Source organism: Aeromonas crassostreae (genome assembly GCF_054052445.1).
The window spans coordinates 1-57,671 of record NZ_JBSTYM010000001.1 but is presented as its reverse complement, the minus strand read 5'-3'; the positions used below and the strand labels follow the sequence as shown (position 1 = coordinate 57,671).

Below are 57,671 nucleotides of genomic sequence, written 5' to 3'. Positions count from 1 at the left end.
ACCCCCATCTATCGGCTCGATGGCCATCGCCAGAACGAGGCCCGCATCAAGGAGAAGGTAGAAGCCCTCAGGGTCGAGCCGGGACGCCTGGTCATCCCCTTCAAATTGCTGTGATTAATTAGGCCGCTCCCCCCGAGCGGCTTTTTTCTTCTCATGGTGCATGCCTTGACGCATAATGCACACCATTCTCATTTAGATTCATGAGAAGCGTCACCGCAACAAGCCACCATAAGAAGAAGGGACACATGAAAAAAACCGCACTGGTACAGGGGATCACCCTGGCACTGCTGGGCTCTGCCGCCCACGCCGCCGTCAAGGTCGAAGACGCGAGCTTCCATACCGCCGCCAGCATGCTGGCCTACACGGAGTTCGAACTCTCGGGCGAGCCGCTGGCCGAGGCTCTGGGGCTGGATCTGGATGTGCTGGATCCCAACCGCGCCGATGAGCCGACCCCGTTCGACTTCGCCGCCGGCATCGAGTCCTATGAGTATTCCGAAGAGGCCATGTACGCCCTCAACTACCAGTCCGGCATGGGTCCCCACCTGGTGAATGGGCCCCAGAACCAGGCCCGTGGCGGCACCCTGGCCGACCTTGGCAAGCGAGTGCTGGCCATGGCCGAGGCCGTCGGCTTCCCGGCCGATGAAGTGCCCCAGGGCATGTATCCCCTCTCCCTCCCCTACGCCTCTGCCAAGCCGCAGTTCGCGCAAGCCGTCAATACCAGCCCGGTCAACGGCGACACCCTGACCATCAAGACCGCCAAAGGGGCCGAGAAAACCGTCAAGACCCAGGTGCCTGCCTACTTCCGCGACTACGCCACCCTGCGCTGGAGCGGCAGTGACAACCTGCTGGTGCCGGCGGCCGTCGGCGGCATATTGCTCAAGGAGGTGATGTGGTCCCAGGACTTCCTCGGTGGCATGCACGTGGCCGAGACAGATGAAGAGGTGGAAGCCGCATCCGCCACCATGGATCAGGACGGCAAGCACAAGCTGGGGGTCTCCGCCGCCGACGGCTTCAATGGCATGATGCTGACCGAGCAGTCCATCGACAAGCTGGCCATCTTGCAGGGCCAGCTCGGCTATGATGGCAAGCAGCTGGGCGCCAAGATAAGCCCCCAGTACGATCCGGCCAAGGGCGTGGTCTACTTGCCCCATCAGGTGAAGGTGACCGAGACCAGCAAGAACGACGTCGGCGCCATCGGCAAGCTGGAGGTGGTGGATGGTTCCGCCCAGCTGCGCGATGCCTGGATGATGCTGTGGCCCCTGTCCGAATTCTACGCCTACAGCGATCAGCGCACGGCTAACAGCAACCAGAACCCGGCCTTCCACGCCGTGTTTGACGGCGCCCCATTCGCCGCCGCCCCGGCCGCCAACCGGGCCAACGATCTCGGCAAGACGGTGGCGGGCAATGACGCCTTCTCCCTGGCCCTGAACCTCTCCAACCTCACCTTCAAGAACCTCAATGCCCTGCACTTCGACGCCAAGGCCGGTACCCTGGTGGACAGCTGGCAAGCAGGCAAGCTGAGCCAGCACGTCACCACCTTCGACGCCGCCTACGCCCTGGTTGCCCTGCAGATCTTCCAGCGTGCCCAGGATGCCCTGCCGGTGGGCTACGCCGCCGGTGACAATGGCGAGCTGAACCTGGATACCCCCCAGGGCAAGGAGGCGCTGGCGCTGATCCGCAAGCAGGCCGACTTCATCCTGACCCAGTTGATGGGCAAGAACGGCCTGGTCCATGACGGCCTGACCCTCGGCGGTCAGCCTGATGCGGGTCAATCCGTGGATGCCCAGTTCGCCGCCGTGCGGGGTCTGAGCGCCGCCTTCCTGGCAACCCAGGATGCCAGATACCGCAGCGCCGCCCGCGAGCTGTTCATCAATACCGACAAGGCCTACTTCAACGCCAAGGCCGGCACCTGGCTGGCGGGCAAGCAGGGTGAATACACCCCCTGGACCCAGGCCGCCATCTCGGGTGGTCTGCGGGCCGCCATGCTGAACCTGCGTAACGAAGGGGCCGAGAAGGCACCCGAGCTGGAGCTGGCCAAGCTGACCGGCCAATACGTGAGCTGGTTCCGTGGCACCGTCAACGGTGGCATGCAGATGGCCGAGTGGGTCGGTGACTCCGGCGAGAACATCATCGACGGCGCCGGCAGCGACACCGACGAAGATGGCGTACCGCAAGTGACCGCCGCCGGTGGCAAGCACGGCACCGCCATGGTGATGGCCGCCAAGGCGCTGATCAGCGAATAATCCCCCGGCTTATGCCGCCATGACAAAGGGAGCGCCATGCGCTCCCTTTGCTATTTTCTCTGCTCGATCACTGAGTCTGGCACTTACCCCTTCTCCTTGAGCGCCTGCAGCATGGACTTGGTCACCAGCACTATGCCGTTCTCGGAGCGATAGAAGCGACGGGTATCCTCATCGGCGTTCTCCCCTATCACCATGCCATCGGGCAGCTTGCAGCCCTTGTCCACCACCACCCGGCGCAGGCGACAGCCGCTGCCCACCTCCACCCCAGGGAAGATCACCGACTGATCCAGGGTGCAGAAGGAGTGCACCCGCACATTGGTGAACAGCACGGAGTTGAGCACGAAGGAGCCGCTGACGATGGTGCCGCCGGCAAACACCGAGTTGATGGTCATGCCATGCTGGCCGTTCCTGTCTTGCACGAACTTGGCGGGGGGCGTCATGATCTGGCTGGTCCAGATGGGCCAGTTCTCGTCATAGATGTCGAGATCCGGCACCACGGAGGCGAGATCCATGTTGGCCTCCCAGAACGAATCCAGGGTCCCCACATCACGCCAGTAAGGCTTTTGACCCTCCCGGGCGCCGACACAGGACATGCTGAACGGATGGGCGTAGGCCATGCCCTCCCCGACGATGCGCGGGATCACGTCCATGCCAAAGTCGTGCTTGGAGCTCTGGTTGAGGATGTCTTCCTCCAGCAGCTGATAGAGGTACTCCGCATCGAAGATGTAGATCCCCATGGAGGCCAGAGAGGTATCATCGCACCCCGGCATGGCGGGGGGATTGGCGGGTTTTTCCACGAAATCACGGATCTTGCGCTGTTCGTCGATATCCATGATCCCGAAGGCGGACGCCTCGCAGCGAGGCACCTCGATGCAGGCCACGGTCACCTTGGCCTCCAGACGCACATGGTCGAGCAGCATGGCGGCATAATCCATCTTGTAGATGTGATCCCCCGCCAGCACCACTATGTATTTGGGGCCGTAGTCACGAATGATGTCGACGTTCTGATAGATGGCATCCGCGGTGCCCCGATACCAGTGCACCTCGTCCACCCGCTGCTGGGCGGGCAACAGGTCGATGAACTCGTTCATCTGGTAGCGCAGGAAGGACCAACCGGATTGCAGATGGCGCAGCAGGCTGTGGGACTTGTACTGGGTGACCACTCCGACCCGCTTTATCCCCGAGTTGATGCAGTTGGACAAGACGAAATCGATGATCCGAAACCGGCCACCGAAGTGCACCGCCGGCTTGGCGCGATTATCGGTCAACTGCTTGAGACGGCTCCCTCGCCCCCCCGCCAATACCAAGGCCATACTCTGGTTCAACAGCTGCCGTGCCTTGGCAGTATTCATGGGCTCTAACGACATATATACCTCGACGTCTCTGTCTGCGTTTCCATTCCATACTCCCTTTTTTCCGAGTCCTTGAAAGTGTTTTCACTCACATTTACAGGATCCCTTTCCCATATGGCAAGCCTCATGACCAAACCTGGTTGACTGCATCCATACTGACTGCATGTTTTCACGCTAAGAAACCAGGTGCGGGGTACTAAAATGCACATAACGCCCACCAAGACGATGACACCCTTCCCCCTAATGACGGGGCTGGTGCTGCTGGCGCAATGGAGCCTGCTCCCCACCGACCTCTCCTGGGCTGCGACCATAAGCATACTCATGTGTACCCTGCTTGCCCTCATCTATGGCCGATATCACTGGCACAAGGACGATGAGGCCAGACGAGCGACGCTCATCGAGGCCCTCGAGCAGAGATCGGTGGCGTCGCTCCCCCCCTCGCCGGAGCAGCAGGCACTGGAGCGACTGCTCCATCGCCAGCGTCTGGAGCGCGAGCAGCTGCACCAGCAGCTGGACGATCTCAAGCGCAGTGCGCAACAAGATCCCCTGACCCAGCTCGCCAATCGCCAATGCTTTCGCCATGACATCACCCATCTGCTGCAAGAAGAGGGTGGCACTCGCACCGCCATCCTGGTGCTGATCCGGGCCACGGCCCTGGAGAGCATCAATCGTCAGCGCGGTTTTCTCTCCGGCGACACCTATCTCAAGGAGGTCAGCACCCTGATCCAGCGGGCGGCCCTGCGCTGGCCCGAACATCGCCTCTATCGCATCTCGGGGACCGACTTCGCCGTGCTGATCCACGCCATCCACAACACCCCCCTGCCCCTGCTCGGCCGGGATCTCAAACTCACCTTCGATCTCTATCAGCACAGCCAGACCATAGAGAGCGTCGCCTGCAGCGGGATCACCACCGTCTGCAGCCACCAGCGGATCGAGGCCATCCTCTCCCGGGCCGATCTGGCCCTGGCCAGGGCACAGACCGGGGAGGTCAACGGTTGGTCCATCCAGTTGGAAGATGACGATGGCAAGGGGCTGGGGGAACAGCAGTGGCGCCAGGTCATCGAGCGGATCCTGGAGCAGGAGCAGGTCACCCTCGCCTACCAGCCCATCGCGCGTCTGCACGGCAATCGGCTCGCCTACTACAGCGTTTACCCGGGCTTCCAGGGTGAAGATGATTCAGTGCTGGCCGCAGACAGCCTGTTCGCCATGGCTCAGCGCCTGGACTTGCTGATGCGGCTGACCCAGTTGGTGATCCGTCACCTGATGCGCGAGCACAGGACCCTGGGGGCAGAGCAGAGCCGCTGGGGCATCAAGTTACCTCCCCATCTGCTGCACAACAGCGGCTTTCTCATCTGGTTGGAGCGCCAACTCGCCGCCGAGCCCGACATCGCCGCCCATCTGGTCTTCGAACTCGACGAGGAGAGCCTGTCCCGGCAACTGGCCGGAGCCAGGCGCCTGTTCGAGCTGCTGCGCCGCTGCGGCAGCCGCTCGGCCATCTGCAACTTCGGCCAGGGGATCCGCTCCTTCTCCCTGTTTCAGGAGATCAAACCGGACTATCTCAAGCTGGATCCCGCGCTCTTGCTCGATCTCGAGCAAGATGGCACCAACCAGAAGTTCGTGCGGATGATAGTGGAGATGGCACACCGCCTGGGCAGCCAGGTGATCGCAGAGGGGGTCGAGCAGTCGAGTCAGAAGGCGCTGCTAGAGAGCCTGTACGTGGATGGGCTTCAGGGTCACCTCATCGCCCACCCGAGCGCCACCCCGACCACGCCGATTCACTGAGACCGCTTGAAGCGCAGCAGGGTGAGGATGACATCGTTGAGCTGGCGATAGCGCTCCAGCTCCTTCTGATCATACCGGGTCGCCAGCAGGGTCTGATTGTGGCGGTGCTTGAGGTAGCGGTTGATCTGCAGGCGGTTGAAGCCCGCCACCCGATAGATCTGGCCGAGCAGGGCGTTGAGTTCCTCGCTCTCCAGCCCGGCATCGGCGAGATAGTCCGCCTCGGCAGGGCTGCGCTGGTGGCACTCCACCCGGGCGATGCGGCCACTCTCCTGCAAATAAGTGAGCCACTGCTCGACATAGAGGGGCTTGCAGCCGGCCAGCAGGTTGAAGAAGCCCACGGCATCGCAGCGGCATTCGCTCAGCAGCAGCACGGCAAGAGGATCGTCGTTGCAGGAGAAACTGACGACGCCGCTCTGGCTCCAGTCCAGCGCCTGCACCCGGATCTCGGCCCGTGCCCCCGCCTCTCCCGTCACCTCGAATACGAACATGGCTCCCCCCTTGGCAAAAGGTTCATGATGGACCATAGCCGGCGGCGCTGCAAAGACAAACGCCCATGAAAAAACCTGCGCCGGGGCGCAGGTTTGTCAGGAAAAGCGGGGGTCGGGATCAGGCGTCCAGTTCGACCAGGGCCTTGGCCAGTTCGATGGGCTCGAGCTCCTGCCCCTCCAGCTCGCCGTTCCAGTTCGGGCCGACCAGCACGTCGTCTTCGTCCAGATCCCCTATCCAGATGTCGAGGAACTCTTCCAGATCGATGAGCTCGGGCTCATAGTCCGCCCACTCGTCCACGCAGTGCAGGCGGGCATCGCCCTCGCTGGACCAGAGTGGCATCACGTCCGCGTCTTCGAATTCGGCGGAGCGACACACCACCCAATCCTCGCCATAACGCAGGCCCCACAGCTGACCCGACTCACGGACCTCTTCGATAAACAGTTGGAAATTGGCGTCAAGGTTGTCAGTTAGCTTGCTCATGGTGCTCTCTCTTTCGGGCTGCCGGGGCCACTGCCGGCCAGGTTGGGGCAAATGGTGTCCCAAAAGCGCAGCGGACTCAAGTCAAATCCCCAATAAAGGGGAGATAGGCGCCCTTCCCCGGCCAGCGGGGAGAAAAGGCGAGCGCCTTCCCTCCCCGCTGCCCCGTCAGGTACGGTATTGGGCCACCAGGGTACTCAGCTCATCGCTCGAGTGCGCCAGGCTCTGGGCCGCCTGCTCGGTCTGCCGGTTCTGGTCCAGTGCCTCTCCCGCCTGTTGGGAGATGGAGACCAGCCTGTGATTGATCTCGTCGGCCGCCTTGCTCTGCTCATGGGCCGCATTGGCTATCTGAGCATTCATCTGGGTGATGGTATCCACCACCTGGTTGATGGCCTCGATGGCGCTGCCCGCATGCCCTGCCTTGTCGGCCGTGGTGCGCGACAGCTGTTGCAGCTGGTTGATCCCCCCCGTCACCACACTCGCCCCCTCCTGCAGGCGCTGTATCATCTGCCGGATCTCGTCGGTCGAGCTGTGGGTGCGGTTGGCCAGCGTCCTCACCTCGTCGGCGACCACGGCAAAGCCCCGTCCCTGCTCCCCGGCCCGGGCCGCCTCAATGGCGGCGTTGAGGGCCAGCAGGTTGGTCTGCTCGGCGATGCCGCGGATCACCTCCAGCACCGAGCCAATCTGCTGGGTCTCCTGGGTCAGGTGCGCCACGGCCCGCACCGTGCCCTGCATCTCATCGGCCAGCTGGGCGATGGTGTTGATGGTCTGATCCACCACCTGGCAGCCATCATCGACCAGGCGCTTGGCCTCGTCGGCGGCCAGGGCGGCCTGCGCCGCATGCTCCCCCACCTCCCGGCTGCTCACCGTCATCTGCTCCATGGCGCTGGCCACCCGCATGGTGTCCTGCTCCTGATGGGTCACTATCTCGCAGGTACGCTCCACCACCTGGCCAAGCTGGCCGGCGGCCTGACGGTTCTGGTTGGCTATCTGCTGGGTGCGTCCCACCAGTTGCGCCATCTGGTTGGCAAAGTCGTTGAAATTGGTCGAGAGCTGGGCCAGTTCGTCGCGGCCCTCGGCGGGCAGGCGAAATCTCAAGTCCCCCTCCCCTCGCGCTATGTTGCCAAGGGCGGCCACCGATTGGCCGAGGGGCGCCACTATGCTGCGCACTATCAAGGTGACCAGGGCGATGAGCAGCAGGGCCAGCACCAGGCCGATGCCAAGCTGGATCTTGAGCGCCCCCTGATATTGGGCCTCCACGTCATCCACATAGACCCCTGTGCCGATGATCCAGTCCCAGGGGGCGAAATGCTTGACGTAGGAGAGCTTGCGCACGGGGTCATCCACCCCGGGCTTGGGCCAGTAATAGGCCACCTCGCCGCCCCCCGGTTGCCCCTTGATCATCTCGACGAAGGCCACGAACAGCTTGAGCCCCTGCTTGTCTTCCACCCCGGAGAGATCCTTGCCGTCCAGCTCGGGCTTCATGGGGTGCATCACCATGGTGGGGTGGCTGTCGTTGATCCAGAAGTAGTCGTTGTCGCCGTAGCGCAGGGCCTTTATCGCGGCCAGGGCCCGGGCCTTGGCCTCTGGCACCTCGAGCTGACCGGCACGCACCTGGGCCTCGATGCTGGCCACCAGCGAATAGGCTGTTTCCACCTGGGCCTGGGTCTGGCGGCTCTTCTCCGCCATCAGGCCTTCCCGATAGAGGTGCAGGCTGCTCACCAGCAGCAGCGCCAGTATCAGCAATACGCTCAGGGTCACCAGCAACAGGCGCTGGCCTATGGTCCATCGTCTCAACATCCCGTCATCCTTGCCTTCCTGTCATGGTGACCAAGGTATGACGATGCCCGCGCCCCTGTCCATTGATGGTCCGAATGGGGCAGCAAAAACATGATCCAACCCAGAGAATGCAAAAAGGCGCCCGCGGGCGCCTCAAGTTTTGTTCGGCAGGATCAACGCTCCCAGTACACCTCTTCCAGGCTGTCCTCTTTCTCCGGCAGGCCGCGAGACAGGCGCGGGCTGCTCTGGGCCAGCACCTCGTAGCTGACCCGGTTGGCGTATTTGCACACCTGGGCCAGGGAGGAGTAGGTCAGGAAGTCCGACGTATGCTTGGCGGAGTTGGGCACATTCATTCTGTGGTAGGCGTTGGCCACCATGTCGTGCAGCAGGGCCGAGAGGGCGCCATCTCCGGCGCCATTGGTGTTCTTGATCTTCTCCGGGCCGCCCATGTAGGGGGAGATGTGGGAGTAGATCCGCATCGGCGTGCGGCAGCTGGTCCGCGCCATGGGGCGGCTGAACTCGTACATGTTGAACTCGGGGATCTGGCCGGGCAGCAGGGTATGGGTGGTCTCGCGCTTGCTCTCCTCGTCCGTGTAGCTTGCCATGTAGAGACCGACAGGACCGGCGGTGCAGAGCACCATGTCGGCCCAGTCCAGCGCCTTGTCGGCGGCCATCAGGGGATCGGCAAACCCGGTCAGCGCCTCCCCTTCGTCCTCGTTCATGGCCAGCACGGTCACGTTCTCGCGGATGAAGTCACGCCACCACTGGGGGTTCTCGTCGATGACGAAGCGGGTGCCCAGGGTCAGCACCACGGGGACATTGGCCTCGCGGGCATAGCGCACCGCCGCCATGGCGGCCTCCTTCATCGGGGTGCCATCGGCGCCGCGCACCAGGTAGGCGGTGATCACCAGGGCGGAGGCGCCCTTGATCACCTCTTCCGGGATGTGGGCCACGTCCAGGTGATCCATCTTGCCGGCATTGATGCCGAAGCTGCGCTCGCCACACTCGCTGATGAAGGTGAAGCAGCGCCCGACCGGGCCATTGACCGGTTGCAGGTAGTCGAGGTTGACGCGAGAGGAGGTGTTGCACAGGTAGCGGTAGGCATAGCTGCCGATGCGGATGTCCTGGCTCATGACCCCCAGCAGGATGGAGTGGGAGTCCGCCAGCACGGAGTAGTTGTGCATGGTGTTGCCGACGGTGCCGCCGGCGAACTCGCTCACCACCATGTTGTTGGCCTTGAGCTCGTCGTAGATAAGCTCGGCCACCTCGTCGGAGATGAGCATGGAGTGGCCCTTGCTCAGGCCGTACCGGTTCAGAAACGCCTCATCCACATGAGCCTCTATGTCCACCAGGGTCTGATCGATGCCCACCACATAGGCCTGACCCAGCTCGGTCAGTTGCGGATTCTGGGTGATGAGGGGATCGCGCCTGTCGACCGGAAAATAGTGTTTGGACTTGCGCTGACCGGGAAATTTCATGGCTCTAGCCTTGACTCAGGGATGAACGAGGGGCGGGATTTTAACACAATCCCGGGCGCCGAAAAGGCGCGCCTTTAAAATATGAAGTCAGTATAGACAAGGGCTGCAGCCCGAAAACGTTTGTCTTGGCGGGATAAAAAAACCACCCGTTTGCGCGGGTGGTTGTTAACAATTGGCCACGGCCAGCGGGGCCCCCATCAGGGCGCCGAGAGCCCGGTCACCAGGGCCAGCACGCTGAGCAAGGTCAGGGAGAGCCAGAACAGCAGGGTACCAAACAGCCTGGGCATGTTGGGGGCCTTGGGGATCTGGATGCCGATGGCGTGCAGCAGGCGTCCCAGCAAGAGCATGCCCCCAGCCAGGTGCAGCCAGAGCGGCGCCGTGCCCGCCAGCTCGCACAGGGCGAGCAGCAGCAGGGTCAGGGGCACATACTCGGCAAAGTTGCCATGGGCCCGGATGGCGGCCCGCAGCGGGGGCGCATCCCCCTCGCCTATCGCCACCTTGAACTGGGCCCGGCGCTTGACGACCCAGATGGAGAGCAGCAGAAACAGCAGGCCGAGCAAACCGGCGTAAGTCAGGGTAACGGGCAACAACATAAGACCTCCATTGGGTGTCATTCACAGGGGCGGGTCGAGAGCCGCCCTCGCCCTCAGGCCAGCTCGCGGCAGATGAGGGAGACCATCATGCGGATATGGGCCTGGTCGCAGTTGAGTGCCGGGACATATTCAAACTGCTCGCCACCGGCGGCCATGAACACCTCACGGTTTTCCACCTGGATCTCCTCCAGGGTCTCGAGGCAGTCGGCCGAGAAGGCGGGGCAGATGACGTCGAGTCGCTTGACGCCCTGCTGCGCCAGCTCGGCGATGGTGGCATCTGTGTAGGGTTTGAGCCACTCCTGCTTGCCAAAACGGGACTGGAAGCTGGCGCGCCACTGGGACGCGGAGAGGCCGAGCGCCTCCGCCAGCAGGCTGGCGGTGCGGCGGCACTGATGACCGTAAGGGTCCCCCTCGTCCTCGCAGCGCTGGGGAATACCGTGAAACGACATCAGCAGCAGCTCCCCCTGGCCGTGCTGCTCCCAGTGGCGACGCACGCTCATGGCCAGCGCCTGAATGTATTCGGGATGGGCGTGGTAGTCACGAATGAGCCGCATCACCGGCAGGTGACGCTCCGCACGCATCACCCGGGCCCAGCCGTCAAACACGGCGGCCGTGGTGCTGGCGGCATACTGGGGATAGAGCGGCAGCAGTATCACCCGATTGACCCCTTGCCCCTTGAGTGCCTGCCACCCCTCTTCGAGGGAGGGCGAGCCATAGGTCATGGCCAGCTCCACCGGCACATCGACCCCTTCGCGCTTGAGCTCCTGCTCCAGCGCCATGCGCTGCCCCTGGCTGATGGCCAGCAGCGGCGAGCCCTGCTCGGTCCAGATCTGGCGATACAGCTTGGCCACCCTGGGGGCACGAAACGGCAAGATGACGCCTTTGAGCAGCGGCAGCCACAACAGGCGCGGCAATTCGACGACCCGCGGATCGCGCAGAAACTCCCCGAGGAAGGCCCTGACGGCGGCGGGAGTGGGGGCGGCAGGGGTGCCAAGATTGACGAGCAGGATCCCGGTTTTGGTGGTCACGTTTACTTCCTGTCACATGAAAAGAGGGCCCACGATGGGCCCTGCTCATAGCGCTATGTTCCCGAGGTCGGGATCAGCCCAGAATGGCAGCCAGCTGCTGGCTCACCTGGTCGACCGGCTGGGTGCCGTCGATCTTGACGTAACGGGTGTTGCCGGCGTCGGCCTCTTTGCCGTAGAAGCCGATCAGGGGCGCGGTCTGCTGATGGTACACATCCAGACGCTTGCGCACCGTGGTCTCTTCGTCGTCGGCACGGATCACCAGATCTTCGCCTGTCACGTCATCCTTGCCTTCCACTTTCGGCGGGTTGAACACCACGTGGTAGGTACGGCCGGAGCCGGCGTGCACGCGGCGACCGCTCATGCGCTTGACGATCTCCTCGTCCGGCACGTCGAATTCCAGCACGAAGTCCACCACCACACCGGCGTCCTTCATGGCTTGCGCCTGGGGAATGGTGCGGGGGAAACCGTCCAGCAGGAAGCCGTTGGCGCAATCGGCCTGGGCGATACGCTCCTTGACCAGACCGATGATGATGTCGTCGGAGACGAGCTGACCTGCGTCCATCACGGCCTTGGCCTTGAGGCCCAGCTCGGTGCCCGCCTTGATCGCCGCCCGCAGCATGTCGCCGGTGGAGATCTGGGGAATACCGTGTTTTTCCATGATGAACTGAGCCTGGGTGCCTTTACCGGCGCCCGGAGCCCCCAACAGAACAATGCGCATACACGCTCCTATTGATTGGTTATTCAATTCTTGAGAAGGCAAAAAACTACACGGTTTCACGCTTTTTAACAAGCAAACCGCAAACGAGTGCCGCTTTTACCACCAGTTTCCCTGCGCCATTCCGGCAATGCAGAGTGACAGATGGAAACCGAAATTGCGTGAAAATGCAGCGCCCCCTGCCTTGGCGAAAAAAAGCCCACTGCATGCAGTGGGCCAGCAAATCATGCCTGGAGTAACAGACGGTTGATACGGGAGACGAAGCTCGCCGGATCATTGAGGCCGCCCTGCTCCGCCAGCTGGGCCTGTTCGTGCAAGAGGGTGACCCACTCGCCAAACAGCGCCTCGTCTTCGATGGTGCCCAGCTTCTTCACCAGGGCGTGATCGGGGTTGAGCTCCAGAATGTACTTCTGCTCCGGTACCGGCTGGCCGGCGGCGCGCATCAGCTTGATCATCTGGGTGCTCATGCCGTGGTCGTCGGTGACGATGCAAGAGGGTGAGTCGGTCAGGCGATGGGTGACGCGCACCTCTTTCACCGCATCGGCCAGGCTCTGCTTGACCCGCTCCACCAGACCGGCGTTGGCTTTCTCGGCCTCCTCCTGGGCCTGCTTGGAGGCCTCGTCTTCCAGATCGCCGAGATCCAGCTCGCCACGGGTGACGGAGACCAGCTGCTTGCCGTCGAACTCGGTGAGGTGGCTCATCAGCCACTCGTCCACCCGCTCCCACATCAGCAGCACTTCGACCCCCTTCTTGCGGAAGATCTCCAGATGCGGGCTGTTCTTGGCGGCGGCGTAGGAGTCGGCGGTGATGTAGTAAATCTTCTGCTGGCCTTCCTTCATGCGGCCAACGTAATCCTCGAGAGAGACGGTCTGGGCCTCGCCCTCGCCGGCGGTGCTGGCAAAGCGCAACAGCTTCGCGATCTCTTCGCGGTTGGCGTAATCCTCGGCCGGGCCTTCTTTCAAGACGTTGCCGAACTCGCTCCAGAACTTGGCGTACTTCTCGCTATCGTCCTTGGCCAGCTTGTTCAGCATGGTCAGCACGCGCTTGGAGCAGGCCTTGCGCAGGGAGGCGGTGACCTTGTTGTCCTGCAGGATCTCGCGGCTGACGTTCAGCGGCAGATCGTTGGAGTCCAGCACCCCTTTGACGAAGCGCAGGTAGGTCGGCATGAACTGCTCGGCGTCATCCATGATGAAGACGCGCTGCACGTAGAGCTTCAGGCCGTGCTTCTGCTCGCGGTTGTAGAGATCGAAGGGCGCGCGGGCCGGGATGTAGAGCAGGCTGGTGTACTCCTGGGCCCCTTCCACCCGGTTGTGACCCCACAAGAGCGGATCTTCGAAGTCATGGGCGACGTGCTTGTAGAACTCCTGATACTCCTCGTCCTTGATGTCTTTGGGGTTGCGGGTCCACAGCGCGGTGGCGCGGTTGACCTGCTCCCACTCGCCGGGGGTGCCGACGATGGTCTCGCCATCTTCTTCCCGATCCGGGGTGCCCTCCTTGAACATCTCCACCGGCACGCTGATGTGATCGGAATATTTGCTCACCACGGCGCGCAGGCGCCAGTCGTCCAGGAACTCTTCTTCATCGCTGCGCAGGTGCAGGATAACGTCGGTGCCGCGACCGGCTTTGGTCACGTCAGCCACGGTGAAGGAGCCTTCCCCTTCGGATTCCCACTGCACGCCCTGGCTCGGCTCGGTGCCGGCGGCGCGGGAGACCACGGTCACCTTGTCGGCGACGATGAAGGCGGAGTAGAAACCCACCCCGAACTGACCGATCAGCTGGGAGTCCTTGCCTTGATCACCGGAGAGGTGCTTGAAGAATTCGGCGGTGCCGGACTTGGCGATGGTGCCCAGATGCTCGATCACCTGATCCCGGGTCATGCCGATACCGTTGTCCGAAATGGTCAGGGTCTTGTTCTCTTTGTCCACCACCAGGCGCACGCGCAACTGGCCGTCGTTTTCGAACAAAGAGGCATCGGAAAGCGCCTTGAAGCGCAGCTTGTCCGCCGCATCGGAGGCGTTGGAGATCAGCTCGCGCAGGAACACTTCTTTGTTGGAGTAGAGGCTGTGAGCCATCAGGCTCAGCAGTTGTTTGACTTCAGTCTGAAAACCGTGGGTTTCGGCATGAACGCTTTGGGTCATCGACACTATCCTCAGGCGATTCGGGTTGAACATATTCCTGATACAAGATGGGGCCGGGCTTGCCCATTTCAAGGGGGAAAATGCCTGTGCCGATGCGAATGGCGATTTTTGCGCCAGGATGGCCCAGCTCGCCGCGCCGCGCCGCGCCGCGCCGCCCTCAATGAAAAACCCGCCGAAGCGGGTTTGGGAACCAGTGATCCTGGCGCTGACGCCATTCAGAGACTGACGCTCGCTCAATTGAAGGGCTGACGCTGACCCAATTCAGAAACTGACGCTGACTCAATTCAGGAGCTGGCGCTGACTCAATTGAGGGGCTGACGCCCCATCAGCGAGTGAGAGAGGGTGGTGCCGTCCACCAGCTCCAGCTCGCCCCCCACCGGCACCCCATGGGCGATGCGGCTCACCTTGACCCCGGCGCTGCGGGCCATGTCGGCGATGTACCAGGCGGTGGCATCCCCTTCTATGGTGGGGTTGGTGGCCAGGATCAGCTCCTGGATCTGCTCCTCTTTCAGGCGCCGCTCCAGGATCTCCAGCCCCAGCTCCTCGGGGCCGATACCGTCCAGGGGCGACAGATGCCCCATCAGCACGAAGTAGCGGCCGGAGAACTGGCCCGTGTGCTCGATGGCGGCCACGTCCGCCGGGCTCTCCACCACGCACAGCATGCCGCTCTCGGCCCGCTTCGGGCTCTGGCAGATCTCGCAGCGCTCCTGCTCGGTAAAGGTGCGGCACTGGCTGCAATGCCCTATCTCGGTCAGGGCGCGGGAGAGCAGCTGGGCCAACTTGAGGCCGCCGCTGCGCTCGCGTTCCAGCAGGGTAAACGCCATGCGCTGGGCCGACTTGGGGCCGACGCCCGGCAGCACCTGCAGGGCCTTCATCATGTCGTCCAGCAGGGGACTGAATTTCATCTCGCACTCCTCAAGGCATATCCTGGCGCAGGACTATACCCGAGGCGGGGGCGAGCGTCAGCCCATCTGTGCCACGGCCTGGGGCTGATGGGCCAGGTAACGCTGGCAGAAGGCACGAAAATCGACCGCCGCCATGGGCCTGGCGTAGAAATAGCCCTGGATCTCGTCCGCGCCAAGCTCGTACACCGCGGCCAGCTCGGCCGCCGTCTCCACCCCCTCGGCCACCACGGGAACCCCCAACTTGTGCGCCAGATCCGTGATGCTGCTGACAAACAGCTGCTGGCGGGGGTGGCTGTCTATCTGCTGGATGAAGGACTTGTCTATCTTGATCTTGTTGAAGTTGAGCTCCTTGAGATAGGAAAACGAACTCCATCCCGTGCCGAAGTCATCGAGGGCGATGCGCACGTTCAACTGCTGCAAAGCGCTCAGAATGTGCTGGCTCAGCTTGAGATCATCCAGGGCAATGGTCTCCGTCAACTCCAGGATCAGCTGATCCGCGCACAGGGGGCTGGCGAGCAGCATGCGCGCCACCCGGGAGGGCAGCGCCTCGTTGAACATGGAGCCCGAGAGGTTGATGGAGACCTCCAGCTGCATCAACCGCTCTGGCGCCATGGGCATCAGATCCCGGTTGACCCGATCGAAGATCCACTCCCCCAGCCGCTCGCCCAGACCATTGTCATCGGCCAGGCTCACTATGTCCGCGGGATTGATGAACCCATACTCGGGATGCTGCCAGCGCAGCAGCGCCTCCGCACCAAGGACATGGCGCTCGCGCTTGATGATGGGCTGGTAATGGAGGCTGAGCTGATCCGCCCCCGCCCCATTGAGCTGATCACGCAGCTCGGCGGCCAGTTGGCGACTGCGCTCGTAGCGGCTCAACATGGCCTGATTGAACAGCTGGCTGCGCCCCCCTTGCTGGCGGGCGTTGTCGAGGGCGATGTCGGCAAACAGCATGATCTCCTCGACCTGATGCTGACTGACCTGGCTCTGACTCAGCCCCATGCTCACCTTGACCCTGTGGGCCGGATCCGCCTCGAACACCAGCTGCTGCAGGTGCGCCAGCAGGCTGTCCGGCCACCCTGGCTCCAGCGGATCGAAGCAGTAGAGGGCAAACTCATCGCCGCCGATCCGCGCCAGGTAGGCGCGTCCGGCGATGAAGGCCTCCATGGCCCGGGCCACCCTCACCAGCAGGGCATCGCCGCTGGCATAGCCCAGGCTGTCATTGACCTCCTTGAAATGATTGAGCTCGATGAGGCAGAGGGTGAGCGGACGCCCCTGATTGCCGTGGCGGCGCGCCTCCCGCTCCAGTTGCCGAATGAAGGCGGCACGATTGGGCAGCAGGGTCAGGGGATCGTTCCAGGCGAGAAACTGATGGCGCCGGGTCTCCCGGGAGAGCATGTAGAGCATCACCAGCCCCACCAGCAGCAGGGCGCTGAGCAGCCAGAGATTGTCTTGTTTGGATTGCAGCAGCGAGGCCCGCTGACGAATGGCGCTCGGGCCGGTGAAGTTCTCGACCATGAGGCTGCGAATGGCCGGCATGGCCTCGCCGAGCCCCACCGCCAGCTGACCCAGGGCGGGAGAGTCCCGGTGCGGAGCCACCACGTCCGGCTCATGCTGCCTGATGAGGGAAAAGATGTGCCCCACCTTGCCCGCCGCCCCAAAGCGGGCACGGATGGCACTCGCTTCCTCTCCGTTGAGGAAGATATCGAGCCGGTTCCAGGCCAGATCGTAGCGCTTGTTCAATTCACGCCCGTCGAGGTGGCCGCTCCGATAGAGGGTCAAGCCCTCCTGGAATCCTTGCAGCTCGAGTTCAAGCTGGGCCAGGGACCAGGCCGAGAGCTGGGTGTAGCGCACCAACTGGGTGAAGGCGCGATCATAGCTCCAGGCCGACCAGAAGGCGACACCCACGAAGGTCACCAGAATACAGGTCAGGGAGACAAACTTGCCGCGCATCATCTCATTGCGCCTCGATGCGATTCACCTGCCACACCATCTGGCTGTGATACTGCTCCCGATCCAGCTCGGGATGATCCGACAGCGGATAGACGACCCAGACTGGCCCCTTGTTGCGCAGGGTCAGGACCTTGCCATCCTGCTCGGTCGCCAGCAGCACGGGATAGGCATCCAGATCGGCGCCGGGCAGCAGGGTCCAGTAGTCATTGATGGCGCTCACCTTGAACTGACCGGCCCGCAGCCCCAGGCTGTCGGCCAGGGTCTTGAACAGGACACCGCGATAGCTGTGCTTGCCTTGCGTCCAGGGGGTCGCGGTCACCAGCTCGCTCTGGGGCAGGGCCGCCAGATCGGCTGCCGTGTAATGGGCTACCCCGGCCCCACCACAGCACCCGGCGCCGCTGACGGTGAGGAGCACCTCGTCTGCCTGCTCCCGGGCCTGGGATTGACTCGCCATCAGCAGCAGGCCGCAGGCCGCCCATGTCATGATGCCATTGATCATATGGTTTCCCCTCGAGCCTGATTAGACGCTATCAACTTGATATTCCAACTCATAGTAGACCATAGTCGAATGACAACCAGGGGCTCGAACAAGACGCCTGGTCGGCCAATAAAGCGGCAGACACACCCGCCAGGCGCCAGCAGCGTTGCAGTGGGTTCCCCATCTGTGCCAGCATTGGCGGTCCAGGCCCTCGCGGCCCCGTTTTCCCCTGCGTCGACAGAGAGCCATGACACAAGCCACCTTCTACTTCCACGATTACGAGACCTTCGGCATCAGCCCGGCACGGGACAGACCGGCGCAGTTTGCCGGCATCCGTACCGACGCCGATTTCAATGTCATCGGCGAGCCCCTGATCATCTATTGCAAACCGCCGGCAGACTATCTGCCGGATCCGGAGGCTTGCCTCATCACGGGGATCACCCCGCAAAAGGCGATGAAGGACGGGCTGTGCGAGGCGGATTTCATCGCCCAGATCCATGGCGAGTTTGCCAAGCCGGATACCTGCGTGCTGGGCTACAACAGCATTCGCTTCGATGACGAGGTGACCCGCTACACCCTGTATCGCAACTTCTACGACCCCTACGCCTACGCCTGGCAGAACGGCAACTCCCGCTGGGATATCCTCGACATGCTGCGGGCCTGCTACGCCCTGCGCCCGGAGGGGATAACCTGGGCCTTCGACGACGAGGGCAAGCCGAGCTTTCGGCTGGAGAAGCTGACGGTGGCCAACGGCGTGGCCCACGCCAACGCCCACGATGCGCTCTCGGACGTGCTGGCCACCATAGAGATGGCCAAGCTGGTCAAGAAAGCCCAGCCCAAGCTGTTTGACTACCTGTTTGCCCTGCGCAACAAGAACAAGGTGAAGGCCCTCATCGACGTGGTGACCATGAAGCCCCTGGTCCACGTCTCCGGCATGTTCTCCCCCTGGCAGGGGTGTGCGAGCTGGGTGTCGCCGCTCGCCTGGCACCCCAGCAACCAGAACGCGGTGATCATGGTGGATCTGACCCGCGACCCCACCCCCCTCATCGAGCTCACCAGCGAGGAGATCAGGGAACGCCTCTACACCAAAAAAGAGGATCTCGGGGAGCTGGCCGGTATTCCGGTCAAGCTGGTGCACATCAACAAGTGCCCGGTGCTGGCGCCGGCCGCCACCCTGACGCCGGAGCGGGCCGATCAGCTTGGCATCGACAGGGAGCAGTGCCGCAAGAGCCTGGATCTGCTGCGAGCCCACCCCGAGGTGCGGGAGAAACTGGTGGAGGTGTTCAATCAGGAGTTTGCCGGCAGCAACGACGGCGATCCCGATACCCAGCTCTACGCCGGTTTCTTTGGCCACGGCGACAAGTCCACCCTGGATCTGGTGCGCGCCACCCCGGCGGATCTGCTGGGGGAGCGGGAGTTTGCCTTCAGCGACCCGCGCCTGCCGGAGATGCTGTTTCGCTACCGCGCCCGCAACTGGCCCCATACCTTGAGCGAAGCGGAGCAGAAGCGCTGGCGCCTGCACTGCAGCGACTACTTCAGCCGCCGCCTGCCGGACTATGTGCCCCGCCTCGAGGCGCTGGCGGAGCAGAATCAGGGGAACGATCGGAACTTTGCCATCCTGAAGTCCCTCTATCACTACCTTGAAAATCTGTAACTTGTGACAAGTTTCACAGTTAAACCCCTGTGAATGCGGCCTGCTGGCGCCATAATGCCGGTAGGTCGTGATCAGCCGGGGCCAGAGCCCTTGAGGGATAACAGATAGAAGATGCGCGCCAACCTGCTCTGCGCCAACCTGCTTGGCCTGACCCTATTGACCCCCGCGGCCCTCGCCTCTCCCCGCTTCGAGCTGCCGGACTACCTGTTGCAGTTGCCGCGCCAGAGTTATCTGCTGATGCAGGAGAGCTTCAACGCCCTCTACCGCAAGACGGATTTCACCCCGGCCATCACCAACAGCTATTTCAGTTATTCGGATCTCTACAAGTTTGCCGGCCTGCCCATCGTCATCACCCCCCAGGCCGGGTTCCAGCTGGAGGTATTCGGCCAGCTCTACAACCTAGCCTCCCAAAGCTATGTCCACATGAGCCAGGATCTCTCCCTCTACCGCATGCTGCGGGCGGACATGATAGGCAACCCCAACGATCAGATAGCGGTCGGCATGGGCCTTGGCATCCCCCTCAGCCCTCTGCTCACCTTCAAGGCCCTCGCCTCCACCAACCAGATCCCTGGATATGGCCAGGCCAATTACGCCATGGGGATCGAGTGGCGCTACTGAATCCATGCCACCATCAGGGCACTCAAGCTCCCGCAGGAGCCTGAGTCGTTCAGGTCATCCCCATGGGCTGTGATGGGCCAGTTGGCCCTGTCCTGTTACCCCGTCACTCTGATAAACTGCGAACCCGCTCACAGCTATTCAACGAGGCTCTTGTGCTGGTTCGACGCACCTTGATCTACCTTCGCGACTTCATGGTCATCCTCGCCTGTCTGTTGGCAGGCAAGGCCATCGTGGCCCTGCTGCCCTTCGCCTTCCCCGGCAGCATACTGGGTCTGCTCATCCTGTTCGTGCTGCTCTCCCTGCAACTCGTCAAGCTGCACTGGGTCGAGCAAAGCGCAGGCCTGCTGCTGCGCCACATGGGGGTCTTGTTCGTGCCGGTCGCCGTCGGCCTGGTGGCCTGGCTCGAGCCCCTGCGTCAATCCATCGAGATCATCTTGCTGTGCGTCGTCGTCGGCATAGTGCTGATCCTGGCCGTGGTCGGCCGTCTCTATCAACGCATGAACCGGGAGATGAAACCATGATCTGGCTGGCACTGCCCCTCACCCTGGCGCTCTATTTCCTGACCCGTGCCCTCTACCGCAAGCTGCCCTGGCCCATCATCAATCCGGTGCTGGTGCCCACGGCCGTGATCATCGGCCTGCTGCTCTGGCTGGATCTGCCCCTGGCGGAGTACGAGAGCGGTACTCGCCCCATCACGGCCCTGCTGGAGCCCGCCGTGGTGGCCCTGGCCCTGCCCCTCTACCAGCAGGCGCGCCAGATCCAGGCCAGGCTCAAGCCCATATTGATCTGCACCCTGGCCTCCGTCCTGATCTCGGTCTGCACCACCTTGGCCATAGGCCACTGGCTGGGGGCGGATCCCGCCCTACTCGCCTCCCTCTCCACCAAGTCCATCACCACGCCGCTGGCCATGAGCGTCAGCCAGTCCATCGGCGGCATCCCTGCCATCGCGGCGGCCGTGGTGGTGGTGGTGGGCATCACGGGCGCCCTGATTGGCTACCCCCTGCTCAGGTTGCTGCGGGTGACCGACCCCGAGGCCCAGGGGCTCGCCATGGGGGCCTGCGCCCATGCCATCGGTACCGCCGCCTCCGCCGAGCGGGGGATAAGCCAGGGGGCCTTCGCCTCGCTGGCCATGGTGATGTGCGGCATACTCACCGCCGCCGTGGCGCCGCTGCTGTTCGCCCTCTATCACTGGCTGATCCCCTGAGCCCCATGACGCCGTCATCGGGGCGCCATCCCCTGCCCCGCGCGCCCATGGATGACGCCATGAGCGACACCATGGTCCGCCGCCAGACAGGGGGCGACAAGGGCAAACGTTTCCCTTCGGGCGTGGCCGACACAGCGCAGTCAGGCTGTGAGCCAGTTCACACAAATCGGCTGAGTCACTCCCTACAATGTCCTCCCAATTGGCCCATGAGGACAGATAGATGCATCCCCGCTTTGCCAAGACACTCGACAGCCTGCCGGCGGACCTGAGCGCCGCCGTGACCCCCATGCTCGGCGACGATTTTTCCGCCAGCTTCAGCCCGGCACAGATCCAGCAACTGATGGATGCCACCCGGCTTGGCGAGCGTGAGCTGCGCCTCGCCCTGCTGCCCCTGGCCGCCGCCTGCTCGGTCGCCCCCATCTCCCAGTTCTTCGTCGGCGCCATCGCCTGCGGCCTCAGCGGTCACTGGTATCTGGGAGCCAACATGGAATTCGCCGGTCAAGGCCTGTTCCACTCGGTCCACGCCGAGCAATCCGCCATCTCCAACGCCTGGCTCGGCGGCGAGACCGGCATCTCGGAGATCACGGTCAACTACACCCCCTGCGGCCACTGCCGCCAGTTCATGAACGAGCTGAGCACCGCCAAGGTGCTCAAGGTCTCCCTGCCGGACGACATCAGCACATTGCAGGCCTTCCTGCCCCACTCGTTCGGTCCGGCAGACCTCGACATCACAGATGCCCTGATGAGCCCGCAGCACCATGATCTGCCCTTCACCAGCGAGGATCCCCTGGTGTGCGCCGCCCTGGCCGCCGCCCGCCAGAGCTATGCCCCCTACAGCCAGGGCTATGCCGCCGTGGCCCTGGCGTTTGCCGACGGCCGTACCTTCTGCGGCCGCTACGCCGAAAACGCCGCCTTCAACCCCAGCCTCCCCCCCATGCAGATGGCCTGTGCCCACGCCGTGCTCAATGGCGCCGATCTCGGCCAGTTGCGCCGGGCCGTGCTGGTGGAGAACGGCAAGGGCCAGATCAGCCAGCAGGATGCGGCCAGATCCGTGCTCAAGGCCCTGGGCGGGGTCGAGCTGGAGTACCTGGCCATCTAGTCCATGCCTTGCCCATGAGACAGGAGAGGAGGCTGGCGCCATGCCAGCCTCCTCTTTTTATTTCCGTGCGCCAGCGCCATGAAAAAGGGCCCGCGATTGCGGGCCCTCGTCATTCACTGCCTGGGGGAGATCACTCCACCGTGGCCTCGGCATCGGCGAAGTACTCGATCTTGGCGGACTTGCGCAGCGCCTCGACCAGGGACTGATAGCTCGCCTGGGCCTTGCCCTGACCCAGCTGCCCTTGCAGCATGGTCAGCATCTGGGATGCTTCCTTGGGCACATTGACCTTGTCCAGGGCGACGATGACCCTGTCACCATTGGCCTCGGACACCAGATCCACGCTCGGCTTGCCGTCGACCGGATGGGGCAGACGGAAGGCATCGGCCAGCAGGGACTGATCCAGATCCTGGGCGAAACGGGCCACCCCCTGGTGGGTCTCTATCTCGAGGCCGAGTGCAGCCAGTTCGGCGCGGATGTCATCCCCGGCCTTGATCTGCTCGAGCAGGCCCTGGGCCTTGCCACGGGCGATCTCGCTCGCCTTGTCGTGGGTGATGGCGGCAACGACCTGATCCTTCACCTCGGCCAGGGGCTTGACCGCCTTGGGCTGGTAACCGGTCACATGGAGCACCAGCGCCTTGCCGTCACCCAGTTCGATCACGTCCGAGTTGGTGTTCTCGTCGCGCAGCTGCTCCGAGAAGGCGGCGCTGAGCACCTTGCCATCGTTGAGCGGCGCCGGCGCATCGCCCTGGCTGAAGTAGTCGACGGATTGCACCTTGAGACCCAGGGCATCCGCTGTCATGTCCAGGGAGTCCGGGTTCTCGAAGCTGGTGTCGGCCATGGTCTGCTGCAGGTTGAAGAACTGCTCCTTCGCCTTGTCTGCCTGCAGACGGGCGATGGTGTCACTCATCACGTCGCTGAACGGCTTGGTCTTGGCAGGCTCGACCCCGATCAGCTTGATGATGTGAAAGCCGAACGGGCTCTTCACCAGGTTGGAGAGATCCCCTGCCTGCTTCAGGGCGAAGGCAGCCTGTTCGAAGGCAGGATCCATGACTCCCTTCTCGAACCAGTCCAGCTCGCCGCCCTTCTTGGCGGAGAAGGTGTCGGAGGAGTTGGCCTTGGCCAGCGCGGCGAAATCGTCACCCGCCTTGGCCTTGGCCAACACGGCCTCGGCTTTCTGCTCGGCGGCCTTTTCATCCTTGTCAAAGGGGATCAGGATATGGGCCACCTGGCGACGCTCGGCACGCTGGAACAAGTCCTGGTGCTGATCGTAGTAGTCGCGGGCCTCCTGCTCGGTCACCTTGATCTCTTTGCCCATGGTGGCGGCATCGAGCAGCAGGTAATCGACCTTGACCTGCTCGTCGTTCATGAAGCGGGGGGCATTGCTCTTGTAGAACTGCTCCACCTCTTCATCGCTCACCTTGACCTCGCCCTGGTAGCGATCGGCGGCCAGGCGCACCAGACGCAGATCCCGGGTCTGGTTGTAGAGCTTGTCCAGCTGCTCCGCCTCGCCCTTGAGGGCGAATTCGGTGCCGAGCAGGGCGCCAACCAGTTGCTGGCGCACCATGTCCTGGCGCAGGGAGTCGCGGAACATCTCCGGGGTCATGTTGGCGCGACGAATGAGCTGCAGGTAGCGGTCGTTGTTGAACTGGCCGTTCTCGGCAAACTCCGGCATGGCGATGATGGCCTGCTTGATCTGCTCGTCACTGACGCGCAGCCCCAGGTCCCGGGCCTTGCCGTCTACCAGCGCCTGGTCGATCAGCCGGTCAAGCACGGTGCGGCGGAACTGCTTCATGTAATCCGGGTTGGCGGCCAGCTGGTTGAAGGCGTCCCCCATCTGGGATTCCATGCGAGCACGCTCGTTGCGATAGGCGTTTTCCAGCGCTTGCTGGCTGATTTCAATGCCATTGACGGTGGCGGGGGCGCTGCGAGCCGGGCCATTGAGGTAGCTGCCTACCCCGGCCAAGGCGAAGGAGAGGATGATGAGCCCCAGTATTACCTTGGCTACCGTGCCCTGCGCCCCTTCCCGTAGTTTATCCAACATCATGTGTGTACTTATGCTCCCGTACTCGATGGGCATGAATAATGAAAAGGCGCACCGATTGCGATGCGCCTTGGTCAATCAGTATGAGGGAGAGCCCTCTCACTTTGTCTGGTCTGCGACCAAGGACGGAGCCGACAGGATCAGCAACCGACTCAGTTGACAGCGTCTTTCAGGGCCTTGCCGGCCTTGAAGGCAGGCACTTTGCCTGCGGCGATCTCGATGGTCGCACCAGTTTGCGGGTTGCGGCCGGAACGAGCGGCGCGCTCACGAACGGCGAAGGTACCGAAGCCAACCAGCGCAACCTGGTCACCCTCTTTCAGGGCCTCACCCACTGCATCAATGAAAGCATCCAGCGCACGGCCAGCGGCGGCTTTGGAGATATCGGCGCCGTCTGCAATTTTGTCAATCAGTTGAGATTTATTCACTCTTATATTCCCCTTTTATCGAACATCGCTGCGGCGCTGATTTCCCTGGCCACAACAAGTGGAGGTTTTATAACAAGCCTCCTGGTCAGTTGCAAGTGACAATATGGCGCAAACCCGCGCCACATCACGCATTGCGACCGATCATGAGTACCGGAACGGGGGTCAAGGCTACTGCCGATATCCGGCGCTTGCAAGCCTTAACCCCCGGCCATGTGCGCCAAGTTTGCGGCGCATCAACTTTTATACGACAGAAACGCGTTCGAACCCCTGTGGATTCTCCTGCAACGCCAGTTCCAACACCTCGTCAATCCAGCGAACCGGATAGATTTCAAGGTCTTGTTTGACGTTGGCCGGGATCTCCTCGAGATCGCGCTCGTTCTCTTTCGGGATCAGCACCCGCTTGATGCCGCCGCGATGGGCCGCCAGCAGCTTCTCTTTGAGCCCGCCGATGGGCAGCACTTCGCCACGCAGGGTGATCTCCCCCGTCATGGCCACGTCGGCACGCACCGGGTTGCCGGTGAGGCTGGAGACCAGGGCGGTACACATGGCGATACCGGCACTCGGACCGTCTTTCGGGGTCGCCCCTTCCGGTACGTGTACGTGGATGTCGCGCTTCTCGTAGAAGTCGCCATTGATGCGCAGCTTCTCGGCCCGGGCCCGCACCACCGTCATGGCGGCCTGGATGGACTCCTGCATCACGTCACCGAGGGAACCGGTGAAGGTGAGCTTGCCCTTGCCCGGCACGTTGGTGGTCTCGATGGTGAGCAGATCGCCCCCCACCTCGGTCCACGCCAGACCACACACCTGGCCTATCTGGTTCTGGTCGGTGGCCTTACCGTAGTCGAAGCGCTGTACCCCCAGGAACTCCTTGAGGTTGTCGCCATTGACCAGCACCTGCTTGATGCTCTTGTCCAGCAGGATCTTCTTCACCGCCTTGCGGCAGATCTTGGAGATCTCGCGCTCCAGGCTACGCACCCCGGCTTCCCGGGTGTAGTAACGAATGACGCCAACCAGCGCGGAGTCTTCGATGGTGATCTCCGCCGGCTTCAGACCGTTGCGCTGGATCTGCTTGGCCACCAGGTGCTGCTTGGCGATGTTGAGCTTCTCGTCCTCGGTGTAACCGGACAGACGGATCACTTCCATCCGATCCAGCAACGGACCCGGGATGTTCATGGAGTTGGAGGTGGCCACGAACATCACGTCCGACAGGTCATAATCCACTTCCAGATAGTGATCGTTGAAGCTGTTGTTCTGCTCGGGATCCAGCACTTCCAGCAGGGCGGAGGCGGGATCGCCACGCATGTCCGAGCTCATCTTGTCGATCTCGTCGAGCAGAAACAGCGGGTTCTTCACCCCGACTTTCGCCATCTTCTGGATGAGCTTGCCGGGCATGGAGCCGATATAGGTACGGCGGTGACCGCGGATCTCCGCCTCGTCACGCACCCCGCCCAGCGCCATGCGCACATACTTGCGACCGGTGGCCTTGGCGATGGACTGACCCAGCGAGGTCTTGCCCACACCGGGAGGGCCGACCAGACAGAGGATGGGGCCCTTGAGCTTGTTGACCCGCGCCTGCACCGCCAGATACTCGAGGATGCGATCCTTGACCTTCTCCAGGCCATAGTGATCCGCGTCCAGCACCTCTTGCGCCTTACCAAGGTCCTTCTTGACTTTGGAGCGGGCACGCCAGGGCACCTGCACCATCCAGTCGACGTAGCTGCGCACCACGGTGGCTTCCGCCGACATGGGTGACATCATCTTGAGCTTGGCGAGTTCGGCCTGGGCCTTGTCATGGGCATCGGCGGGCATGCCCGCCTCTTCAATCTTGCGACTGAGGGCCTCGAACTCATCGGGCGAGTCTTCCAGCTCACCCAGCTCTTTCTGGATGGCCTTCATCTGCTCGTTGAGGTAATACTCCCGCTGGCTCTTCTCCATCTGCTTCTTGACCCGGGAGCGGATGCGTTTCTCGACCTGCAGCAGGTCAATCTCCGACTCCATCATGGCCATCAGAAACTCGATGCGCTCGGACACGGAGGCGATTTCCAGCACCTTCTGCTTGTCTTCGAGCTTGAGCGGCATGTGGGCCGCCATGGTGTCAGCCAGGCGCGCCGCGTCGTCGATCGCCGAGATCGAGGTGAGCACCTCGGGCGGGATCTTCTTGTTGAGCTTGATGTAACCTTCGAACTGACCGATGGCGGAGCGTACCAGCACCTCCTGATCCTGCTCCGCTATCGGGGTAGAGGCGATGTACTCGGCCTCCCCCACGAAGAAGTCGTGATCGTCGATCATCCGCTCGAGGCGGGCACGCTGGCCACCTTCCACCAGCACCTTGACGGTGCCGTCGGGCAGCTTGAGCATCTGCAATATGTTGGCCACAGTCCCGACCGAGAAGATCTCCTCGACGGTTGGCTCATCGGTTGACGCATCCTTCTGGGCAATGAGCAGGACTTTTTTGTCTTGCTCCATGGCCGCTTCAAGACAGCGAATGGATTTTTCCCGCCCCACGAAGAGTGGAATGACCATGTGGGGATAGACCACCACGTCACGAAGAGGCAGGACGGGAATCTCGATGCGTTCTGAACGCTCTAGGTTCATATATGTCCTCTCGGCTTGTTATACCGTTGGCAAAGCGCTTGGCTGAGTATATGGGGGCGTAAAGATGAGATTCAATCGCCTTGGCCGTAAAAAGCAAGAAAGGGGCAAAAAGCCCCTTTCATCTGATTAAAAATCAGTCTGTTACTCGGATGCAGCCGCCTGGGTATCATTATTTTCGTAGATCATCAGGGGCGCGGAATCGCCCTTGATCACCGTCTCGTCGATCACCACCTTGCTGACCCCGTCCAGGGACGGCAGGTCATACATGGTATCGAGCAGCACGGCTTCGACGATGGATCTCAGGCCACGGGCACCGGTCTTGCGCTCCATCGCCTTGCGGGCAATGGCATTGAGGGCGTCGTCACGGAACTCCAGCTCCACCCCTTCCAGATCGAACAGCGCGGCATATTGCTTGGTCAGCGCATTTTTCGGCTCTTTCAGGATCTGGATGAGGGCAGCCTCGTCCAGCTCGGTCAGGGTCGCCACCACCGGCAGACGGCCAATGAACTCGGGGATCAGACCGTATTTGATGAGATCTTCCGGCTCCACCTTGGCGAAGGTTTCGCTCAAGGTCGCCATGGCGTCCTTGGACTTCACCTCGGCGCCAAAGCCGATCCCGGCCCCCTTGCTGGAGCGCTGCTCGATCACCTTGTCCAGGCCGGCAAAGGCACCGCCACAGATGAAGAGGATCTTGGAGGTATCGACCTGCAAGAACTCCTGCTGCGGGTGCTTGCGACCGCCCTGGGGCGGCACGGAGGCGATGGTGCCTTCGATCAGCTTGAGCAGGGCCTGCTGCACCCCTTCCCCGGACACGTCGCGGGTGATGGAGGGGTTGTCCGACTTGCGGGAGATCTTGTCGATCTCATCGATGTAGACGATGCCACGCTGGGCCTTCTCCACGTCGTAGTCGCACTTTTGCAGCAGCTTCTGGATGATGTTCTCCACGTCTTCGCCCACGTAACCGGCTTCGGTCAGCGTAGTGGCATCGGCCATGGTGAAGGGCACATCCAGCAGACGGGCCAGGGTCTCGGCCAGCAGGGTCTTGCCGCTGCCGGTCGGGCCAATCAGCAGAATATTGGACTTGCCGAGTTCGACGCCACTGCCATCGCCGCTGTTGCGCAGACGCTTGTAGTGGTTGTAGACGGCCACGGCCAATACCTTCTTGGCATACTCCTGACCGATGACATAGTCATCCAGGTGCGCGCGGATCTCGTGAGGGGTCGGCAGGGCATCGCCATCGCGCTTGGGCGAGATCTCGCGGATCTCTTCGCGGATGATGTCGTTGCACAGCTCGACACACTCATCGCATATGTAGACGGAAGGGCCAGCGATCAGCTTGCGCACTTCATGCTGGCTTTTGCCGCAAAAAGAGCAGTAGAGCAGCTTGTCGCCCTCACCCTTGCGTTTCTCTGTCATTCAGCAACCTCGTTGTATCAATAGAGGATGATCGGTCTGCTGAGTTTATAACAGACCGGTGTACCCTGCTTAGCCGCGCTGGTTGAACACGCCGTCCACCAGGCCATAGGCCATCGCCTGCTCCGCCGACATGAAGTTGTCACGGTCGGTGTCGCGCTCTATGGTGGCCATGTCCTGACCGGTGTGGAACGCCAGCCGCTCGTTCAGGGTATTCTTGATCTTCAGGATCTCCTGGGCATGGATCTGGATGTCAGATGCCTGGCCCTGGAAGCCGCCCAGGGGCTGGTGGATCATCACCCGGGCGTTGGGCAGGCAGAAACGCTTGCCCTTGGCACCGCCAGCCAGCAGGAAGGCGCCCATGGAGCAGGCCTGCCCCATGCACACTGTGCTCACGTCCGGCTTGATGAACTGCATGGTGTCATAGATGGACATGCCTGCGGTCACGGCGCCGCCCGGGGAGTTGATATAGATGGAGATGTCTTTATCCGGGCTCTCGGACTCCAGAAACAGCAGCTGGGCCACCACCAGGTTGGCCATGTGATCCTCGACCTGACCGGTCAGGAAGATCACCCGCTCTTTGAGCAGACGGGAATAGATATCGTATGAACGCTCTCCCTTGGCGGTCTGCTCGACCACCATGGGGATCAGGGCATTACGGGGAGAATCTGTCACGTCGTTATAGTTTTTGTACATAAGGCATTGTCCCTAAAATAAAATGGCCCGGGTGGACATCACACGAGCCATTATACTTAACAGTTTTGACCTTAAGTCAAATGTTCTTAGGCAGCGGCGCCGGACTTGTTGATCACGTCGTCAAAGGCCACTTCTTTTTCGGTCACTTGCGCCTTGGACAGGATCAGGTCGATGGCTTGATCTTCTACCGCCAGGTTGCGAACGCCGTTCAGCATCTGCTCGTTCTTCTGGTAGTACTCGATCACTTCCTTCGGATCTTCGTAGGCGGTGGCCATGGCTTCGATCAGTGCGGTCACACGGGCGTCGTCGGCCTTGATCTCGTTGGTGCGGATGACATCACCCAGCAGCAGACCGACGCGAACACGGCGCTCGGCCTGGGCCTGGAACAGCTCGGCCGGCAGCTCGGGCGCGTTGCCGCCCTGGAAGCCACCGAAGCGCTGCAGCGCCTGCTGACGCAGGGTGTCGATCTCTTGCTCGACGGCAGCCTTGGGCAGATCGATCTGGTTGGCTTCAACCAGGCCGTTCAGTACCTGCTCTTTCACGCTGTTTTTCAGGGCCTGGGCCAGCTCGCGCTCCATGTTCTTGCGCACTTCGGCTTTCAGATCTTCCACGTTGCCGCTCTCGATACCGAAACGCTTGACGAACTCTTCGGTCAGCTCGGGCAGGACCTGCTCTTCAACCTTGTTCAGCTTGGAGGCAAACTTGGCCGCCTTGCCCTTCAGGGCTTCGGCGTGGTAGTCAGCCGGGAAGGTCACGTCGATGCTGAATTCGTCACCGGCTTTCTTGCCGAGGATGGCGTCTTCGAAGCCCGGGATCATGCGGCCAGCGCCCAGTTCCAGAGTGAAGCCCTCGGCCTTGCCGCCGTCGAACTCTTCACCGTCGATGGAACCGACGAAGTCCATGGTCACACGCATGCCGGCAGCGGCAGCGGTGTCAGACTCGGACCAGGTCGCGTGCTGCTTGCGCAGGGTCTCGATCATGTTGGCCAGGTCTTCGTCCTTGACGGAGGCAACCGGCTTCTCGACCTTGATGGACTCCAGGCCGGCGACTTCGAACTCGGGGTACACTTCGAAGGTGGCGGTGAACTCGAAATCCTGGCCTTCTTTGATCTCTTTCGGATCCATGGTCGGGGCACCGGCCGGGCTCAGTTTGTTCTCGATGATGGCCTTGATGAAGTTGCTCTGCATCATGTCGTCGGCAACGCGGGCATGGGCCATGGCGCCGAACATCTTCTTGATGATGGCAACCGGAGCCTTGCCAGGACGGAAACCGTCGATGCGACGGGTCTTGGCCAGGCCATTCAATTCTTTACGCACGGCGGCATCAACGGTGGCAGCCGGTACAGTGATGGTAAGACGGCGTTCCAGACCTTGGGTTGTCTCTACAGAAACTTGCATTCTTTTACCTCGTTCAACTCAGCACTGTGTGCTGACCCTTTATTGCCCCTGGGTCGAGACCCGGAGTCTTCCTGTTTATAAAGACAACGACTGTCTTTGTGATGAGAAAATATGACGCGACATTATAGCGGCGCACTTTGGTCGCGTCGAGCCGCAGAGCCCCACATCCGTGCCCTTCGCGGCGCAAAACAGCGCTCGGGAGAGGCAAATCGTGCAATTCTGTGACCGATATGGGGCGCCCGGATGCCGACTTCAAGGGCAAAGGGGCCAATAATTTGGGCTCGGTCCGGTTTTTTTGCGTCAAGGACATAAAAAAGGCATCGAGCGGGCCCGGCTGCGACCATGGCTGTCCGTAGGGGCAAGGGGAGCCGCATTCACATATTGCGTCCCCTGCCCCGCGCGGCTATGGTGGCAAACTATCTGGTTCTGGAGTCAAACTGATGAGTTTCTTTCGTTTTGTGTTCAACCTGCTGTGGTTCCTGCTCGGCGGTGTCATCATGGGACTGGCCTGGTGGCTGGCGGGATTGCTCTGCTTCGTCTCCCTCATCGGCATTCCCTGGGGCCGCTCCTGCTTTGTCATCGGCACCTTCACCTTCTTCCCGTTCGGCAAGCAGGCGGTGAGCCGCAAGAGCATGACGGGCCAGGGCGACATAGGCACGGGCGCGCTCGGGATGATAGGCAATGTCCTCTGGTTCCTGGTGATCGGCATCTGGCTGGCCATCGGCCATATCGCCTCGGCCCTGGCCTGCTTCGTCACCATCATCGGCATTCCGTTCGGCATCCAGCACCTCAAGCTGGCACTGATTGCCCTGGCCCCCATCGGTCAGATGGTGGTCACCAATCAGGAGGCCGAATCCGGCCGTTATATCCGCTGATCCCGGCAGGTGCCGTGTTGGGAAAAAAAGGGCAGACTGAGGTCTGCCCTTTTCATTATCCGTTTCATCTCTCTTGTGAGGTCACCATGCTGCCCAGCCACTTCTTCGCCAACCTCTCCCGCATGAAGCTCATCTACCGCTGGCCGCTGATGCGCAATGTCCAGCCGGAGAACATCGCCGAGCACAGCCTGCAGGTCGCCATGGTGGCCCATGCCCTGGGGCTCATCCATAACCGCTTGTTCGGTGGAACCGTCGATGCGGATCGCGCCGCCGTCATGGCCCTCTACCACGACAGCAGCGAGGTGCTGACCGGGGACCTGCCCACCCCGGTCAAGTATTTCAATCCTGAAATTGCACGAGAATACAAGAAGATAGAGTTAGCCGCCGAGCAACGCCTGCTGGCGCTCCTGCCGGCGGAACTGGTGGAGGATTATCGTCCCCTGCTCGACTCCGGCGCCCAGGACGACGCCCTCGCCCGGCTGGTCAAGGACGCCGACACCCTGTGCGCCTATACCAAGTGTCTGGAGGAGATCAATGCGGGCAACCGGGAGTTCGAGCCGGCCAGGAAACGCCTCGAAGCCATGCTGGAAGCGCGCATGAGCCCGGCCATGCGCTACTTCATCGACGTGTTCGTGGCCAGCTTCTCCCTGCCCCTCGACGAGCTCAACGCCCACTGAGCCAGTCCGAATGGCCAGAAGACAGAAGGACCCGCCGGTTGCACCGGCGGGTCCTTCTTTTTCAGCATATTGCCAGGCTTGGCAAACCTGGCCCTCGGATCAGTGACCCAGCTCCCGGGAGGGCACCAGACCGCTCGCCCGCCAGGCGGGGTAGAGGGTGGCCGCCAGGCTCATCAGGATGGCCGCGCCGGTGACGATGACCACGTCCTGGCCATGGAGCTCGGTGGGCAGGAAGTCGATGAAGTAGATATCCGGATTGAGGAAGCGATGGCCGATCACCCCCTCGATGGCGCCCAGGATCTGGGTCAGCCTGCTCGACAACAGGCCGCCGAGCAGGGCGCCAAGCAGAGCCCCCGCCACCCCGTTCACCATGCCCTGGATGACGAAGGTGAGCCGGATCTGGCCCGGGCTCGCCCCCATGGTCTTCAAGATGGCGATCTCGCTGCGCTTCTCGTTCACCGCCATCACCAGGGTGGAGACGATGTTGAAACAGGCCACCGCCACCACCATCAGCATCACCACGTACATGACGGTGCGCACCATCTGGATGTCCTGATAGAGGTAGCCCTGGCTGTTCATCCAGCTGCGGATATAGACGTGATGGGGGAATTGCTGCGCGGCGGCCACCGTGATGGACTGCGCCTTGAGCACATCGTCCACCTTGAGGCTGAAGCCCTCCACATCCTTGCCCATGGCGGTGATGGCCTGGGCATCTTCCAGGTGCATGAAGCCGAGCAGGCCGTCGAGCTGGCCGCCGAGTTCGAGCAGGCCCACCACGTGCAGCGCCTCGCGCCTGGGATTCTTGATCCCCGTCGCATCCCCACCCTGGGGCAGCAGGATGGCGACCGGATCGCCGATCCCCACCCCCAGCTTGTCGGCGATGGCCTTGCCGAGGATCACCCCCCGCTCACCGCCCTTGAGTTCGCGAAAGCCCCGCCCCGTCATGAAGCTGCCGGCATCGGAGAGATTGGCCTCGAGCTCGGGCAGGACGGCGCGCAGCTGCACCCCCTTGAGGGCGCTGCCATGTTCGAGCAGGCCGTTGAGGCGAATGACGGGGGCGGCGGCCTCGATGCCGGGCTGGGCCAACAGGTAGTCTCTGAGCCTCGGCCAGTCGGGAAGCGGCCTCTCCACCGCGTCCAGCTCCCCGTGGGGGATGACGGAGAGCACCCTGTCCTTGAGCTCCCGTTCGAAGCCGTTCATGGCCGAGAGCCCCAGGATCAGCGCCATCACCCCGAGGGCGATACCGATGAGGGAGGAGGCGGAGATGAAGGCGATGAAGCCGTTGCGACGGCGGGAGCGGCTGTAACGCAGGCCCAGAAACAGGGGCAGCGGCTTGAACATCAGGCGACCTCCGCCATGATGCCGCTCACCAGGGTCACCCGGCGATGGAGCTTGGCGGCCAGACTCAAGTCATGGGTCACCACCACAAAGGCCGTGCCCAGCTCGCGGTTGAGCTCGCACAGAAGCTCGTAGACGGCGGTGGCGCTGGCATGATCCAGGTTGCCGGTGGGCTCGTCCGCCAGCACCAGGCTGGGCTCATTGACCAGGGCCCGGGCGATGGCCACCCGCTGACGCTCGCCACCGGAGAGCTCGGAGGGGCGGTGATGGAGGCGATGGGAGAGCCCCACCCGCCCCAGCATCTTGCTCGCCTTCTCGGTGGCGCTGGCGACCGACTCACCGGCGATGAGCAGCGGCATGGCGGTGTTCTCCAGGGCGGTGAACTCGGCGAGCAGGTGGTGGAACTGATAGACGAACCCCAGCTCCTGATTGCGAAAACGGGCCTGGGTGCGGCTGTCCCAGCGGTGGATATCCTGCCCCTTGAACAGCACGGCGCCGCTGGAGGGGTTGTCCAGCGCCCCCATCAGGTGCAGCAGGGTGGTCTTGCCCGACCCCGAGCTGCCCACCACCGCCAGCATCTCGCCGGGGGCGACACTGAGATCGATCCCCTTGAGCACCTGGGTCTGCAGTTCGCCCTCCTGATAGACATGATTCAACGCCTGACAACGCAGCAGAGGCTCACGGGACTGGGGGTCATTCATAAAAGGGGCTCCACTTGCACCAGTAACAACAGAAGATGAATCATTCATAACGCAGTGCCTCCGCCGGTTTCACCCGGGCCGCACGGGCCGCCGGGTAGAGGGTGGCACTGAAGCTCAGCAGCACGGCGCCCAGCAAGATGGTCACGACCTGGACCGGCTCGACGATGACCGGCAGGCCACTGCCCCCCGCCGCCATATAAAGATTGAGCCCAAGCCCATTGAGCAGGGGATTCAGCCCCAGGGTCAGGGCCAGCCCGGCCAGGGCACCAAACAGGGCGCCGATCACCCCGCTGGAGGCGCCGAGCACCATGAAGATCTTGACGATACCGGCCTCGTTCATGCCCATGGTGCGCAGTATGGCCACCTCCCCTTCCTTGTCGGTCACCACCATCACCAGGGCGGAGAGAATATTGAAGGTAGCCACCGCGATGATGAGCACCAGCATCAGCCCCATCATGCGCTTCTCCATGGCCACGGCCTGGAACAGCTCGCCACGCTCGCGGCGCCAATCCTGCCACTGATAACCTGCGGGCAAGGGGGTCTTGATCACGGCGTCGGCGGCGAAGGGATCATCGAGCCACAGCCGCAGGCCGCCGATGGTCTCGGGGGGCAGGCGCAGCAGGCGCTGGGCATCCGCGAGGGCGATCAGGGCGATTTGATCGTCCACGTCGGCGCCCACCCCGAAGATGCCGGAGACGGTGAAGATGCGCTGGGCCGGGACCCGGCCAAAGGGGGTGAAGCGGGTCGCCTCGGTCAGGATGAGACGCACAGGATCCCCCAGCCCCACGCCGAGACGGCGCGCCACCCCCTGCCCCAGCACTATCTGGTACTCCCCGCCCTTGAGGGAGTCGAGCCGTCCCCCCAGCATCTGGGAGTGCAGAATGTCCTCTTTCGGCCAGAGCGCGGGATCGATGCCCTGCACGCTCACCCCGGTCAGCTGACCCGGGCTTTGCAGCATGCCTTCGCTGTCGAGCATGGGGGCCGTGGCGACCACATGGGGCAGCGTGGCAAGGTCGGGCAGACCGTCGGGATGGGCCTCGATGCGGCCAGCCTGATTCGTCAGTACCACATGGGGGATGACCCCCAGGATGCGTCCCTTGAGCTGCCCCTCGAAGCCGTTCATGACGGAGATCACCACCATCAGGGCGGCGACCCCGATGGCGATGCCAAAGGTGGAGAACAGGGAGATGAAGGAGACGAAGCGATTACTGCGCCGTGACCCTGCATAACGCAGGCCGATGGCCAGCGAAAGGGGCTGAAAAAGTCCAGTCTTCAAGGATATCTACGTTGCCAACAAAATAAGATGCCGGATAATAGGGTCTGTTGACGCCTCAACGCAAGCCGCGTTGCTGCGCCACAGGATGCCGAGGGAGGCGCCCGGCCACGGCCATGGCCCCCTGTCTGCCCCCGTCGGCAAGCGGGCAGGCCGAACGGGAAGTACCGACCTCGCCAAGCAGGCGAGTGGCGCCAAGGGCCGCACCTGACGCCCCTCGGCGCCGCCCGGCTGACACTGGCCCGAACCAGGCCCGAACCGGAGATAGCGACCCGGCGTCCATCGCCATGACCACCTGTTCATGGCAACGTATCCATGAACACTTATCCATGAACACTTATCCATGAACACAAGGGATAGCCTACATGCAGGAACAGTTCTTCAGCGTCACCCATGCCACGCCGGTCAATGTGATCCCCCTGCCTAGCGACTACCCCTTGCCGAGCGAACAGGCCCTGGAGGCGGAACTGCCCGAACCCTTTCGCATCGCCAGTGCCATCAGCACCGTCGACATGGCCGCCACCCGGCTCATTCGCAACCAGAGCGATGCCGTGCAGGATCTGGTGGAGATCATCAACCAGCAGTCCCGCAAGATAGACATGATCATGAGCTATGTGCTGGCGGCCCAGGATCACCCTGAGCAGCGCTTTCATACCCTGACCTTCGGCGCGGGCCAGCTCAGCTACCTGCATCCGGCAGAGGGGCATGGCCAGGCCCCCACCCAGGGCCAGCTGGTGCGCCTCAAGATCTTCCTGCGCGACGAGGCCGCCGCCGTCTACTGCTACGCCCGGGTCCGGGAGGTCACGGCCGGCGAGCATGGCCAGCATGTGGGCCTCGACTATGTCCGCATCCGCGAGGAAGACCGCGAGCTGCTGGTGCGAGCCAGCCTCCACGTCCAGTCGCGCCAGCTCAAGGCCCGCGCCCAGGAACGACTGGGCTAGCAACCCCCGCCAGCCGGTCGCGACCTCAGTCCGATCGGCTGATCCCGGCACCGCGCCCCCGGCGCCCAGGTGCAAACGGAACAAGGTTCAAGACGAAGAGTGATGAGATCCCTAACCCTACCCCAGCTGCCCGCCACCGCGGGTCAAAAGAGCACCCTCGGCCAGCTCCATGGCAGCGCCCTGGCCCTGGTGGCCGCCGAACTCACCCGCAGCAGCACGGGCCCGACCCTGCTGGTCACCGCCGACACCCCGAGCGCCCTGCGCCTGGAGCAGGAGCTGCGCTACCTGCTGGCCCAGGAAGGCGATGCCCCCTGCCCCGTGCTGCTGTTCCCGGACTGGGAGACCCTGCCCTACGACACCTTCTCCCCCCATCAGGACATCATCTCCCAGCGGCTCGAGGCCCTCTATCAGCTGCCGCAGATGCAGCGGGGCGCCCTCATCGTCCCCATCTCCACCCTGATGCTGCGCTGCGCCCCCCAGGCGTATCTCGACAAATACAGCCTGATGGTCAAAAGCGGCCAGCGCCTCAATCTGCAGCAGCTGAGGAGTCGCCTGGCCACGGCGGGTTATGTGGCGGTGGATCAGGTGCTCGAACATGGCGAGTTCGCCGCCCGCGGCTCCCTGCTCGACCTCTTCCCCATGGGCAGCAACCACCCCTATCGCATCGACTTCTTCGATGACGAGGTGGACTCCATCCGCCCGTTCGACCCCGAGAGCCAACGCTCCCGCGAGCCCGTCGAGCGCGTCAGCCTGCTGCCGGCCCGGGAGTACCCCACCGACGAGGGGGCCATCGAGCTGTTTCGCGGCCAGTACCGGGAGCTGTTCGAGCTGTCCCGGGCCGATGGCTCCATCTATCAGGAGGTGAGCAAGGGACGCTGGCCGGCGGGGATCGAATACTATCTGCCGCTCTTTTTCGAGCAGACCGCCAGCCTGTTTGACTATCTGCCGCCCCAGACCCGCCTCATCACGGTCGGGGAGATCTACCCGGCCGCCCAGGGCTTCTGGAACGACGTGCAGCAACGCTACGAGGAGCGGCGCTGGGACACCAGCCGCCCCCTGCTCGAGCCCGCCCGCCTCTATCTGCCGGTGGCGCAGCTGTTTGCGGCCCTCGGCCAGTATGGCGCCGTGCGCCTGCAAAGCGCCCCCTGCCAGGGCGGCGCCGGTCAGTTCGATCTGCCCTTCGCCCCCCTGCCCGAGCTGCAGCTGGATCACAGCAAGGAGCAGCCCCTGCTCGCCCTGGCGCAGTTTCTGCAAGGGTTTGCCGGGCGCACCCTGTTCGTGGTCGAGTCCGAGGGACGGCGCGAAGCGCTGCGGGACCTGCTGGCCCGCATCGGCCAGCAGCCCCCCGAGTCCGCCAGCCTGGCGGCCTTCCTCGCCGGAAGCGACCGGCAGGGCATACTGGTCGGCCCCCTGGAGCGCGGCTTCTTGCTGCGAGAGAGTGGCCAGGAGGAGCTCGCCCTCATCACCGAGAGCGAGCTGCTGGGCGGCAAGATCCGCAGCAAACGCGCCCGGGAGAAGAGCAAGAACTTAAGCTCGGAGGCGGTGATCCGAAACCTCGGCGAGCTGACCCAGGGTCAGCCCGTGGTGCATCTGGATCACGGGGTCGGCCGCTATCTCGGCCTGGAGACCCTGGACGCCGGCGGCATGCCCACCGAGTTCCTCACCCTGGAATACGCCGGAGGCGACAAGCTGTTCGTGCCGGTCACCAGTTTGCACCTCATCAGCCGCTACACCGGCTCTGACAACCCCCCCAGCCACAAGCTCGGCGGCGAGGCCTGGAGCCGCGCCCGGCGCAAGGCGGCGGAGAAGGTGCGCGACGTGGCCGCCGAGCTGCTGGACGTCTATGCCCTGCGGGCGGCGCGCAAGGGGTTCGCCTTCAAGCACGACAAGGAGAGCTATCGCCAGTTTGCCGCCGGCTTCCCGTTCGAGGAGACCGAGGATCAGCTCAATGCCATCAATGCGGTGCTCGGCGACATGTGCCAGGCCAAGAGCATGGACCGCCTGGTGTGCGGCGACGTGGGCTTTGGCAAGACGGAGGTGGCGATGCGGGCGGCGTTCGTTGCGGTCCATGGCGGCAAGCAGGTGGCGGTGCTGGTGCCCACCACCCTCTTGGCCCAGCAGCACTACGACAACTTCCGCGACCGCTTCGCCAACTGGCCGGTGCGGGTGGAGGTACTGAGCCGCTTCCGCTCCGCCAAGGAGCAGACGGCCGTCTTGAAAGAGCTGGCGGAGGGCAAGGTGGACATCATCATCGGCACCCACAAGCTGCTGGGCTCCGATCTCACCTTCAAGGATCTGGGGCTGCTCATCGTCGACGAGGAGCACAGATTCGGGGTACGCCAGAAGGAGAAGATCAAGGCGCTGCGGGCCGACGTGGACATCCTCACCCTCACGGCGACGCCGATCCCGCGCACCCTCAACATGGCCATGTCCGGCATGCGGGATCTCTCCATCATCGCCACCCCGCCTGCCAAGCGCCTCGCCATCAAGACCTTCGTGCGCCAGCAGGATCCCGCCGTCACCCGGGAGGCGGTGCTGCGGGAGCTCAAACGGGGTGGTCAGGTCTACTACCTGCACAACGACGTGGAGAGCATCGAGAAATGCGCCAATGACCTCGCCCAGCTGGTGCCGGAGGCGCGCATCGGCATCGCCCACGGCCAGATGCGCGAGCGCGATCTTGAGCGTATCATGTCGGACTTCTACCACCAGCGCTTCAACCTGCTGGTGTGCACCACCATCATCGAGACCGGCATCGACGTGCCGAGCGCCAACACCATCATCATGGACAGGGCCGATCATCTGGGGTTGGCCCAGCTGCACCAGCTGCGGGGCCGGGTCGGGCGCTCCCATCACCAGGCCTATGCCTACCTGCTCACCCCCCATCCCAAGCTGATGACCAAGGATGCCGCCAAGCGGCTCGATGCCATCGCGTCCCTCGAAGATCTCGGCGCCGGCTTTGCGCTCGCCACCCACGATCTGGAGATCCGCGGCGCAGGCGAGCTGCTTGGCGACGATCAGAGCGGCCAGATAGAGTCGGTGGGCTTCACCCTCTACATGGAGATGCTGGAGCAGGCGGTGGAGGCGCTCAAATCAGGCAAGGAGCCCTCTCTGGATCAGCTGATGAGCCAGCACACCGAGGTGGAGCTGCGCCTGCCGGCGCTGTTGCCGGACAGCTATATCCCGGACGTCAACATGCGCCTGTCCATGTACAAGCGCATCGCCAGCGCGGCGGACGAGCAGGAGCTGCGGGAGCTCAAGGTGGAGCTGATCGATCGCTTCGGCCTGCTGCCGGACGCCACCAAGACCCTGTTCGACCTCGCCGGCTTCCGCCAGCGGGCGGCGGCCCTTGGCATCAGGCGTCTGGAGATGAGCGAGCGCGGCGGTTACCTGGACTTCACCCAGGAGACCCCCGTCAACCCCGCCTACCTGGTCAGGCTGCTCAGCGAACAGCCCAGGGTGTTCAAGATGGACGGTCCGACCCGGCTGCGCTTCCAGGTGCCGACCCAGGACAGGGTCACCCGCTTGCAGCGGGTCGACGGCCTGCTCAAGGATCTCGCCGCCCACGCCGCTTGATGGCCCGCTCCCCGGCAGCGAGACGCGCCGGGGGCGCCAAAGGCAGTACCGCCATAAAGAAGAGGCCCCGCATTGGGGCCTCTGTTCGTTGCATCGTCAAGATCCTCAGGGGGCCAGACTGCGCAGCCAGCGAATCTCCTCGCCCCAGATGGACTCGTCTATGGTCTCGAGGATCAGCGGGATGCCGTCGAAACGCGCGTCGTTCATGATGTGGTGGAACACCGCCTCGCCGAGGTTGCCCTCCCGCAGGCTGTGGTGGCGATCGACCCGGCTGCCGAAGGTACACTTGGCGCCGTTGATGTGCATCCCCTTGAGGTACTCGAACCCCACGATGCGGTCGAAGTCGGCGAACACGGCGGCGCAGGACTCGGGGGTGCGCAGATCGTAACCGGCGGCGAAGGCGTGGCAGGTGTCAAAGCAGACGCCGACCCGGCCCTTGTCCTCCACCCCGTCGATCAGGGTGGCCAGGTGCTCGAACGACCAGCCGAGGTTGGTGCCCTGGCCGGCGGTATTCTCGATCACCGCCGTCACCCCTTCACTGCGCTCCAGCGCCCAGTTGATGGACTCGCTCACCAGTTTCAGGCTCGCCGCCTCGGGGATCTGCTTGAGGTGGCTGCCGGGGTGGAAGTTCAGGTAACAGAGCCCCAGCTGCTCGCAGCGCCTGATCTCGTCCAGAAACGCATCCCGGGACTTGGCCAGGGCGTCGGGGTCGGGATGACCCAGGTTGATGAGGTAGCTGTCGTGGGGCAGGATCTGCTCGGGGCGAAAGCCCCCCTTGTCGCAGGCCGCCTTGAAGGCGTCGATGGACTTGGCGGTCAGCGGCGCCGCCTGCCACTGGCGCTGGTTCTTGGTGAACAGGGCGAAGGCGTTGGCCCCGATAGCCTGGGCACGGGCGATGGTGTTCTCCACCCCGCCGGCCGCACTGACGTGGGCTCCGATAAATTTCATCTTGTCTCCTCTGCGCGCTTGCTGGGTGCGCCCGGCCTCGCGAGCGTGTCAAGGTCGCGAGGGGCGCCACCCCCTGATGGGTCGCCATTATGCCCAAGCCCGCCGCAGGCGCCAAACCGGGATTGTCGATGGGGGCAATGGAAAAGGCGCCCGCAGGCGCCTTGGTGATCATCGATGTCGGGCTCGCCCTCAATAGGCCAGACCGGCACCATAGGGGTAGAGCGGGTTCGCGGAGCCTTTCGCCACGTCCGAGGGCTGGTTTTGCACCGCCTGCCAGTTGGAGGGCAGCTCGAAGGGCAGCTTGCCGCTGGCCTTGGCCTTGCCGCTGATGACGTCGAACAGCGCCTGATCCAGGGCCCCGAAGTAATATCGCGCCCATCGCTACCGGGACTGAACCCGAAGAGGCCCCCAGCGCAGTCCCATCGCGGCTATGGTGTATAGGCAGGGTCCATGGCCCGCGGCGTCTGACCCGGCCAAGGGAGGTGCAGGCCGGCCAGGCACCACCCCCATCCCTCAACCCAGGAGTCCATCATGCCCAATCCCATTGCCCTCATCACAGGGGCCAGCCGCGGCCTTGGCCGCAACACGGCCCTCACCCTGGCCGCCCGCGGGGTCGACCTCATCATCACCTACCGCCACCAGGCACAGGAGGCGCAGACGGTGGTCGAAGCCGCCCGCGCCTTCGGCGTCAAGGCCCACGCCCTGATGCTGGATGTGGGCGAGAGCGCCAGCTTTCAGTCCTTTGCCGAGCAGGTGCATCAACTGCTGCAACAGCAGTGGCAGCAGACCCGGTTCGATTTTCTGGTCAACAATGCCGGCATCGGCATCAATGCCCCCTTCGATCAGACCACGGAGCAGCAGTTCGATACCCTGATGAATATCCACCTCAAGGGCACCTTCTTCCTGACCCAGCAGTTGCTGCCGCTGCTGCGCGATGGCGGGCGCATCGTCAACCTCTCCACCGGCCTGACCCGCTTCGCCCTGCCGGGCTACGCCGCCTATGCGGCCATGAAGGGGGGCATAGAGGTGCTCAGCCACTATCTGGCCAAGGAGCTGGGCCCCAGGGGGATCGCCGTCAACGTGGTGGCCCCGGGCGCCATCGAGACCGACTTTGGCGGCGGTGTGGTGCGCGACAATCAGGGGGTGAACGATTATCTTGCCGGCCAGACGGCCCTGGGCCGGGTCGGCCGCCCCGATGACATAGGGGGCGCCGTCGCCGCCCTGCTGGCGGAGGATTGCCGCTGGATCACCGCCCAGCGCATCGAGGTGTCCGGCGGCATGTTCATCTGATAGAGGGGGCCATGCGGCCATCCCCAGCGAAAAGAGGTGCCCATCGGCACCTCTTTTCAATCGAGGCACTGCTTTCATGACATCGTCAGGGCGCCGCAGGCTGAGGGGGGGCCGCTTTGGGCGTGGCGGCGGCCTCGGTCGGGGCAGCACCGGATGAGGCCTCGCCCAGCGCCTCGGCATGCTGCTCCAGGGTGGTGATGGCCTGATCCTTGTGAGTGAGCTGTTCCATCACCAGCTTGTAGGCGATGTAGTACTTGTAGATGTTGCCGACATAGGTCACCGTCTCGGCGCCTATCTTCTGCGCCGCCACGTACTCGACGTTGTGGAACCAGACATTGGGATCCAACCCCTGTTTTTTCGCCTCGGCCCGCAGCCGCGCCACCCGGGCCGGGCCCGCGTTGTAGGAGGCGAAGGAGAAGAGCGCCTTGTCCAGCGCCGTCATGGGTTCGTCGGCATAGTAGTGATCGATCATCCAGCGCATGTATTTGACGCCGCCGTGGATGTTGGGCTCAAGCTGACGGATGTCACCCACCTTCAGTCCCTTGCCGGTGGCAGGCATGATCTGCATGATGCCGATGGCGCCGACGTGACTGCGCGCCTTGTGGTTGAGCGCCGATTCCTGATAGCCCTGGGCCGCCATCAGCAGCCAGTCCATGTCATAACGCTCGCCGTACTCGCGAAACAGATCCACCACCTGCACAAACTTTTTCCGTTCGGCGGCGGCGGCGGCGCTCTTGACGAACTTGTTCTGCTTGAGATAACGCGCCAGCAGATCGTCGCCGGTCGCCTTGCCACGCAGGGCCTTGATCTGCTCGTTGAGCATGGTCAGCAGTTGCGGGCTCTCCTTGCGTACCGCCCAGGCGATGGTGCCTCCCTCCCTGAACACAGGGGTTTCATGAAGAGTTATCTCGGGAAAGATCTTTTGCCAGAAGCGGGCCTTGTGATCATCCATGACGATAAAGGGCAGCAGACCGGCGTTCACCATCTCCACCAGATCTTCATCTTCCAGCGCCTCGGAGGCGGGCTGAATGTCGATGAGGGGCTCTCCCGCCTCCTTGCGCGCCTGGTTATAGGCGAGCAGGCTCTCGAAATAGCTGGAAGAGGGGCGAACGAAGACGGTCTTGCCCCCCAGATCGGCGGCGCTTTCCACCTTGGGAGAGTAAGAGCCGGAGACGAGCAGTTCGCGCACGTTCTCGAGCAGGGGATCCGTGAACGCCACCCCTTGCTGCTTGCGCTTGTCCGTGATGGTGAGGTTGGCGGCGGCGATATCCCCCTTGCCGGCAGTGAGGGAGGTGAACAGCGCCTCCCGGGCCACCGGAATGAAGACGACATGAACCTTGAGATGGCGCTTGATGGCCTTGTCCTTGCGCAGCTGCTCGTTGAGGCGGCGCTCCAGCGCCATGAAGGCGTCATAGGTGACGCCCCGCTGTACCCCTTTATGGATGAAGTACCCCGTCTTGTTGTAGCTGGTCAGCACCCTGATGGTACGTCGCTCCAGCATGGCATCCAGATCCCCCAGCCAGGGCTGGGCCAGCTCCTGGGTCGTAAAGGAGAGCGCCTCGCGCTCATCTTTCTCTGTTTCCCCCCCTTGCTCACCCCAGGCGGGGAACGAGGCAAGCAGGCTCAGGACAAGCAACCAGCACCAGCGTTTCATCGTGTTTACCTCACTCATTTTATTGAGTGTAGAGCCGCCAGATGCGCCACTTAGCCCATTGCGTTTGGTCTATCCGGGGTGGCAGTAACCAGATGATATGGCCAGGCCAGAGAGGCAGAGCCGGACAAGGCCCTCCTTGGGGAAAGCCTTTGAAAAGACACCCATGCCTGGCCAGAGACGGGGCGCTTTTTCTTCAGATTTTGGCGTGAGATCTCACTTTTACCATCTGGCGCCAACGGGAATTGATCTAGCGCAAAACCGACCTCGATAAATCATCATTTCCTTTACCCATTATGTAGTATTCCTGCCGAGCAATCGTGGGATCTCATTGATTCCATTCATAACAAGAGTTCGGTTTGCCTGCTCCCGCCACACGCGAAGACTGGTGTCCACGTCATGGATGGCAAGGGTCAGGTTTTGCTACGTTTTTTATTGGGGAGCGATGATCGTGAGTTCATACAAGATACCAACCAGGCTGGGCCTCGCCGCCCTGCTGATGACAACCCTGCTCTGCGCCCCGGCGCAGGCAGACGAGGCGCAGTCCAAACAGCCCGAGGGCAAGATAGAGACGCGCAGCGAGCTGTTCGCCAAGGATCACGCCGATCAGTTCAGCAGCTGGAAGGCCACCAGCGAGAGCAAGGATCGCACCGACGCCCTGGCCGAGGATCCCAACATGGTGGTGCTCTGGGGTGGCTATGCCTTCGCCAAGGATTACAACAAGCCCCGCGGCCACTTCTATGCCCTGACCGACGTGCGGGAAACATTGCGCACCGGTGCCCCCAAGAGCGCCGAGGATGGCCCCCTGCCCATGGCCTGCTGGAGCTGCAAGGGCCCGGACGTGGCCCGCGTCATCGATGAAAAAGGCGAGGATGGCTACTTCAAGGGGATGTGGGCAAAAGGCGGGCCGGAAATCGTCAACACCATAGGCTGCGCCGACTGCCATGACACCGCCTCCAAGGAGTTCAAGGAGGGCAAGCCCGCTCTGCACCTCTCCCGTCCCTATGCCGACCGCGCCATGACCGCCATCGGCAAGCCGTTCAAGGAGCAGGGCCGTTTCGATCAACAGTCCCAGGTGTGCGGCCAGTGCCACGTGGAGTACTACTTCAGTGGCCCCACCAAGGCGGTAACCTTCCCCTGGAGCAAGGGCACCACGGTGGAGCAGATGGAGCAGTATTACGACGAGATAGGCTTCGCCGACTGGACCCACGCCCTCTCCAAGACCCCCATGCTCAAGGCCCAGCATCCCGAGTACGAGACCTGGCGTGCCGGCATTCACGGCCAGAACAACGTCGCCTGCGTCGACTGCCACATGCCCAAGGTGCAAAACGAGCAGGGCAAGGTCTACACGGATCACAAGGTGGGTAACCCCTTCGATCGCTTCGAGCAGACCTGCCGCAACTGCCACACCCAGAGCAAGGAGATGCTGCAGGGGGTGGTCAAGCAGCGCAAGGATGCCGTCACCGAGATCAAGCTCAAGGTCGAGAAGCAGCTGGTGCACGCCCACTTCGAGGCCAAGGCGGCCTGGGATGCCGGCGCCACCGAGACCGAGATGAAGGACATTTTGCAAGACATCCGTCACGCCCAATGGCGCTGGGACTTCTCCATCGCCTCCCACGGGGTGCAGATGCACGCCCCTGAAGTGGCGCTGCGCATGCAGGGAACCGCCCTGGACAAGGCAGCCGACGCCCGCACCAAGCTGGCTCGCCTGCTGGCGGCCAAGGGGATCAGCCACGAGATCGCCATTCCCGACATCTCCAGCAAGGAAAAGGCCCAGGCCGCCCTTGGCATGGACATGAAGCAGATGAAGGGCGACAAGGCCCAGTTTCTCAAGACCACAGTCCCCGCCTGGGATGCCGAGGCCAAGGCGGCCGGACGGCTCGCACAGTAACGAGATTTGTGGGCCCGCCGAGTCGGGCCCGCAATCGGATGGAGGCTTCCTATGGGTGATTTAACGATGGATTTCTTACGATTGATGCTGATGGCGGCCATGCTGCTGACCAGCCTGCAGGGCCAGGCGGCCCCCGAGCAGACGGCCGCGCCGGTACCTGCAACACATGAAGTGGAGTTTTTGCGCAGCCCCGACAAGGCCTGTACCGACTGCCACAAGGAGCAGAGCGAGGGGATGCACGGCAAGCACGGCCAGGCGACCAATCCCAACAACCTGGCACCGGTCACCTGCACCAACTGCCACGGCCAGCCCTCCCCCCAGCACAGGGAAGGGGTCAAGGACGTGATGCGCTTTAGCGACAGCTTCAATGAGAAGCAGAGCGAGGAGACCTACCCCATCGCCGAACAGAACGGGGTCTGCATGAGCTGCCACGAGCCCAAACCCCTGCGCGAGGCGCTCTGGGCCCACGACGTGCACGCCACCAAGCTCAGCTGCACCAGCTGTCACGCGCTGCACCCGGCCAAGGAGCCCATGGTGGGCATAACCGAAAAATCCCGCATCAAGATCTGCGTCGATTGCCACGGCAAGCAGCATCAAGCCAAGGCGGCCGCCCTGCAGGCCAATGCGGGCAAGGAGGCACCATGAGCTGCTCTCGTCGTGACTTTATGGCGGGCCTGGGCGCGGGGGCCCTCATCATGATGACGGGGACTGTTCGTGCCAACTCCCGCGCCGGCGCGGCCATCCTGGCCCACAGCCAGACCATAGAGGGGGTGCGCTTTGGCATGCTCCATGACGAGGCGGCCTGCATCGGCTGTACCGCCTGCATGGATGCCTGCCGGGAGGTGAACCAGGTGCCACAAGGGGTCTCGCGCCTCGAGATCATCCGCTCCGGCCCCGTCGGTGAATTTCCCGATGCCGAGTACCACTTCTTTCGAAAATCCTGCCAGCACTGTGACAACGCCCCCTGCGTGCACGTCTGCCCCACCGGTGCCTCCCATATCCGCAAGGAGGATGGCATCGTCGACGTGGACCCGGACTTGTGCGTCGGCTGCATGTATTGTCTGGCCGCCTGCCCCTATCAGGTGCGCTTCATCAACCCGGTCACCCGGGTGGCCGACAAGTGCGACTTTTGCCGCAAGACCAACCTGGCGGCGGGCAAGGAGCCGGCCTGCGTAGAATCCTGCCCCACCAAGGCGCTGGTGTTCGGTAATCTGGATGATCCAAATAGCCCCATCGCCAAACGGCTGGTGAAGGAGACCACCTATCGCTACAAGCAGGCACTCGGCACCTCGCCCAAGATGTACCGCGTGCCCAAAGGGGAGATAACGTCATGACCATGCAAGCGGCATTTCACTTCCCCTCGCTGATGTGGGGACTTGTCCCATCGCCATCTACCCCGGCAATCACCGATGGAGGGAATGACCATGTGGCATGACGCATTTCACTTCCCCTCCCTCGTTTGGGACTGGCCGATCGCTATCTATCTCTTTCTGCTCGGCATCTCGGCCGGGGCCACCAGCCTCTCGGTGCTGCTGCGCCGCAAGGGGGCCGGCAGCGAGAGCGGCATCATCAAGGCGACCGCCATCCTGGCGCCGCTCTCGGTGATCCTCGGCTTGTTGATCCTCATCTTCCATCTGGCCCGACCCTGGACCTTCTGGAAGCTGATGTTCCACTACCAATTCGACTCCGTGATGTCCATGGGGGTCATGCTGTTCCAGCTCTATATGGCGGTGCTGTTCGCCTGGCTGGCGGTGGTATTTCGCACCGAGATCGAGACCCTTCGCAGCCGGTTGCTGAAAGAGAAGTTCGCCTTTGTGGATGGGCTGATCGCTTGGCTTGCCCGCATCGAGCGGCTGCTGGCGCCGCTCTTGTTGCTGCTGGCTGTGCTGCTGGGGGCCTACACCGGCTTTCTGCTATCGGCGCTCAAGACCTATCCGCTCTTGAACAACCCAGTGCTGCCGGTGCTGTTCCTGGTTTCCGGCATCAGCTCAGGGATCGCCTCCACCATCTTGCTGGCGGTGACCCTGTTCAAGGAGCACCACCACAGCCCGGGCGTGAGCTTTGTGCATAGCTTCGAGCGCCCCGTGTTGGCGGTAGAGGTGCTGCTGCTGGTCTGCTTCTTTACCGGTCTCTACTTCGGTGGCGGCCAGAAGGAGGTGGCCATGTGGGCCGCCATCGGCAGCGGCTTCTGGGCCCAGGTGTTCTGGGTCGGCGTGGTGGGGATCGGCATGTTGTTGCCCCAGTTGCTGGCCCTGCTGACCCCGGCGCCCCTGCGGGAGCGAAACGGTCATCTGGTACTGGTGTGCAGCCTGACCCTGGTGGGGATACTGCTGCTGCGCTACTTCGTGCTCTATGCCGGCCAGATGACGGTCGTATAAGGGGAAATGCATGATTTGTAGCAAAAGCGACCATACGACGTCGGCTTGCAGCATGACCCTGATGGGCATGCTGCTGTCTGATGCTGCGTCATCCTCGTATGCCGGCCAGATGACGGTTGTTTAAAAGTATGATCACCAGCGCCAGCCGCCCTCGGGGGACTGGCGCTGGTTTGTTTCCAAGAGTGTGGATCTTATCCCCCAGCGCCGGTGCTGTGCAGACGCTGCGGCATAACATAAACGAATGAACCTGGAGGTTGTGTGCTGGCGGAGCTCGGCTATCTCTCACTGCTGCTGGCGGCGGCACTCTCCCTGCTGCAGGGCACCCTGCCCTGGCTGGGCTTGCGCCTCGCTTCCCCGACCCTGCTGGGCTGCGCCAAGCCGCTGGCGCTGAGCAATGCCATACTGCTGGGGGCTGCCCTGTTGCTGCTCGCCAGCTGCTTTGCCCGGGATGACTTCACCCTCACCTATGTGGCCCAGCACGCCAACAGCGCCCTGCCCATGGGCTTCAAGCTGGCGGCCGTGTGGGGCGGCCACGAGGGCTCCATGCTGTTTTTCGTCTTTGCGCTGGCGCTCTGGGGGGCCTTGGTGGCGCTCTGTTCGAAACGGGTCGATCCATTGATCACCACTCGAGTGCTGGCCATCATGGGGCTTATCGTCGGTTTGTTCGCCCTCTACACCCTGATCTTCTCCAGCCCCTTTGACCGGCAATTCCCCGGGCCGCTTGAGGGGCGCGATCTCAACCCCATGCTGCAGGATATCGGCCTCATCATACACCCCCCCCTGCTCTATCTCGGCTATGTGGGCTTTGCGGTCAACTTCGCCTTCGCCATGGCGGCGCTGCACTCGGGCCGGCTGGACGGCGCCCTGGCCCACTGGAGCCGCCCCTGGGCGCTCGGCTCCTGGGTGTTTCTCACCGCCGGTATCCTGCTCGGCTCCTGGTGGGCCTATTACGAGCTCGGCTGGGGCGGTTGGTGGTTCTGGGATCCGGTGGAGAATGCCTCCCTGCTGCCCTGGCTGCTGGGCACAGCCCTCTTGCATGCCCTCGTCGTCTGCGAGAAACGCGGCGCCTACGGCCACGGTGTGCTGCTGCTCTCCATCTTCACCTTCGCCCTGAGCCTGCTCGGCACCTTCGTGGTGCGCTCCGGGGTGCTCACCTCGGTGCACGCCTTCGCGGTGGACCCCAATCGCGGCCTCACCCTGTTGCTGCTGCTCGGCCTGTTATTGACCACGGCACTCACCCTGTTTGCCCTGCGGGCAGACATTCGCGCCCCCTATGCCCGCTTTGGCTTGCTGTCAAAGGAGGGAATCTTGGGCTGCGCCATACTGCTGCTCTGCGTGGCCTGCGCCAGCGTGCTGCTCGGCACCTTCTACCCCATGGTGTTCCAGTCCCTGCATCTGGGATCGCTGTCGGTGGGCGCCCCCTATTTCAACGCTGTTTTCGTGCCGCTGGCGCTGGCGCTGATGGCACTGATGACCCAGATCCCGCGCCTGCGCTGGCAGCAGCTTGCCGCAGGTTCCCGGCTCAACACCTTGCTGCCGCCACTGTTTGGCCTGCTGGGGGGCGGCCTGCTCAGCCTCGCTTATCGCGAACAGGGAACCCTGGGCTGGAGCGGCATCCTCGCCAATATGCTAAGCCTCTGGCTCATCGCGAGCCTGCTGATCAATGTCTCATTCAAGACCCATGGCCTGAGTGCCAACCGGCTCGGCAGCCTGCTGGCCCACCTCGGGGTGGCGGTGTGCGCCCTCGGCATTGCGCAGGTGAGCCACCACAGCCAGGAGGGGGGCGCAGTACTAAAAGCAGGCAGCCCCTACCAGCTTGGCGCCTATACCTTTCGCTATGAAGGGAGCGAGCCGATCATCGGCCCCAACTACACCGCCGAGCGCATCACCTTGAGTGTGCACCGGGAGGGCCGCGAGGTGGCCAGGCTCACCCCAGAGCGGCGCCACTACAGCGTGCGCACCATGAACATGAACGAACCCGGCATCCAGGGGGGACTGTTTGGGGATCTCTACGTGGTGCTCGGCGAGAAGATGGGGCCGGACGCCTATGCCATGCGGCTGCACCATAAACCGCTGGTGCGCTGGATCTGGCTCGGCGGCATCCTGATGATGGCGGGGGGCGCCCTGCGTCTGCTGGGGCGCAAGCCATTGCTGGCAGCCCAACCGCAGACCTCTGCACATCAAGTCGCGGGCTTGCTCCCCAAGGAGGCGCCATGAGCCCGCGCCTGCGTCTCTTCCTCCCCCTGATAGTCACTCTGGGCCTCGGCGCCCTGCTCTGGCTCGGCCTTGGCAACGACCCTTACCGCCAGGACGAGGCCGTCGCAGGGCGCACTCTGCCTGCCTGGCAGAGCGAAAATCTGCTGGATGGGAGGATTATTGATACCGCTGAGCTAAAAGGTGAGCCCTTTGTGCTCAACGTCTGGGCCAGCTGGTGCCCGAGCTGCCGTGCCGAGCATCCGCTGCTCAATGATCTGGCGGGCGCCGTGCCCCTTTACGGTCTCAACTACAGAGACAAGGGGGACGCCGCCCGCATGTGGCTTGCTCAGGCGGGCAACCCCTATAACGCCGTGCTGGCGGACCCCGACGGCAAACTGGCACTGGAGCTCGGTGTCTACGGCACGCCGGAAACCTATCTCTTTGCCGCCGATGGCACCCTGCTGACCCGTCATACCGGTCTGCTCACCCGGGAAATCTGGCAACGCCAGTTTGCCCCCCTGCTTGCCAGGGCCCGTGCCCTGCCCACCCCACAGATGAAGGGGCAGCCATGACGATCCGCCCCCTCCTCAATCCGCTGCTGATAGCCCTTGCCATCACGCTGCTCATGGCACTGAGCCCATCGGCCACGGCCAGCGGGGTCGACACCTATGAGTTTCGCCACCCCGAGCGGCAAGCTCGGGCCCAGGATCTCGCCCGCGCCCTGCGCTGCCCTCAGTGCCAGAACCAGAACCTGGTGGAGTCCAACTCCCCCATCGCCCGGGATCTGCGCCTCGAGGTCTACCGCTGGGTGGACGAAGGACAGAGCGATGAGCAGGTGATCGCCCGCATGACGGAGCGCTTTGGTGATTTCGTGCGCTACGATCCCCCCTTCAAGAGCAGCACGGCGCTGCTGTGGGGAGGGCCAGCCCTGCTCTTGTTGCTGGCGCTTGCTCGCCTGCGCGCTAGCCTGCAACGCAAACAGCAGATTCGCATGCCACTGATTGGCGATAAGGAGCAAGGGAACCTGGCCCAGGATCCCAGGGCCGAGCTGAACCGGCTGATCATGGCCGAGCAGCAGGTGGGGCTTGCCCCCCACAGCCCCCTCCATCGGGAGCTGGAGTTGGCCCGCCTCGCCAATGCCATCCCGGCGGCGGAGCTGGCCCTGCGCAAACAACTGGCCAGCCAGCATGACAATCGCGCTCGCCATACCCGGCACATGTATGTCTTGCTGTTGCTTGGCATCCTGGCTCTCGCCGCCGTTGCCGCCACTTATATGAGCACCGGTCGCTACCAGGCGTGGCAGGCCTATCAGTCGCGCCCCGATCCCCTGGCGGGATTGAGCCCGCGAGACTTGCAGGACAAGGCGCTGGAGGCCCTGCACCAGCGGCTGCAAGCCGACCCCGCCGATCTGGAGGCCTGGGCCGAGCTTGGCCAGTGGTATCTGTATCGGGACCAGTACGACAACGCCCTGCTCGCCTATCAGCGCCTCGCCCTGCAAGAGGGGGGCGCCAGCGCAGCGACCCTGGCCGCACAAGCCACAGTGCGCTACTACCAGGCGGGCCAGCGGCTGACTCCCGAGGCAACACGCCTGCTGGAGAGCGCCCTCAAACAGGACAAGGGGGAAGTGAGCGCCCTGATGCTGCTCGCGTCCGATCACTTCCTGCACGGCCGCTACGGGGAGGCCATCGCCCTTTGGCAGCAGCTGCTCGATGGCGAGCGCCCCCGCATCAACCGGGCAGCGCTTATCGAGGCCATCCAGACAGCCCGCATCATGGGGGGTTGACCGGGGACAGGGCGGGACGCAGAAAATGGGGCAAGGGGCGCCAAACAACCCCATAATGCAAACCGTGACTTCACGACGACAAGGTATCTGCATGATCCCCATTCGCTGCCACGCCGTTGCCGGGGTGGCGCTATCGAACATCCATGGCCAGATAAAGATACTGCTGATGAACAGGGTCAAAGGGGGCTTCTGGTGTCATGTGGCGGGCACGGTCGAATCGGGTGAAACCGGCTGGCAGCATAGTGCGCGAATTTGGCGAGGAGACGGGCATCAAGGTGACCGAGCTCTATAACGGCCAATATCTGGAGCAGTGTTACGACGCGGCCACCAATACCGTCATGGTGGTGCCTGTGTTCGTGGTCTATTGCCCGCCCAATCAGGTGGTGACCCTCAATGATGAGCACACCGAATATCGCTGGTGTTCCTTCACCGAGGCCAAGGCGCTGGTGAGCTTCCCCGGCCAGCAGGCGCTCTATGACCATGTCTGGCACCATTTTGTGCAAGGCCGCCCCTCGGCGCGGATGCGGATCCATGTCCCTTGATGCCACCCACCTCCCCCCTGAGCGCTTCATGGTCAAAGGCGGTACATCGCGCCCTCCCTGGGCGTTGGGTAACATCTGGCCAGTTGGGTGGTGCGTCCGGGGGCGAGGAACTCAGGCCCATGGCATTCAGATGATATCGAGCGCAGGGGCACAAGGTCAGGGCCGGCACTGTGCGCCCCCTGGGACGGGGGCCAAACAACGTCCACCTTCTCGCCCAGTGTCATCCTGGCGCCAGCACAGATATGCGAATAAATATGCACTGAACACACGATTTACCCCGCCCGATATATGAACTCTTCTGCTGTTTGTATGAAGCATCATGCTGCTGAAAATTTTCTGTGAGCCACCTCCCGCCGTTAAATTCAAGAGCCTCTACCCTTGAGCCGTACAATAACAACCTGACGCGTTCCGGTTTATTTCACCATGCATCACAAAGGAGTGTCATATGTATAAAAAAGTGAAACTGGCGGGCATTATCAGCACCCTTGTTCTCTCGGCCTCTGCATATTCTGCCGAGATGACCGTGGGCTTCTCGCAAATAGGCTCTGAGTCCGGCTGGCGGGCGGCGGAAACCTCGGTCGCCAAGACGGAAGCACAGAAACGCGGCATCACCCTGAAAATTGCCGATGCCCAGCAGAAACAGGAGAACCAGATCAAGGCCATTCGCTCCTTCATTGCCCAGGGGGTAGATGCCATCTTTATTGCCCCCGTGGTGCAGACCGGCTGGGAACCGGTATTGCAGGAGGCGAAAGAGGCCGAGATCCCGGTGTTCCTGCTGGATCGCAACATCACGGTGAAAGATGACGGCCTCTTCATGACCGGGGTCGCCGCAGACAGCGTCCACGAGGGGGAAGTGGCAGCACAGTGGCTCATCAAGCAGCAGGATGGCAAGCCCTGCAACGTGGTGGAATTGCAGGGTACCGTTGGCGCCAGCGTGGCGCTGGATCGCAAGAAGGGCTTCCTCGACACCGTCGCGGCCGTGCCCACCATCAAGATCATCCGCACCCAGTCCGGCGACTTCACCCGCAGCAAGGGCAAGGAGGTGATGGAGAGCTTCATCAAGGCGGAAAATAGCGGCAAGAATATTTGCGCCGTCTACGCCCATAACGATGACATGGCCATCGGCGCCATCCAGGCCATTAAAGAGGCCGGGCTGAAACCGGGCAAGGATATCAAGATCATCTCCATCGATGGGGTGCCGGATATTTTCAAGGCGATGATCGCAGGCGAAGCCAATGCCTCGGTGGAATTGACGCCGAATATGGCGGGCCCCGCCTTCGACGCCCTGCTGGCGTATAAGAAGGATGGCACCCTGCCCCCCAAACAGATCAAGACGGCGTCTATTCTGTTCGAGCCTGACAGTGCCGAGGCCCAGCTCGCACTGAAAAAAGACATGGGATATTAATACCGCTCGCCCGCTGAGCCAGCCAGTTGAATAGCACGCCATATCGGCTGAGTTGCGATATGGCGTGTTATATCGGAGAGCCCCTATTCATGACAAAAAACACTCAGGATGTCCTGTTGAATGCCCGCGGGATCTGCAAGACCTTTCCCGGGGTGCGTGCCCTGCATCAGGTGGACTTTTCCCTGCGAAGGGGGGAGATCATGGCGCTGCTCGGCGAGAATGGCGCCGGCAAGTCCACCCTGGTCAAGACCCTCACCGGTGTCTATCAACGAGACGCCGGCCGCATCGAACTCGATGGCACCGCCATCTCCCCCACGGACACCGCCCATGCCCAGCGCCTGGGGATCGGCACCGTCTATCAGGAGGTCAACCTGCTGCCCAACATGTCGGTGGCGGACAATCTCTTCATCGGCCACGAGCCCCGCCGTTTCGGCTTCATCGACCGGGGCGCCATGACCCGGCAGGCCCAAGCCATCATGGCCGACCACGGCTTCGAGATGGATGTCACCCTGCCTCTGGGTCACTACTCGGTCGCCATGCAGCAGATAGTGGCCATCGCCCGGGCGGTGTCGCTCTCGGCCAGGATCCTGATCCTGGACGAGCCCACCGCGAGCCTGGATGCCAGCGAAGTCCAGATGCTGTTCTCCCTGATGACTCGCCTGCGGGATCAGGGGGTGAGCCTCATCTTCATCACCCATTTTCTCGATCAGGTCTACGCCATCAGCGATCGCATCACTGTGCTTCGCAACGGCGAGCTGGTCGGCACCCGCGACACGGCCGCGCTGCCACAACTGGAGCTGGTCAAGATGATGCTGGGGCGCGAGCTGGACGACAACGCCCTCAAGCGGGCCGGCAAGACACTGCGCAGCAACCAGCCCATGGTGTCGTTCAGGGACTATGGAAAGCGCGGGGTCATCGCCCCCTTCAGTCTCGACGTCATGCCCGGGGAGATAGTGGGCCTCGCCGGCCTGCTCGGCTCGGGTCGCACCGAGACCGCCGAGCTGATGTTCGGCATAGTGCCGAGCGACAGCGGCGAGTGCCGGGTGCGAGACAAGCCGGTGACCATCCGCAGTGCACGCCAGGCGGCCGCCAACGGCTTTGGTTTCTGCCCGGAGGATCGCAAGAGCGCCGGCATCATCGCCTCGGCCTCCGTGCGGGAGAACATGGTGCTGGCCCTGCAAGCCCAGCGGGGCTGGCTGCGCCCCTTGCCCCGCAAGGAGCAGGACGAGATCACCGCCCGCCTCATCGAGCAGCTGGCCATCAAGACCCCGGGACCGGAGCAGCCCATCCAGTTTCTCTCCGGGGGCAACCAGCAGAAGGTGCTGCTCGCCCGCTGGCTGCTCACCAAGCCCCAGTTCCTGATCCTGGACGAACCCACCCGGGGCATCGACGTGGGGGCCCATGCCGAGATCATCCGCCTCATCGAATCCCTCTGCGCCAACGGGCTGGCCCTGCTGGTCATCTCCTCCGAGCTGGAGGAGCTGGTGGGCTATGCCGATCGGGTGATCGTCCTTCGTGACAGAAAACAGGTGGCAGAGCTTGCGACGGACGCCCTGAGCGTCCCTGCCATCATGAACGCCATTGCATGCGAGGCCTGATATGACGTCATCCATCCTCCCCCTCGCCAAGGGGTCGCGCGCCCGCAGAGCCCTGCCCACGGGCACGGCCCAATGCGGGGCCCTGCTCTGCGTGCTGCTCATCAATGCCCTGGTCGCCGACAACTTCTTCGCCATCCACATCCAGGATGGGCGGCTGTTTGGCAGCCTCATCGACATACTCAACCGCTGCGCCCCTGTGGCCCTGCTCTCCCTCGGCATGACGCTGGTGATCGCCACCGGCGGCATCGATCTGTCGGTGGGAGCCGTGATGGCCATCAGCGGGGCCACCATGGCCAGCCTGGCCACCGGCGGCCACAGCCTGCCGGTCATCTTCGCCTCCGTCATCGGGGTGGGCCTGCTGTGCGGCCTGTGGAACGGCCTGCTGGTGGCGGTGTTCAAGATCCAGCCCATCGTCGCCACCCTGATCCTCATGGTGGCGGGCCGGGGCATAGCCCAGCTCATCACAGAGGGGCAGATCATCACCTTCAACAACGAGGCCCTGGCCTGGATCGGCAGCGGCTCCCTCTTCTATCTGCCCACCCCGGTCATCATCACCCTGGGCATGGCGCTGCTGCTCTGGCTGCTGACCAAGCGCACCGCCCTCGGCCTCTTCATCGAGGCGGTGGGGATCAACATCAAGGCCGCCAAGAACGCCGGGCTCAACACCCCCATGGTGGTGATCGCCACCTACCTGCTGAGCGGCATGATGGCCGCCGTCGCCGGCATGATAGTCGCCGCCGACATCCGCGGGGCCGATGCCAACAACGCCGGGCTCTGGCTGGAGATGGACGCCATTCTGGCGGTGGTGATAGGAGGCACCTCCCTGATGGGGGGGCGCTTCAACCTCGCCCTCTCCCTGGTCGGCATCCTGATCATCCAGGGGGTGAACACAGGGATCCTGCTCTCCGGCTACCAGCCCCAGTGGAACCAGATCGTCAAGGCCCTGGTGGTGCTGGCGGTGCTGGTCATGCAGTCGCCGGCCCTCAACCACCTGTTCCAGCGAGGGACTCGCCATGTTTAAACGCAACCTCCCCCTGATGGTGACCATCATGGTCTTCGTGCTGGGCTATCTGCTCTGCCTGGTCTCCTTCCCCGCCTTCATGTCCACCCGCATCATCTGCAACATACTGACGGACAACGCGTTTCTGGGAATAGTGGCGGTGGGCATGACCTTCGTCATCCTCTCGGGGGGCATAGATCTGTCGGTGGGTGCCGTCATCGCCTTCACCGGCGTGCTGCTGGCCAAGCTTATCGGGGATCTCGGGGTCAGTCCGCTGCTGGCCATTCCCCTGGTGCTGGTGCTCGGTGCGGGCTTTGGCGCCCTCATGGGCTGGCTCATCGACACCCTGAAGATCCCCGCCTTCATCATCACACTGGCGGGCATGTTCTTCCTGCGGGGGGCCAGCTTCCTCATCTCGGAGCAGTCCCTGCCCATCGATCACCCCAGCTTCACCTATCTGTCGAGCCTGTCGTGGAAGATACCGGGAGGCGGGCGCCTGAGCCTGCTGGCCCTCATCATGCTGGCGGTGGTGGTCTTCGGCATCCTGCTCGCCAACCGCACCCGCTTTGGCAACAACGTCTACGCCATCGGCGGCAACGCCACCTCGGCGGCCCTGATGGGGATCTCGGTGCGCCACACCACCATTCGCATCTACCTGCTCTCCACCACCCTGGCGACCCTGGCGGGCATCGTATTCGCACTCTACACCTCGGCGGGCTATCCGCTCGCCGCCGTCGGGGTGGAGCTCGATGCCATCGCCGCCGTGGTGATCGGCGGCACCCTGCTGAGCGGCGGGGTGGGCACCGTCTTCGGCTCCCTGTTCGGGGTGCTGATCCAGGGCTTGATCCAGACCTACATCAACTTCGACGGCACCCTCAGCTCCTGGTGGACCAAGATCATCATAGGTCTGCTGCTGTTTAGCTTCATCGCCCTGCAGCGCCTGCTGATCCTGGTCTCGGAACACCGCAAGGCCAACAACGCCACCCCCTTCAAACGGCAGAGCCCCTCACCCCCAACATAGATGCCCTGTCCCGGCAGGGCTGGGCCTTCGAGCAGCTC

General features: G+C 63.1%; 49 protein-coding genes and 1 pseudogene (1 of these 50 running past the window's edge). 26 read left to right on the top strand and 24 right to left on the bottom strand.

Translation table 11 applies throughout. The features are described from left to right. A protein-coding gene (locus ACW5W4_RS00250; protein ID WP_456687993.1) for a lipoprotein crosses the window boundary here: on the top strand, positions 1-114 show its final stretch. Its footprint begins 471 nt before the window's first position; the window shows 114 of its 585 coding nt (coding positions 472-585); the start codon falls outside the window, past its left edge; its stop codon occupies positions 112-114. A 131-nt stretch (positions 115-245) separates the two neighbouring features. Next, positions 246-2,243 (top strand): hypothetical protein, encoded by a 1,998-nt coding sequence (locus ACW5W4_RS00245; RefSeq protein WP_456687992.1) that lies wholly within the window; start codon positions 246-248, stop codon positions 2,241-2,243. 83 nt (positions 2,244-2,326) lie between these two features. Here ACW5W4_RS00245 and glgC read toward each other — a convergent pair whose 3' ends face one another. Then, positions 2,327-3,610 (bottom strand): glucose-1-phosphate adenylyltransferase, encoded by a 1,284-nt coding sequence (gene glgC / locus ACW5W4_RS00240; RefSeq protein WP_427261708.1) that lies wholly within the window; start codon positions 3,608-3,610, stop codon positions 2,327-2,329. 186 nt (positions 3,611-3,796) lie between these two features. Between glgC and ACW5W4_RS00235 the strand changes: the two genes are divergently transcribed. After that, complete coding sequence (locus tag ACW5W4_RS00235; protein ID WP_456687991.1) at positions 3,797-5,377, top strand: EAL domain-containing protein; 1,581 nt, start codon at positions 3,797-3,799, stop codon at positions 5,375-5,377. Here the strand turns inward: ACW5W4_RS00235 and ACW5W4_RS00230 are convergent. The 8 genes from ACW5W4_RS00230 to htpG form a co-directional block, all read right to left on the bottom strand. Continuing rightward, a complete protein-coding gene (locus ACW5W4_RS00230; RefSeq protein ID WP_427261706.1) occupies positions 5,371-5,865 on the bottom strand; it encodes a hypothetical protein in 495 nt (164 codons plus the stop codon). The two genes, ACW5W4_RS00235 and ACW5W4_RS00230, sit on opposite strands and share 7 nt — an antisense overlap. Before the next feature lie 118 nt (positions 5,866-5,983). Beyond that, complete coding sequence (locus ACW5W4_RS00225; RefSeq protein WP_408793085.1) at positions 5,984-6,346, bottom strand: DUF2750 domain-containing protein; 363 nt, start codon at positions 6,344-6,346, stop codon at positions 5,984-5,986. 165 nt (positions 6,347-6,511) lie between these two features. Beyond that, entirely contained in the window at positions 6,512-8,143 is a 1,632-nt protein-coding gene (locus tag ACW5W4_RS00220) for a methyl-accepting chemotaxis protein (RefSeq protein WP_456687990.1), read from the bottom strand. 152 nt (positions 8,144-8,295) lie between these two features. Continuing rightward, complete coding sequence (locus ACW5W4_RS00215; protein ID WP_456687989.1) at positions 8,296-9,600, bottom strand: inosine/guanosine kinase; 1,305 nt, start codon at positions 9,598-9,600, stop codon at positions 8,296-8,298. A 197-nt stretch (positions 9,601-9,797) separates the two neighbouring features. Next, complete coding sequence (locus tag ACW5W4_RS00210; protein WP_456687988.1) at positions 9,798-10,193, bottom strand: MAPEG family protein; 396 nt, start codon at positions 10,191-10,193, stop codon at positions 9,798-9,800. 53 nt (positions 10,194-10,246) lie between these two features. Beyond that, complete coding sequence (gene hemH, locus ACW5W4_RS00205; RefSeq protein WP_456687987.1) at positions 10,247-11,221, bottom strand: ferrochelatase; 975 nt, start codon at positions 11,219-11,221, stop codon at positions 10,247-10,249. A 73-nt stretch (positions 11,222-11,294) separates the two neighbouring features. Then, on the bottom strand, positions 11,295-11,939 hold the full coding sequence (gene adk / locus ACW5W4_RS00200) for an adenylate kinase (RefSeq protein WP_408793077.1): 645 nt from the start codon (positions 11,937-11,939) through the stop codon (positions 11,295-11,297). Positions 11,940-12,160: 221 nt separating this feature from the next. After that, complete coding sequence (gene htpG, locus ACW5W4_RS00195) at positions 12,161-14,074, bottom strand: molecular chaperone HtpG (RefSeq protein WP_456687986.1); 1,914 nt, start codon at positions 14,072-14,074, stop codon at positions 12,161-12,163. A gap of 25 nt (positions 14,075-14,099) precedes the next feature. Between htpG and ACW5W4_RS00190 the strand changes: the two genes are divergently transcribed. Then, positions 14,100-14,300 (top strand): hypothetical protein, encoded by a 201-nt coding sequence (locus tag ACW5W4_RS00190; protein WP_456687985.1) that lies wholly within the window; start codon positions 14,100-14,102, stop codon positions 14,298-14,300. A 76-nt stretch (positions 14,301-14,376) separates the two neighbouring features. Here the strand turns inward: ACW5W4_RS00190 and recR are convergent, their stop codons facing one another. Genes recR through ACW5W4_RS00175 form a run of 3 tightly spaced genes read right to left on the bottom strand, consistent with a single transcriptional unit; the run spans position 14,377 to position 17,431 of the window. Then, on the bottom strand, positions 14,377-14,979 hold the full coding sequence (recR, locus tag ACW5W4_RS00185; RefSeq protein WP_456687984.1) for a recombination mediator RecR: 603 nt from the start codon (positions 14,977-14,979) through the stop codon (positions 14,377-14,379). Between the two features lie 57 nt (positions 14,980-15,036). Beyond that, the gene (locus tag ACW5W4_RS00180; protein WP_427261700.1) at positions 15,037-16,935 is read right to left on the bottom strand and encodes a putative bifunctional diguanylate cyclase/phosphodiesterase; all 1,899 of its coding nucleotides are present in this window, start codon (positions 16,933-16,935) and stop codon (positions 15,037-15,039) included. 1 nt (position 16,936) lies between these two features. Then, positions 16,937-17,431 (bottom strand): molybdopterin-binding oxidoreductase, encoded by a 495-nt coding sequence (locus ACW5W4_RS00175; protein WP_427261699.1) that lies wholly within the window; start codon positions 17,429-17,431, stop codon positions 16,937-16,939. Between the two features lie 226 nt (positions 17,432-17,657). On the opposite strand from ACW5W4_RS00175, the gene sbcB reads away from it, so the two are divergent. The 5 genes from sbcB (at position 17,658) to cdd (ending at position 21,985) form a co-directional block, all read left to right on the top strand. Beyond that, on the top strand, positions 17,658-19,064 hold the full coding sequence (gene sbcB / locus ACW5W4_RS00170) for an exodeoxyribonuclease I (RefSeq protein ID WP_456687983.1): 1,407 nt from the start codon (positions 17,658-17,660) through the stop codon (positions 19,062-19,064). 111 nt (positions 19,065-19,175) lie between these two features. After that, on the top strand, positions 19,176-19,682 hold the full coding sequence (locus ACW5W4_RS00165; RefSeq protein ID WP_456687982.1) for a hypothetical protein: 507 nt from the start codon (positions 19,176-19,178) through the stop codon (positions 19,680-19,682). Between the two features lie 191 nt (positions 19,683-19,873). Further along, positions 19,874-20,203 carry a CidA/LrgA family protein gene (locus tag ACW5W4_RS00160; RefSeq protein WP_456688173.1) on the top strand — a complete coding sequence of 110 codons (330 nt, stop codon included), beginning with the start codon at positions 19,874-19,876 and terminating at the stop codon, positions 20,201-20,203. Beyond that, on the top strand, positions 20,200-20,886 hold the full coding sequence (locus ACW5W4_RS00155) for an LrgB family protein (protein WP_408793020.1): 687 nt from the start codon (positions 20,200-20,202) through the stop codon (positions 20,884-20,886). Before ACW5W4_RS00160 ends, ACW5W4_RS00155 begins: the two co-directional genes overlap by 4 nt. Before the next feature lie 220 nt (positions 20,887-21,106). Further along, positions 21,107-21,985, top strand: coding sequence for a cytidine deaminase (cdd, locus tag ACW5W4_RS00150; protein ID WP_456687981.1), 879 nt, complete (start codon positions 21,107-21,109; stop codon positions 21,983-21,985). Between the two features lie 130 nt (positions 21,986-22,115). On the opposite strand, the gene ppiD is transcribed toward cdd, so the two are convergent. The 6 genes from ppiD to tig form a co-directional block, all read right to left on the bottom strand. Continuing rightward, positions 22,116-24,029: a peptidylprolyl isomerase gene (gene ppiD / locus ACW5W4_RS00145; RefSeq protein ID WP_456687980.1), complete on the bottom strand. Its 1,914-nt coding sequence runs from the start codon at positions 24,027-24,029 to the stop codon at positions 22,116-22,118. A 149-nt stretch (positions 24,030-24,178) separates the two neighbouring features. After that, positions 24,179-24,451: a nucleoid-associated protein HU-beta gene (hupB, locus tag ACW5W4_RS00140; protein WP_005315375.1), complete on the bottom strand. Its 273-nt coding sequence runs from the start codon at positions 24,449-24,451 to the stop codon at positions 24,179-24,181. 240 nt (positions 24,452-24,691) lie between these two features. Next, positions 24,692-27,046, bottom strand: coding sequence for an endopeptidase La (gene lon, locus ACW5W4_RS00135; protein WP_408793014.1), 2,355 nt, complete (start codon positions 27,044-27,046; stop codon positions 24,692-24,694). Positions 27,047-27,187: 141 nt separating this feature from the next. Then, positions 27,188-28,462 (bottom strand): ATP-dependent protease ATP-binding subunit ClpX, encoded by a 1,275-nt coding sequence (gene clpX, locus ACW5W4_RS00130; RefSeq protein WP_041996937.1) that lies wholly within the window; start codon positions 28,460-28,462, stop codon positions 27,188-27,190. Positions 28,463-28,531: 69 nt separating this feature from the next. Next, entirely contained in the window at positions 28,532-29,155 is a 624-nt protein-coding gene (gene clpP, locus ACW5W4_RS00125) for an ATP-dependent Clp endopeptidase proteolytic subunit ClpP (RefSeq protein ID WP_041996934.1), read from the bottom strand. Between the two features lie 86 nt (positions 29,156-29,241). Further along, positions 29,242-30,552, bottom strand: a complete 1,311-nt coding sequence (gene tig / locus ACW5W4_RS00120) for a trigger factor (protein WP_456687979.1) — start codon at positions 30,550-30,552, stop codon at positions 29,242-29,244. A gap of 440 nt (positions 30,553-30,992) precedes the next feature. Here tig and ACW5W4_RS00115 point away from each other — a divergent pair, with 440 nt between their 5' ends. Continuing rightward, positions 30,993-31,427 (top strand): YccF domain-containing protein, encoded by a 435-nt coding sequence (locus tag ACW5W4_RS00115; protein ID WP_408793008.1) that lies wholly within the window; start codon positions 30,993-30,995, stop codon positions 31,425-31,427. Positions 31,428-31,513: 86 nt separating this feature from the next. Then, a complete protein-coding gene (gene yfbR / locus ACW5W4_RS00110; RefSeq protein ID WP_456687978.1) occupies positions 31,514-32,104 on the top strand; it encodes a 5'-deoxynucleotidase in 591 nt (196 codons plus the stop codon). 99 nt (positions 32,105-32,203) lie between these two features. Here the strand turns inward: yfbR and lolE are convergent, their stop codons facing one another. The 3 genes from lolE to ACW5W4_RS00095 are packed head-to-tail and all read right to left on the bottom strand — an operon-like array spanning position 32,204 to position 35,419. Continuing rightward, on the bottom strand, positions 32,204-33,445 hold the full coding sequence (gene lolE, locus ACW5W4_RS00105; RefSeq protein WP_456687977.1) for a lipoprotein-releasing ABC transporter permease subunit LolE: 1,242 nt from the start codon (positions 33,443-33,445) through the stop codon (positions 32,204-32,206). Then, complete coding sequence (lolD, locus tag ACW5W4_RS00100) at positions 33,445-34,143, bottom strand: lipoprotein-releasing ABC transporter ATP-binding protein LolD (protein ID WP_408793002.1); 699 nt, start codon at positions 34,141-34,143, stop codon at positions 33,445-33,447. The genes lolE and lolD overlap by 1 nt, the downstream gene beginning before the upstream one ends. A 40-nt stretch (positions 34,144-34,183) precedes the next feature. Then, complete coding sequence (locus ACW5W4_RS00095) at positions 34,184-35,419, bottom strand: lipoprotein-releasing ABC transporter permease subunit (protein ID WP_456687976.1); 1,236 nt, start codon at positions 35,417-35,419, stop codon at positions 34,184-34,186. Between the two features lie 362 nt (positions 35,420-35,781). Here ACW5W4_RS00095 and ACW5W4_RS00090 point away from each other — a divergent pair, with 362 nt between their 5' ends. Both ACW5W4_RS00090 and mfd read left to right on the top strand, forming a co-directional pair. Further along, complete coding sequence (locus ACW5W4_RS00090) at positions 35,782-36,357, top strand: PilZ domain-containing protein (protein WP_456687975.1); 576 nt, start codon at positions 35,782-35,784, stop codon at positions 36,355-36,357. 102 nt (positions 36,358-36,459) lie between these two features. Continuing rightward, a complete protein-coding gene (mfd, locus tag ACW5W4_RS00085) occupies positions 36,460-39,930 on the top strand; it encodes a transcription-repair coupling factor (protein ID WP_456687974.1) in 3,471 nt (1,156 codons plus the stop codon). A 105-nt stretch (positions 39,931-40,035) separates the two neighbouring features. Here the strand turns inward: mfd and nfo are convergent, their stop codons facing one another. Continuing rightward, positions 40,036-40,878 (bottom strand): deoxyribonuclease IV, encoded by an 843-nt coding sequence (gene nfo / locus ACW5W4_RS00080; RefSeq protein WP_456687973.1) that lies wholly within the window; start codon positions 40,876-40,878, stop codon positions 40,036-40,038. A 189-nt stretch (positions 40,879-41,067) separates the two neighbouring features. Then, entirely contained in the window at positions 41,068-41,220 is a 153-nt protein-coding gene (locus ACW5W4_RS00075; protein ID WP_456688172.1) for a hypothetical protein, read from the bottom strand. 189 nt (positions 41,221-41,409) lie between these two features. Between ACW5W4_RS00075 and ACW5W4_RS00070 the strand changes: the two genes are divergently transcribed. After that, positions 41,410-42,168 (top strand): SDR family NAD(P)-dependent oxidoreductase, encoded by a 759-nt coding sequence (locus ACW5W4_RS00070; RefSeq protein WP_456687972.1) that lies wholly within the window; start codon positions 41,410-41,412, stop codon positions 42,166-42,168. A gap of 85 nt (positions 42,169-42,253) precedes the next feature. Here the strand turns inward: ACW5W4_RS00070 and ACW5W4_RS00065 are convergent, their stop codons facing one another. Next, on the bottom strand, positions 42,254-43,822 hold the full coding sequence (locus tag ACW5W4_RS00065; RefSeq protein ID WP_456687971.1) for a transglycosylase SLT domain-containing protein: 1,569 nt from the start codon (positions 43,820-43,822) through the stop codon (positions 42,254-42,256). Positions 43,823-44,264: 442 nt separating this feature from the next. Between ACW5W4_RS00065 and nrfA the strand changes: the two genes are divergently transcribed. The 12 genes and pseudogenes from nrfA (at position 44,265) to yjfF (ending at position 57,633) form a co-directional block, all read left to right on the top strand. Then, on the top strand, positions 44,265-45,710 hold the full coding sequence (gene nrfA, locus ACW5W4_RS00060) for an ammonia-forming nitrite reductase cytochrome c552 subunit (RefSeq protein WP_456687970.1): 1,446 nt from the start codon (positions 44,265-44,267) through the stop codon (positions 45,708-45,710). A gap of 51 nt (positions 45,711-45,761) precedes the next feature. Continuing rightward, on the top strand, positions 45,762-46,355 hold the full coding sequence (gene nrfB / locus ACW5W4_RS00055; RefSeq protein WP_427261685.1) for a cytochrome c nitrite reductase pentaheme subunit: 594 nt from the start codon (positions 45,762-45,764) through the stop codon (positions 46,353-46,355). Next, a complete protein-coding gene (locus ACW5W4_RS00050; protein WP_456687969.1) occupies positions 46,352-47,044 on the top strand; it encodes a 4Fe-4S dicluster domain-containing protein in 693 nt (230 codons plus the stop codon). The genes nrfB and ACW5W4_RS00050 overlap by 4 nt, the downstream gene beginning before the upstream one ends. 90 nt (positions 47,045-47,134) lie before the next feature. Continuing rightward, the gene (gene nrfD, locus ACW5W4_RS00045; protein ID WP_456687968.1) at positions 47,135-48,088 is read left to right on the top strand and encodes a cytochrome c nitrite reductase subunit NrfD; all 954 of its coding nucleotides are present in this window, start codon (positions 47,135-47,137) and stop codon (positions 48,086-48,088) included. Positions 48,089-48,346: 258 nt separating this feature from the next. Next, positions 48,347-50,305: a heme lyase NrfEFG subunit NrfE gene (gene nrfE, locus ACW5W4_RS00040; RefSeq protein ID WP_456687967.1), complete on the top strand. Its 1,959-nt coding sequence runs from the start codon at positions 48,347-48,349 to the stop codon at positions 50,303-50,305. Then, positions 50,302-50,856 (top strand): DsbE family thiol:disulfide interchange protein, encoded by a 555-nt coding sequence (locus tag ACW5W4_RS00035; protein ID WP_456687966.1) that lies wholly within the window; start codon positions 50,302-50,304, stop codon positions 50,854-50,856. Before nrfE ends, ACW5W4_RS00035 begins: the two co-directional genes overlap by 4 nt. Then, on the top strand, positions 50,853-52,067 hold the full coding sequence (gene nrfF, locus ACW5W4_RS00030) for a heme lyase NrfEFG subunit NrfF (RefSeq protein ID WP_456687965.1): 1,215 nt from the start codon (positions 50,853-50,855) through the stop codon (positions 52,065-52,067). The genes ACW5W4_RS00035 and nrfF overlap by 4 nt, the downstream gene beginning before the upstream one ends. 91 nt (positions 52,068-52,158) lie before the next feature. Further along, positions 52,159-52,609: pseudogene (locus ACW5W4_RS00025) on the top strand (NUDIX hydrolase). A 445-nt stretch (positions 52,610-53,054) separates the two neighbouring features. After that, entirely contained in the window at positions 53,055-54,014 is a 960-nt protein-coding gene (gene ytfQ / locus ACW5W4_RS00020; protein WP_456687964.1) for a galactofuranose ABC transporter, galactofuranose-binding protein YtfQ, read from the top strand. 89 nt (positions 54,015-54,103) lie between these two features. After that, positions 54,104-55,612, top strand: coding sequence for a galactofuranose ABC transporter, ATP-binding protein YtfR (gene ytfR, locus ACW5W4_RS00015; protein ID WP_456687963.1), 1,509 nt, complete (start codon positions 54,104-54,106; stop codon positions 55,610-55,612). Between the two features lies 1 nt (position 55,613). Then, the gene (gene ytfT / locus ACW5W4_RS00010; protein WP_456687962.1) at positions 55,614-56,633 is read left to right on the top strand and encodes a galactofuranose ABC transporter, ATP-binding protein YtfT; all 1,020 of its coding nucleotides are present in this window, start codon (positions 55,614-55,616) and stop codon (positions 56,631-56,633) included. After that, positions 56,626-57,633 carry a galactofuranose ABC transporter, permease protein YjfF gene (yjfF, locus tag ACW5W4_RS00005; RefSeq protein WP_456687961.1) on the top strand — a complete coding sequence of 336 codons (1,008 nt, stop codon included), beginning with the start codon at positions 56,626-56,628 and terminating at the stop codon, positions 57,631-57,633. The genes ytfT and yjfF overlap by 8 nt, the downstream gene beginning before the upstream one ends. The last annotated feature ends 38 nt before the right edge of the window (positions 57,634-57,671 follow it).

Coding starts and splice junctions, on each gene's coding strand:
- ACW5W4_RS00230 (WP_427261706.1), bottom strand. CDS start 5,865: ATGTTCGTATTCGAGGTGACGGGAGAGGCGGGGGCACGGGCCGAGATC.
- ppiD (WP_456687980.1), bottom strand. CDS start 24,029: ATGATGTTGGATAAACTACGGGAAGGGGCGCAGGGCACGGTAGCCAAG.
- tig (WP_456687979.1), bottom strand. CDS start 30,552: ATGCAAGTTTCTGTAGAGACAACCCAAGGTCTGGAACGCCGTCTTACC.
- ACW5W4_RS00070 (WP_456687972.1), top strand. CDS start 41,410: ATGCCCAATCCCATTGCCCTCATCACAGGGGCCAGCCGCGGCCTTGGC.
- clpP (WP_041996934.1), bottom strand. CDS start 29,155: ATGTACAAAAACTATAACGACGTGACAGATTCTCCCCGTAATGCCCTG.
- ACW5W4_RS00220 (WP_456687990.1), bottom strand. CDS start 8,143: ATGTTGAGACGATGGACCATAGGCCAGCGCCTGTTGCTGGTGACCCTG.
- ACW5W4_RS00065 (WP_456687971.1), bottom strand. CDS start 43,822: ATGAAACGCTGGTGCTGGTTGCTTGTCCTGAGCCTGCTTGCCTCGTTC.
- nrfA (WP_456687970.1), top strand. CDS start 44,265: ATGATCGTGAGTTCATACAAGATACCAACCAGGCTGGGCCTCGCCGCC.
- ACW5W4_RS00180 (WP_427261700.1), bottom strand. CDS start 16,935: ATGATGCGCGGCAAGTTTGTCTCCCTGACCTGTATTCTGGTGACCTTC.
- clpX (WP_041996937.1), bottom strand. CDS start 28,462: ATGACAGAGAAACGCAAGGGTGAGGGCGACAAGCTGCTCTACTGCTCT.
- nrfF (WP_456687965.1), top strand. CDS start 50,853: ATGACGATCCGCCCCCTCCTCAATCCGCTGCTGATAGCCCTTGCCATC.
- ytfT (WP_456687962.1), top strand. CDS start 55,614: ATGACGTCATCCATCCTCCCCCTCGCCAAGGGGTCGCGCGCCCGCAGA.
- ACW5W4_RS00160 (WP_456688173.1), top strand. CDS start 19,874: ATGGTCATCCTCGCCTGTCTGTTGGCAGGCAAGGCCATCGTGGCCCTG.
- yfbR (WP_456687978.1), top strand. CDS start 31,514: ATGCTGCCCAGCCACTTCTTCGCCAACCTCTCCCGCATGAAGCTCATC.
- ACW5W4_RS00165 (WP_456687982.1), top strand. CDS start 19,176: ATGCGCGCCAACCTGCTCTGCGCCAACCTGCTTGGCCTGACCCTATTG.
- cdd (WP_456687981.1), top strand. CDS start 21,107: ATGCATCCCCGCTTTGCCAAGACACTCGACAGCCTGCCGGCGGACCTG.
- ytfQ (WP_456687964.1), top strand. CDS start 53,055: ATGTATAAAAAAGTGAAACTGGCGGGCATTATCAGCACCCTTGTTCTC.
- lolD (WP_408793002.1), bottom strand. CDS start 34,143: ATGAATGACCCCCAGTCCCGTGAGCCTCTGCTGCGTTGTCAGGCGTTG.
- mfd (WP_456687974.1), top strand. CDS start 36,460: ATGAGATCCCTAACCCTACCCCAGCTGCCCGCCACCGCGGGTCAAAAG.
- lon (WP_408793014.1), bottom strand. CDS start 27,046: ATGAACCTAGAGCGTTCAGAACGCATCGAGATTCCCGTCCTGCCTCTT.
- adk (WP_408793077.1), bottom strand. CDS start 11,939: ATGCGCATTGTTCTGTTGGGGGCTCCGGGCGCCGGTAAAGGCACCCAG.
- htpG (WP_456687986.1), bottom strand. CDS start 14,074: ATGACCCAAAGCGTTCATGCCGAAACCCACGGTTTTCAGACTGAAGTC.
- ACW5W4_RS00210 (WP_456687988.1), bottom strand. CDS start 10,193: ATGTTGTTGCCCGTTACCCTGACTTACGCCGGTTTGCTCGGCCTGCTG.
- nrfD (WP_456687968.1), top strand. CDS start 47,135: ATGTGGCATGACGCATTTCACTTCCCCTCCCTCGTTTGGGACTGGCCG.
- yjfF (WP_456687961.1), top strand. CDS start 56,626: ATGTTTAAACGCAACCTCCCCCTGATGGTGACCATCATGGTCTTCGTG.
- lolE (WP_456687977.1), bottom strand. CDS start 33,445: ATGTTCAAGCCGCTGCCCCTGTTTCTGGGCCTGCGTTACAGCCGCTCC.
- ACW5W4_RS00050 (WP_456687969.1), top strand. CDS start 46,352: ATGAGCTGCTCTCGTCGTGACTTTATGGCGGGCCTGGGCGCGGGGGCC.
- ytfR (WP_456687963.1), top strand. CDS start 54,104: ATGACAAAAAACACTCAGGATGTCCTGTTGAATGCCCGCGGGATCTGC.
- recR (WP_456687984.1), bottom strand. CDS start 14,979: ATGAAATTCAGTCCCCTGCTGGACGACATGATGAAGGCCCTGCAGGTG.
- ACW5W4_RS00215 (WP_456687989.1), bottom strand. CDS start 9,600: ATGAAATTTCCCGGTCAGCGCAAGTCCAAACACTATTTTCCGGTCGAC.
- nrfB (WP_427261685.1), top strand. CDS start 45,762: ATGGGTGATTTAACGATGGATTTCTTACGATTGATGCTGATGGCGGCC.
- ACW5W4_RS00175 (WP_427261699.1), bottom strand. CDS start 17,431: ATGATCAATGGCATCATGACATGGGCGGCCTGCGGCCTGCTGCTGATG.
- nfo (WP_456687973.1), bottom strand. CDS start 40,878: ATGAAATTTATCGGAGCCCACGTCAGTGCGGCCGGCGGGGTGGAGAAC.
- ACW5W4_RS00155 (WP_408793020.1), top strand. CDS start 20,200: ATGATCTGGCTGGCACTGCCCCTCACCCTGGCGCTCTATTTCCTGACC.
- sbcB (WP_456687983.1), top strand. CDS start 17,658: ATGACACAAGCCACCTTCTACTTCCACGATTACGAGACCTTCGGCATC.
- ACW5W4_RS00225 (WP_408793085.1), bottom strand. CDS start 6,346: ATGAGCAAGCTAACTGACAACCTTGACGCCAATTTCCAACTGTTTATC.
- ACW5W4_RS00245 (WP_456687992.1), top strand. CDS start 246: ATGAAAAAAACCGCACTGGTACAGGGGATCACCCTGGCACTGCTGGGC.
- ACW5W4_RS00115 (WP_408793008.1), top strand. CDS start 30,993: ATGAGTTTCTTTCGTTTTGTGTTCAACCTGCTGTGGTTCCTGCTCGGC.
- glgC (WP_427261708.1), bottom strand. CDS start 3,610: ATGTCGTTAGAGCCCATGAATACTGCCAAGGCACGGCAGCTGTTGAAC.
- ACW5W4_RS00090 (WP_456687975.1), top strand. CDS start 35,782: ATGCAGGAACAGTTCTTCAGCGTCACCCATGCCACGCCGGTCAATGTG.
- ACW5W4_RS00035 (WP_456687966.1), top strand. CDS start 50,302: ATGAGCCCGCGCCTGCGTCTCTTCCTCCCCCTGATAGTCACTCTGGGC.
- ACW5W4_RS00235 (WP_456687991.1), top strand. CDS start 3,797: ATGCACATAACGCCCACCAAGACGATGACACCCTTCCCCCTAATGACG.